The sequence below is a fragment of the Arsenicicoccus dermatophilus genome, from assembly GCF_022568795.1.
Taxonomy (GTDB): domain Bacteria; phylum Actinomycetota; class Actinomycetes; order Actinomycetales; family Dermatophilaceae; genus Arsenicicoccus; species Arsenicicoccus dermatophilus.
Genome location: NZ_JAKZHU010000001.1, coordinates 55989 through 112331, shown reverse-complemented (window position 1 = coordinate 112331; position 56343 = coordinate 55989). Strand labels below are relative to the sequence as shown.

Here is a 56343-nt window from a genome sequence, read left to right as displayed (position 1 = left end):
GTGCTTCCTTTTCGCCGGATCGTCGACGGGGTGTGGCGGGCTCCGTCCCGCGTCCGCGGGAGTGCTTCCCTCGTCCGCCTCGTCGCGTGGTTCGCCCAGGACTCCGTCCCGCGTCCGCGGGAGTGCTTCCATGCTGGTGCGGCTCGCGATCGAGCGGGAGGCCTCCGTCCCGCGTCCGCGGGAGTGCTTCCAGGACCGGCTCGGGTGTGCTCGTCGGGGTGTCCTCCGTCCCGCGTCCGCGGGAGTGCTTCCACCAACTTATCGGGCTCGTTGAGCAGCCACCACCTCCGTCCCGCGTCCGCGAGAGTGCTTCCCCATCGCAGCCGATCGCCGTCCCGGACGGCGACTCCGTCCCGCGTCCGCGGGAGTGCTTCCCGCCTCGGCGTACTTCTTCGCGTCGCCACCGGTTCCGTCCCGCGTCCGCGGGAGTGCTTCCTTCAGGAAGGCGAGGGCCTTCTCAACGGTCACCTCCGTCTCGCGTCCGCGGGAGTACTTCCACCATCACCCGAAGCGCCCGCCAAGCCGATCCTCTCCGTCCCGCGTCCGCGGGAGTGCTTCCTACTTCACCGCCGTCGACGAGCAGGCCGAGGACTCCGTCCCGCGTCAGCGGGAGTCCACCTCGAGCGCACAGGGGTCGGTCAGACCTGCCCGGTCGCCGACAGGAGTCGACGTGGGTGACCACCAGGGGCCCCTGCCGGGAGGTGGGCCGGGCGGTCGACCCCGGAGGCGGGTGGGGCGCGCCGGTGACTACGGGGACCAGGGTGTCGTCATACGGAAGGTGAGGGGTCCGGACCGACCTCATGTCGAGCGTCGCCAACATCCCGGGCAAAGGCCTAACCTTTCCTCCGTCCGCGCGAATTGTGTTGGTGGAGAGGAATATACGTTGACCACGGTTGATCACCAGGAGTTCACCGCCGACGACGAGGCGCAGCTGGCGGCGCTCCTGCGACGTCTGGCCCCGCAGGACTGGCCGGAGGGCCTGGAGGAGGGCCGCCGCTACTACGACGGCTGGGGAAGCCCGGTCGCCGACGACATCACCCAGCGCTGCGTGTCGCTCGGGGCCGTCCCCGCGGTCGAGCTCACCCCGCCCGACGGGGACACCGGCCGGATCGGCCTGTGGCTGCACGGCGGCGCCTACGTCCAGGGCTCGCACGCCAGCCACGGGAGCATGGTCGCCGAGATCGCCCGCGCCTGCGGCCACCCCTTCGTGCACCCCCTCTACCGCCTCGCTCCGGAGAACCCCTTCCCCATGGCGGTGGAGGACGCCCTCGCGGCCTACCGGTCGCTGCTCGTCCGGGGCTGGTCCGGGCGCGAGATCGTGGTCGGCGGCGACTCCGCCGGCGGTGGTCTGGCCGTGGCGATGATGCTCACGGCCCGCGACCGGGGGCTTCCGCTGCCGGCCTGCGCGACCCTGGTCTCGCCCTGGGTCGACCTGGCCGGGACGGGCCGCACCCTCGTCAGCAACGCCGGCGCCGACCCTCTCGTCGACGCAGCCGGCTGCGCGAGCTTCGCCCAGACCTACCTCGCCGGCGCCCACCCTCGGCACCCGCTGGCCTCTCCCCTGTATGCCGACCTGACGGGCCTGCCCCCCACCCTCATCCAGGTGGGCACCCGCGAGGTGCTGCTCAGCGACTCCCGGCGGCTGCACTCCGCCCTGACCACCGCCGGCGTCGACGTCACCCTGGAGACCTGGCGTGGCCAGATCCACGTCTGGCACCTGCACCACGCCCACCTGCGCCAGGCCCGGGAGGCCATCGCCGACCTGGGCAGGTTCACCCGCGGGCAGTGAAGCCCCCGCTGCGCCGGGACGCGCAGGGAAGGAACAGGTCACGGACGAGACGCCACCAGGCCCCCCGACGTACGAACGGTGATGTCAGTCACACGGTCCGTCCGCGTCGAGGGGGACCGTGCGGCCGGGGCCCGGGCGAACCGCGCTCATACCCAGGCCCTCTCGCGCAGACGGGGGAGGAGAGTGACGCCACGTGCTCATAAAACCGCAGGTCACACGGGGGTTCCGTTGTCCACAACGCGGTGAGACCGGGGGTAACCGGTGGGTAATCTTCTGATGTTCACCACCGCTCTGCAGACGGGGACTTCATGAGCAACCTGGACCTGGCACGGTGGCAGTTCGCCATCACCACCGTGTATCACTTCCTCTTCGTGCCGATCACGATCGGCCTGTCGGCCGTCGTCGCCGGCTACCACACCGCCTGGGTGCGCACCCGCAACCCGGAGTACCTGCGCCTGGCCAAGTGGCTCGGCAAGCTGTTCACCATCAACTTCGCGCTCGGCCTGGTCACGGGCATCGTGCAGGAGTTCCAGTTCGGGATGAACTGGTCGGACTACTCCCGCTTCGTCGGTGACATCTTCGGCGCGCCGCTGGCCTTCGAGGCGCTCCTCGCGTTCTTCATGGAGTCGACCTTCCTCGGGCTGTGGATCTTCGGCTGGGGCCGGATCCCGGAGAAGCTGCACGCGTGGACCATGTGGATCACCCACATCGGCACCGTGCTCAGCGCCTACTTCATCCTCGCGGCCAACTCGTTCATGCAGAACCCGGTGGGCTACCGGTTCAACCCGCAGACCGGCCGCGCCGAGATGGCGGACTTCGTCGCCGTGCTCACCAACAAGGTCCAGCTCGTCACCTTCCCCCACGTCGTCCTCAGCTCCTACATGACCGGTGGCGGCGTGGTCCTGGGCGTCGCGCTGTGGCACTGGCTGCGCCGCGGCCCGATCGCGGACCGCGACCGCGAGATGTACCGCAAGGCGGTCCAGGTCGGCGCCGTCATGTCCCTCGTCGCGTCCTTCGGCGTGGTCATCACCGGCGACCTGCAGGGCAAGGTGATGACCGAGGTGCAGCCCATGAAGATGGCCGTCGCCGAAGGCCTCTACCACACCGAGAAGCCCGCGTCCTTCTCCGTCCTGTCGATCGGCTCGCTCGACGGCTCGCAGGCCAGGCGCATCATCGAGGTGCCCGGCCTGCTGAGCTTCCTCGGCCACGGCTCCTTCGACGCCGAGGTCAAGGGCATCCGCGACATCCAGGCGGACTACCAGACCCAGTACGCCGGCACCCCGCGCACCGCGGACAAGGCCACGGACTACGTGCCCAACGTCCCCACCACCTACTGGACCTTCCGCCTGATGATGGGCGTGGGCTTCCTGTCGATGCTGTGCTCGCTGCTGGCCCTCTTCGCCACCCGCAAGGGCCGGACGCCGCCCACCGCCCGGTGGTGGAAGCACCTGGTGATCTGGAGCCCGCTGCTGCCGGTCCTCGCCATCTCCTTCGGCTGGATCTTCACCGAGGTGGGTCGCCAGCCCTGGATCGTCTTCGGCCAGATGACGACGGCGTCGGGCGTCAGCCCCTCCGTCCCGGCCTGGTCCGTCCTCGTCTCGATGGTCGTCTACACCGCGCTGTATGCCGCGCTGGCCGTCGTCGAGGTCAAGCTCTTCCTCAAGTACACCCGCGTCGGTGCGGAGCCGGTCGATCCCCAGTCGCCCGCCGACGCCGGCGAGGACCGTCCCCTCGTCTTCGCCTACTGAGGAGCCTCGTCATGGATCTGTCTGTCATCTGGTTCGTCCTGATCGCGGTCCTGTGGACCGGCTACTTCGTCCTCGAGGGATTCGACTTCGGCGTCGGCATGCTCATGCCGATCCTCGGCAAGGGCCGTGACGGGGTGGACGACGACCGTCGTCGCCGTGTCCTGCTCAACACCATCGGCCCCCACTGGGACGGCAACGAGGTGTGGGTGCTCACCGCCGGCGGCGCGACCTTCGCGGCGTTCCCGCACTGGTACGCCACCCTCTTCTCCGGGTTCTACCTGCCCCTGCTGCTGATCCTGGTCGCCCTGATCATCCGCAACATGGGCTTCGAGTACCGCCACAAGCGCGACGACGTGGCGTGGCGCCGCAACTGGGACACGTGCATCGTCATCGGCTCCTTCCTCCCCGCCCTGCTGTGGGGCGTCGCCTTCGCCAACATCGTGGGCGGCACGCCGATCGACCAGCACAAGGAGTTCACGGGCAACCTGCTCACCCTGCTCAACCCGCACGGCCTGCTGGGCGGTCTGACGACGCTGCTCGTCTTCCTCACCCACGGCGCGACCTTCGTCGCGCTCAAGACCACCGGCGAGATCCGCGAGGACGCCCGCAGGGTCGCCTTCAGGTCGGGGCTGGTCGCCGCCGTCGTCTGCGTCGCCTTCATGGTGTGGACGATGCTCAAGACCGGCAACCCCGTCGCCTGGGTCCTCACCCTGCTCGCCGCCGCCCTCTGGGTCGTGGGGATCGTCATGACCCTCGCCGGACGCGAGGGCATCGGCTTCACCTGCAGCGCGCTGGCCATCGCGTTCGTCGTGTTCGCGCTGTTCACCGCCCTGTTCCCCGACGTGATGCCGTCCTCGCTCGACCCGGCCTGGTCGCTCACCCACGAGAACGCCGCCAGCACCCCGCTGACGCTCAAGATCATGACCGGCGCGGCCCTCGTGTTCACGCCGATCGTGCTGGCCTACACCGCGTGGACCTACTGGATCTTCCGCAAGCGCATCGGCGTCCACCACATCCCCGACGCCCACGAACCCCGCGAGGTCACCGAGCTCGAGGCCGCCGGTCTGGTGGACACCGGTCTGGTGGACACCGCCGGCCGCTCCATCCGCGCGGGCGGCAGCGGTGCCGGGAGCGGCGCCACCCGCGCCCACTGACTCAGCGGCTGCTCCACCCGGGCAGGCGACCCGCCGCCTCCCAGGAATCGTGAGGGTCTGCCCCGACAATCGTCGGAGCAGACCCTCACGGCATGCCGGCCGGCCCGACCGGGTGCGGCCGGGCTGGTCAGGCCGGGTCGTCCGCTCGGAACCCCGCCTACCCAGCACGGCCCCGCCCGCCGAACCCGTCCCGACCCAGAGAGCAGGAACCGCCCCGGTGAAACCCTTCGACCGCCGACTGCTCGCCCTCGCACCCGGCGCCCGCGGACCCGTCCTGCTGCTCGCCGCCATCGGCGTGGCCCAAGGCGTCGCCGCGATCGGGCAGGCCTTCGCCGTGGCGGCGGTCGTGGTGGCGGTGACGCGGGGCGGAGCGGTGACCACTCCTGCGGTGGCCGGGCCGGTGGCGTGGCTGGCCGTGGTCCTCGGCATACGTGCGCTGCTGACCGCGGCCACCGAGCTCGTCGCGTCCCGGGCGGGCACCGAGGTGAGCTGTGGCCTGCGGGCGCGGCTGCTGCAGACCTGGCTGGGCCGTATGCCGGAAGGCCGTCCCGAGCCCGCCGCAGCCCAGACCCTCGCGGCGCAGGGCACCACCAGCATCGAGACCTATGTCGCGCGCTACCTGCCGGCGCTGGTCGCCGCGGCCGTGCTCCCGGCGCTGGTCGTGGTCACCCTGCTCCTCATGGACCTGTGGTCGGCGCTGATCGTGGTGCTGACCCTGCCGCTGCTGCCGCTCTTCGCCGCGCTGATCGGCAAGGCGACCGCCGACGCCTCCGACCGGCGCTGGCGGGCGATGACCGCGCTGGCCGGACACTTCCTCGACCTGATGCGCGGGCTGCCGACCCTCGTGGCGTACGGCCGTGGCGAGCGGCAGACCGAGACGATCGGGGAGGTCTCCCAGCGGCACCGGCGGGCGACGGTGGAGACGCTGCGGATGGCCTTCCTGTCCTCGGCGGCGCTGGAGCTGCTGGCGACGATCGCGGTGGCGCTGGTGGCGGTGTCGGTCGGGCTGCGCCTCACGCAGGGGCAGCTGGGACTCGGGACCGGGCTGGCGGCAATCCTGCTGGCGCCCGAGGCCTACTGGCCGGTGCGGCGGGTGGGCCAGGAGTTCCACGCGGCGGCGGACGGTGCCGAGGCCGTGGGGGCGGTGGCGGACGCGCTGGCCGAGCCGGCCGGCATGAGCCCGCAGGCCCAGGGGCCCGCGCTCCGACCCGCGGAGGGGACCGTGGCGCTGCTGGCGGGGGTGAGCTATCGCCATCCGGGCGGCGACCGGGACGTGCTGCGCGGCCTGTCCCTCGCGGTCCCGCGCGGCCTGACCGTGGTCACCGGCCCCTCCGGCTGCGGCAAGACCACCGCGCTGGAGCTGCTGTGCGGGTTGCGCGAGCCCGGCGCAGGTATGACGCAGGCGGCGCCCAGCCACCTGGTGACCCAGCGGCCCTTCCTGGCGGCGGGGTCGATCCGGCACAACCTCACCCTGGCGGGCCCGGCCGACGACGACACCCTGCTCGCCGCGCTCGACCGCGTCGGGCTGGGCGAGCTGGTGCGCGGCCTGCCCGACGGGCTCGGGACGCTGCTCGGCGACGACGGCTTCGGGCTGAGCGCCGGTCAGCGCGCGCGGCTCGGGGTCGCGCGCGCGCTGCTGAGCGACGCCGACCTGATCGCCCTCGACGAGCCCACCGCCCACCTGGACCCCGCGTCGACGGCCCTGGTGGAGGGGGTGATCCGCGACCTCGCCCGCGACCGCGCCGTCGTCGTGGTCACCCACCGCGGCGGCCTGGTCGGGCACGCCGACCAGCACGTCGTCCTCTCCCCCGCCGGGCGGGACGCCGACCAGGTGGTGGCCCGGTGAAGCCCGACCGCGCTCCCCGGCCCGAGCCCCGCGCCGGTCGCCACCCGGGCGGACGCCGCGGGCGGCTCGCCGGGGTCTGGCGCATGCCCCGCGGGATCGGCGGCGCCGCCGCGCTCGGGGGCCTGTCCACCGCCAGCGGCATCGCCCTGACCACCACCTCCGGCTGGCTGATCGTCGCCGCCTCCCACCGACCGCAGATCCTCACGCTGATGGCGGCGATCGTGGCGGTGCGTGCCTTCGGCATGGCGCGCCCGGTGCTGCGCTACGGGGAGCGGGTGCGCTCGCACGACGCGGCCCTGGGGGACCTGGCGGACCAGCGGGTGGCGGCCTATGCCGCGCTGGTGCCGCTCACCCCGGCCCGCCTCGGACGGCGGTCGCGCAGCGAGGTGCTCACCGGGGCGGTGGACGACCTGGAGGATCGCGTCTATGCCCAGGTGCGGGTGGTCGTCCCCGTCATCGGGTCCGCCCTGGCCGGGCTGCTGACGATCGTGGCGACGGCGCTGTTCTCCTACGTCGCGGCCGGGATCGTCGCCGCCGTCCTCGTCGCCTGCGCGCTGGTGGCCTGGCTCGTCCTCGCGAGCGAGCGGGCGGCGCAGCGGGACTGGCTGGCCGCCCGGGCCGAGGTCGCCCGCGTCGCCACGCTGGTCACCGCCAACGCGCTGGAGCTGCAGGCGATCGGCGCCACCGCCGCGGCCGACACCTGGCTGGCCGAGGCCCACGGGCGCCTCGCCGCCGCCAACGCCCGTCGCGCACGAGGGCGGGCCCTGGGCCTGGCGCTCACCGGGATCGCCTGCGGCGCAGGCACCCTCGCCATGGCGGCCTACGCGCACGGGCTGGTGGTCGCAGGCTTCGGCGACGCCATCGCCGCGCTGCTCGTGCTCACCCCCGTCGCCGCCGCCGACGCGTTCACCCCGCTGCCGGATGCGATGGGCGCCTGGGCCCGTGCCGAGGCGAGCGGCGAGCGGCTGGAGGCCCTGGTCGACCAGGACCCCCCGCTCGGTCCTCACGGGGCGGGCGAGGTGGGCGCCCTCCCCGGCATACCGCCGCGGATCAACCTGCAGGACGTGACCGCTCGCTGGACGCCGGACCGGGACGCCGTCGGCCCGGTCACCACGGAGATCGCGCCCGGGGAGGCCGTGCTCGTCACCGGCCCCAACGGCTCGGGCAAGTCCACGCTGCTCGCCGTGCTCGCCACCCACCTCGACCCGGCAAGCGGTGAGGTCCTCGTCGACGGCGCGAGCTCCCGTGACCTGCGGGTGGACTCGCTGCGCGGCCAGGTGGCGCTGCTCGACGACGAGCCGCACGTCTTCGCGTCCACGGTCCGCGAGAACCTCCGGCTGGCCCGTCCCGACGCCGACGACGACGCGCTGCGGACCGCGCTGACCCGCGCCGGCCTCGGCCCCTGGCTCGACGACCTGCCCGACGGACTGGACACCATGCTCGGCAGCGGGCACCGCGGCGTCTCCGGGGGCGAGCGGGCCCGGCTGGCGCTGGCCCGGGCGATCCTGTCCGAGCGGCCCGTGGTGCTGCTCGACGAACCGGTCGCCCACCTCGACCACGCGACGGCCACCGCGGTGCTCGACGACCTGCTGGCCGCCCGGGCGGGGCGCACCGTGGTGATGGTGAGCCACCGCGAGGACGGGGTGGCGGGATTCGATCGCGAGCTGCGCCTCGGCTGACAGCACGCCGCGGGCGGCCCCTCCGAGGACAGACCGCCCGCAGATGATCAGCGGCTGGTGTCGTACGACTCCAGGATGGCCCAGAGCCGAGGACCGACAGGCCCGTCAGCGGGCAGGAGCAGCGCCCGCTGGACGAGCACGATCCGGTGCTGCGTCGCGGCTCCGAACGAGCCGTCGAGGGCGAGCGGCGCCAGCGGCTTCCCGTCGGCGTCCTCGAGCCCGAGCTCGACGACCGCGAGGTTGAGCAGGCACTGCAGCTGCTTCACCACGCGTCCGGTCGAGCCGTGTCGCAGCGGTCCCGGAGCCTCACCGGGGCGCAGGTAGGTGCAGACCCGGTCGGTGCCCGTGGCCGTGCCGGTGGCCGATGCGGTGGCGGCGGTGCCGCCGAGGAGGAGGGAGGCGCCGAGAACGCCAGCGATGATCGTGCGCACGAAAGCTCCTGGGTGAGGTGGTCTGGCGAGGAGGCATCGACACCCGTCAGCGGGTGGACACCGCTGACGACGGACGGTGGGCGCCTCCACCATGGAGACTCCCACCGTCGTGAAGAGACTGCAGCCAGCCGGAACCGGCGTCAGTTCGTCTTCTCGAGCCAGTACCAGGTCTGGGGACCGACGATGCCGTCGGCCTTGATCTCCATCGCCTTCTGGAAACGGATTACCATCTGGTAGGTGCGGTCGCCGTAGTCGCCGTCGACGGCCAGGTTGGGCAGGCCCAGGCCCATGATGCGGTTGTTGGCGTTCAGAAGGCACTGGGCCTGCTTCACGGCCGCCCCCTTCGAGCCGTACCTGAGGATCTGGGTGTGGTTGTGGCTGTAGTTGCACCCATAGGCCGCACCGGTGATCGGACGAACGGGCGCGGCCTGAGCCACGGGAGCGGTAGCAGCGGCGCCACCGAGCATGAGGGAGGCGCCGAGGACGGCACCGACGAGCTTGCGCATGAGTCTGCTCCATTCACATGAGGGACAGCGAACAGCGTCTGGGTGAAAGAGATCTGGGCTACCCCCCGGCGGCCACGTTCACCCTGGCACCGACATGTTGCGCTCCGCAATGGCAAGAGCACTCTGCCCAACATTGACCCCTGTTCAGGCGTGCCACGGCACCCTGGGCGACCCATTAACCACGGATTAGTAAGAACACATAACCCTATGACGCTATTATCAGCCATAAGAGTGGCATGAGCAAGGGAGTCGTCAGACGTACCGGCGGCGGTCGGACCCGCCTGCGGCACCGATCCCGGCGGACCCGACCGCCGCCGGTAGGTTCGGGACATGGCGTATCGCATCTGTGTCATCTGCACGGGCAACATCTGCCGCTCCCCCATGGGCGAGGTGATCCTGCGCCACCTGCTCGACGAGGCCGGACTCGGCGACCAGGTCGAGGTGGACTCCGCGGGCACCGGCGGCTGGCACGAGGGCGACGGCGCCGACCCGCGCACCCTCACCGCCCTGACCGGCGGCGGGTATGACGGCTCCGCCCACCGCGCCCGCCAGTGGCAGCGATCCTGGTATGCCGAGCGGGACCTCGTCCTGGTCGCCGACCGTGGCCACCAGCGGGAGCTGCAGCGGCACGCCCCGACCCCCGACGACCGCGACAAGGTCCGGCTGATACGCGAGTTCGACGAGTCCGCCGTCGCCGCAGGCACGCTGGAGGTGGACGACCCCTACTACGGCGACGCGGCGGGCTTCGACCGCTGCCGCGACGAGGTGGAGGCGGCCATGCGTGGGGTGGTCGAGCACGTGCGCCCGCTCGTCGGCATACCCCCCGCTCGGTGACAGCCGCCGCCCGCTCTGGTGGACTAGGCGCAAGCATCCACCACCTCGAGGAGCTCCTATGCCGATCCGCATGACGCCCTGGCCCCAGGGCACCCCCTGCTGGCCCGACCTGATGGCCGACGACCCGGCGAGCGCGTCGCGGTTCTACGAGCAGCTGTTCGGCTGGGAGACGACCCAGGGCCCCGACGGCTATGCCTTCATGACCAGCGGCGGGCTGCGCGTGGCCGGCATCGGGCCCAAGCCGCGGGGCGCCGAGTGGCCCGCGGTCTGGACGACCTACCTCGCCGTCGACGACGTCTACCTCACCATCGCGCACGCCAAGGCCGAGGGCGCCACGGAGCTGCTCCCGCCCACGACGCTGCCCGGGATGGCCACCATCGCCCTGCTCACGGAGCCCAGCGGCGCCCACTTCGGGCTGTGGGAGCCCGCTCCCCTCAACGGGATCGAGCGCTACAACGAGGAGCACGCACCCGTCTGGAACGAGCTCATGGTGCGCGACCACGAGGACGCGATGGGCTACTACAGCGAGGTCTTCGGCTTCTCCTTCGAGGAGTTCACCGAGCCCGACGGGTCCTTCGCCTACGCCACGATGATCACGCCGAGCGGGCGGCTCGTGGCCGGGCTCGGGCAGATCGGCGAGGAGTACGGCGAGGAGTACCGCGCCCACTGGATGACCTACTTCTTCGCCGAGGACCCGCGGGCCGCGGCCGCGCGCTGCACCCAGCTCGGCGGCACCGTGCTGATGGACGTCACCGAGGGCCCCTTCGGCGAGCTCGCGGTCCTGAGCGGGCCGCAGGGCGAGATCTTCAGCGTGATCCGTCCGGAGCACGTCGACGAGTGACGCCGCGGCGGCGCAGGCTCGCGCGACCCCGCGCGAAGACCTGCGCTGCGGCGGCCCCCTCGGGCGGACCGGAGCCCCCTCGGGCGGGTCGGGGTCGACATCAGGGTCCTCCCTGGTGCCGATCCCCCCGTATCGCCACTAGGTTGAGGCCCATGGACGTCACAGGGGGAGACGGCCCGCCGGTGATCCGCACCCGGGGGCTGACCAAGGTCTATCCGCGGGTGCGGGCGCTGGACGGGCTGGACCTGCAGATCGGGCCCGGCGTGACCGGGCTCGTCGGGGCCAACGGCGCGGGCAAGTCGACGCTGATCAAGGTGCTGCTCGGCCTGCTGGCGCCGACCAGCGGCGAGGCGCAGGTGCTGGGGCACGACGTGGCCCGGGAGGGGCGGGCGATCCGCGCGCGGGTGGGCTACATGCCCGAGCACGACTGCCTGCCGGGCGACGTCAACGCCAGCGAGTTCACCGTGCACATGGGGCGGATGGCGGGACTGCCCCACGTGGTCGCCCGCGAGCGCGCGGCCGACGTGCTGCGGCACGTGGGGCTGGCCGAGGAGCGCTACCGCGACATGGGGACCTACTCCACGGGCATGCGGCAGCGCGCCAAGCTCGCCCAGGCGCTCGTCCACGACCCGGACCTGATCATGCTGGACGAGCCGACCAACGGCCTGGACCCGGCCAGTCGCGACGAGATGCTCGGGCTGGTGCGACGGATCGGCTCGGACTTCGGGATCACGGTGCTGGTGACCAGCCACCTGCTCGGCGAGCTGGAGCGGGTCAGCGACCACGTCGTCGTCCTCGACGGCGGTCACCTGCTGCGGTCCTCGGCGACCAGCGACTACGTCGAGCGCACCGGCAGCCTGCTCGTCGAGGTGCTGGGCGGCGCCACCGAGCGCGACCTGCTCGGCAACGCCCTGGCCGCCCACGGGCTCGTGTGCCATCCCGTCGACGGGTCGGTCGAGATCACGCCCGGCGGCCTGTGGGCGGTCGACCCCGAGGCGAGCGCGCAGACCACCCAGCAGCAGGAGCGCGCCATACGAGACCTGGTGCGGGACACCGTGATCGACCTCGACCTGGGTCTGGTCCGGGTCCAGGACGGGCGCCACCGCATCCAGGACGTCTTCCAGACCCGAGAGGTGGCCCCGCGATGACGGACCCCACCCCGGCTCCCGTCTCCGATCACGGCCACGGCGCCCGGATCCACGACCTGGGCTACCGCGGCTACGACGGCCCCCGGCTCGGCGAGGGCGGCGTCGCCCGCTCGCTGTTCGTCCAGGGTCTGCGCCACGCCTACGGCCTCGGCCGCTCCCGCAGGGCCAAGTGGCTGCCCGTCGGGATCCTGCTGGTCTCGCTGCTGCCCGCCCTGGTGATGGTGTCGGTCGTGGCGATGACCACGATCTCGACCCTCCCGGTCGACTACGCGCGCTACCCGACGATGCTGCAGATGGTCACCTCGATCTTCGTGGCCGCCCAGGCGCCCGTGGTGTTCTCCCGGGACCTGCGCTACCGCGCGATCACGCTCTACCTCGCCCGCCCGCTGCGCCGCGGGACCTACGTGCTGGCCCGGCTCGCCTCGCTCTTCGTCGCCATCCTCCTGGTCGTGGGCCTGCCCGTCGTGGTCCTGTATGTCGGCGCGCTGCTGGCGGGCCTGCCGGCCGGGGAGCACACGCGCAAGGCCCTGGAGGCGCTGCCCGGGATCCTGGTCCTGACGGCCCTGCTCACCGTGGTCGGCGGGGTCCTGGCCAGCCTGGCCACCCGTCGGGGCATGGCCATCGTCGCGATCATCGCCACCTTGACGATGAGCTCGGCGGTCGCGGGCGGGCTCGGGGCGATCCTCAGCACCGGCTACACGACCGCGGGGATCCACCCCGCCTGGCCGGGGGTGCTCAACCCCTTCAGCCTCGCCGAGGGGCTCGGCGTGTGGTGGTTCGACCAGGCCCCCACCGGGCCACCGGTGCGCTCGACCGTGGACGGGGTGTTCTACCTCGTCGCCCTGGTCGTCACCCTGCTCGGTGGCGCCGCGATCCTGCTGCGTCGCTACACGAAGGCTGGTGCGGCATGAGCACTCTCGTCCTGCACGGCGTCTCCCGGTGGTTCGGCGACCTGGTGGCCGTCAACGACGTCTCCATGGAGATCGGGCCCGGCGTCACCGGCCTGCTCGGCCCCAACGGCGCCGGCAAGTCCACGCTGCTCGCCCTCATGTCCGGCTTCCTCGCCCCCTCCGCGGGCTCGGTCGAGCTGGACGGCACCCCCACCTGGCGGCACCCCGAGGTCTATCGCCGGCTCGGGATGGTGCCCGAGCGCGAGGGCATCCTGGAGCACCTGACCGGACGGGCCTTCGTGCGGGCGATGGCCGACCTGCACGGGCTGTCCGACCCCGGCGCGGCCACCGAGCGGGCGCTGGACCTCGTGGAGATGACCGAGCCTGCGGGACGCCGCATCTCGACATACTCCAAGGGCATGCGCCAGCGCGTGAAGATGGCGAGCGCCCTGGTCCACGACCCGCAGGTGCTGCTGCTCGACGAGCCCTTCAACGGCATGGACCCGCGGCAGCGGCTGCACCTGATGGAGCTGCTGCGCCGGATGGGCGCGGACGGGCGGACCGTGCTGTTCAGCTCGCACATCCTGGAGGAGGTCGAGCAGGTCGCCCGCCAGGTCGAGGTGGTCGTGGCGGGCCGGCACGCCGCGAGCGGCGACTTCGGGGCCATCCGCCGGCTGATGACCGACCGGCCCAACCGGTATGTCGTGCGGTCCACCGACGACCGGGTCCTCGCCGCCGCGCTGGTCGGCGACGACTGCGTGCGCGCGGTCGCCCTGCGGCCGGAGGGCGGGGTCGAGGTGGAGGCCGGCGACTTCGGCCGGTTCACCCACGTGCTGCCGCGCGTCGCCCGCGCCCGCGGGATCACCCTCGTCGAGGTCAGCCCGACCGACGAGTCGCTCGAGAGCGTCTTCTCCTACCTGGTGACCTCATGAACCCTGTCGTCCTGCGTCTCGCCTTCTCCTCGGTGCTCGGTCGTGCCCGGCTGCTGCCGCTGCTGGCGCTGCCGACGGTGCTGCTGGTCCTCACCGGTTTCGCCCGGTTCGTCCTCGGGCCGGACGCCTCGGCCGACGACCCGGCCGGGCGCGCCGTCCTCGGCACCCTCGGGCTGGTCGTGGTGGTGCCCATGCTGGCGCTGCTCACGGCCACCCGGCTGCTCGGCACCGAGCTGGAGGACGGCACGATCTACTACCTGCTGTCCAAGCCGGTGCCCCGCTGGCACGTGGTGGTGAGCAAGCTCATCGCCGGGGCCGCCACGACGCTGGTGCTGGGCGCGCTCCCCCTCGGGCTCGCCGCCCTGCTGCTCGACCCGGACTCGCCGGTCAAGGCGCTGGGGTGGGCGGCCGGTGGCGCGGCTGCCGCCGTGGCCTACAGCGGGCTGTTCACCGCGCTGTCGGCCTCGACCCGGCACGCCGTGGTGTGGGGCCTGCTCTACCTCACCGTGTGGGAGGGCGGCCTGCGCACCCTGCTGCGCGGGATCGAGAAGGTCTCCGTCGGCGCCTGGGCCACGCGGGTCGCCAGCGAGGTGGGTCAGATGTCGGTCATCGCGCCCACCGAGATCGGGCTGACCCATGCCCTGGTGGGGCTGCTGCTCGTGCTGGTCGTGGGCACGGCCTTCGCGGCATACCGCCTGAGCGGACTGTCGATCACCGCCGCCGACGCCTGACCGCGCACCCCTGACCCGCGCCCGGCCGGGTCGGGACGGCCCCGGACCGTCAGCCGGGGACGTTCGCCAGGTCGGCCAGCCAGATCGCCGGGGACGCGTCCGAGGGCATCCGCCAGTCACCGCGCGGCGAGAGCGACCCGCCCGCGACGACCTTGGGGCCGTTGGGCAGCGCCGAGCGCTTGAACTGCTGGGTGACGAAGCGCTGGCAGAAGACCTCCAGCCAGTGCCGGATCTCGGCGAGGTCGTAGGCCGAGCGGCGCTCCTGCGGGAACCCGGGCGGCCACTCCCCCGCGGTCTCGTCGTGCCAGGCGTGCCACGCGAGGAAGGCCACCTTGCTCGGCCGGTAGCCACGCCGCAGCACGTGGTAGAGCGTGAAGTCCTGCAGCGCGTAGGGCCCGATGGACGCCTCGGTGGACTGCGGCTTCTCGCCCTCCTTGGTGGGGACGAGCTCGGGGCTGATCTCGGTGTCGAGGATGGACCGCAGCGTCCCGGCGACCTCCTCGGTGAAGTCCCCGGACGTCGTGCACCAGCGGATCAGGTGCTGCATCAAGGTCTTCGGGACACCGGTGTTGACGCCGTAGTGCGACATCTGGTCGCCGACGCCGTAGGTGCACCAGCCGAGGGCGAGCTCGGACAGGTCGCCGGTGCCCACGACGATCCCGCCCAGGTGGTTGGCCAGGCGGAAGAGGTAGTCGTAGCGCAGCCCGGCCTGGACGTTCTCGAAGGTGATGTCGTAGACCTCCTCCCCCGCGCCGAAGGGGTGGTGCATGTCCTTGAGCATCTGGGTGGCCGCGGGCCGGATGTCGAGCTCGGCGAAGGTCACCCCGAGCTGCTCGCACAGCCGCTGAGCGTTGGTCCTGGTGTGCTCGGTCGTCGCGAAGCCCGGCATCGTGTAGGCCAGGATGTCGGTGCGCGGACGGCCCAGGCGGTCCATGGCGCGGGCGCACACGAGCAGCGCGTGCGTGGAGTCCAGGCCCCCGGAGACGCCGATGACGGCCTTGGGGCTGCCGATCGCCCGCATCCGCTGCACCAGGCCGGAGACCTGGATGTTGTAGGCCTCGTAGCAGTCCCGCGCCAGCCGGTCGGCGTCGTCGGGCACGAAGGGGAAGCGGTCGACCTTGCGCCGCAGCCCGATGTCGGTGAGCGGCGGCTGCAGCGTCAGCTCGACGGTGCGGAAGCGGCCGGCGCGCTCGTGGTGGGTGCGTCGGTTGTCGTCGAAGCTGCCCATCCGGATCCGCTCGGCGACGAGCCGGTCGAGGTCGACGTCGGCGATCGAGCGCTGCGGCCCCTGCGGGAAGCGCTCGGTCTCGGCGAGCAGGTCGCCGTTCTCGTAGACGAAGGTCTGCCCGTCCCAGGACAGGTCGGTCGTCGACTCGCCCTCGCCCGCAGCGGCATACAGGTAGGCCGCCAGGCAGCGGCTGGACGCGGAGCGGGCGAGCAGGGTGCGGTCCTCGGCGCGGGCGACGGTGATCGGCGAGCCGGACAGGTTGGCCAGGATCGTCGCGCCGGCGAGCGCCGCCTCGGCCGACGGGGGCACCGGCACCCACATGTCCTCGCACACCTCGACGTGCAGCACGAAGCCCGCCACGTCGGTGGCGGCGAAGAGCAGGTCCGGGCCGAAGGGCACGGCGCGGCCCGCGACGACGATCTCGCCGGACACGTCGTCGCCGGGCGCGAAGTGCCGCCGCTCGTAGAACTCGCGGTAGGTCGGCAGGTTGGACTTCGGTGCCACGCCGAGGATCTCGCCGCGGTGGATGACGACGGCGCAGTTGTAGAGCCGGTGCTGCCGGCGCAGGGGTGCCCCCACGACGAGGATCGGCAGCAGGTCAGCGCTCGCCTCGACGACGCGTGCCAGCTCGCGCTCGACGGCCTCGAGCAGCGGCTGCTGCAGGAAGAGGTCGTCCAGGGCGTAGCCGGACATCCCCAGCTCGGGGAAGACCGCGAGCGCCACGCCCTCCTCGTGCAGCTCGCGGGCGGCGGCGACCACCTGGTCGGCGTTGCGGGCCGGGTCCGCGACGGCCGTCGGGGCGGTGCAGGCCGCCACGCGGGCGAAGCCCTGGGCGTAGGCGCTGTGGAAGGTCTCGGCGGGCATGGCGCCATCCTGCCACCCGGCGGCGGTCCGGCCGGGTGACCTGCGGGATCGAGACGGACCTGCCGGGGTATGCCGGAGGCAAGACCCACTCATCACCCCCGGGAGGACCGATGAAGTTCCAGACCTTCGACGAGGCCGTGGCCAAGAAGGCCAAGGGCGACGACCTGGTCGCCTACGTCATCGACCGCATCAACGACTTCACGGACGGCAAGGACGTCGACCTGGACTTCCTGACCCGCAAGGCCGTCGGGACCTTCTGCACCGAGCTCGGGATCAGCCGCAACTGGGCCACCCTCGAGCTCGACGAGATCGCCCCTGATGGCGAGGAGGGTGTCGCCGTCGTCCCCGAGGACGAGACCGTCGCGATCCTCAGCGCGCTGAAGTACCTCGTGGCCGAGAAGGTCATCGAGCCCTCCGCCGACGGCGAGGACGCCCCGGACCTGCTGAACGACTTCCTCCCCGAGGGCGAGGAGTTCCAGGGCGAGAGGTGCCTGGGTCACCTGTGGGAGTTCCGCTACGCCCTCGCGGTGGAGCTGGAGCACGGCGTCACCCGCGGCACCAACGTCACCCAGAACCACCCCCTGCTCACGGGTCTGGTCGTCCTGGCCCACCTGGCCGAGGACCGGCTCTACTACGCCCGGCTGTGGGTCATGGAGGTCGAGGGCGAGCTGTTCGACGCCCAGCTGAAGGGTGACTCCGAGGCCGTCCTGGAGAGCCTCGGCGACCTCGCGCTCGCGCAGAAGCACCTGCAGGCCCGGCTCTCGGAGAAGGTCGACGAGGCACGGGCGAAGGCCGAGCAGGACACGGGCGACACGAAGTCCTGATCCGTCCGACCGGGTGCCGGCCCCCGATCTCGGGCGACCGGCACCCGGTCCGTCGTTCCACGGGCTCGAGGGGTCAGCCCTCGATGCGCTCCACCGATCCGACGAGGAGGAGGTAGGACAGGGCACCGAGAGCCGAGACGACCGCGATGTAGACCAGGGCGGGGGTGAAGTCGGTCTCGGACACCAGGGCTCCGATGATGAGCGGGGTCGCGATCGAGGACAGGTTGCCGATGAAGTTGAAGACGCCGCCGGTGAGGCCCAGCAGCCGCGATGGCGCCAGCGCCGAGACCAGCGACCAGGTGATCGAGGCCAGCCCGTTGCCGAAGAACGCCAGGGCGAGGAAGAAGATCACCATCCCCGTGCTGTCGGTGTGGTTCGCCCCGAGGACCGAGATCGAGATCAGCAGGCCGGTGATGATCGGGAGCTTGCGGGCAGTCCCCACGGAGACCCCCCGACGCAGAAGTCGGTCGGAGAAGATCCCGGAGAAGACGACACCGACGAAGGCTGCGACGAAGGGCAGCGACGCCAGGAAGCCGGTCTTGAGGAAGTCCATGTGGCGGTACTTCACGAGGTAGGTCGGGAACCAGGTGAGGAAGAACCACAGGGTCGAGGTCAGGCAGAACTGCCCGAGGTAGGCCCCCCACAGCTTGCGTCGGCTCAGCACGAGGGCAAGGTCTCCCCACCGGAAGGGCTCCTTGGCGTGCTGCCCGCCGTCGACGTCCACGAGACCGCCTCCGACCGCGATGTGCTCCAGCTCGGCGTCGTTCGTGCCCCGGAAGTCGCGCGGACCCCGGTAGACGGCGAACCACACCACTGCCCACACCAGGCCGACCAGGCCGGTGACGACGAAGATCGTGTGCCACCCGTAGGACTTCTGCATCCAGAGCAGGAGGGGGGTCAGCAGGGCCAGGCCCACGAACTGCCCAGAGGTGTAGAACCCGATGGCGCCGGCGCGCTCCCGCTCGGGGAACCACGCGGTGACGACCTTGTTGTTGATCGGATAGGCCGGCGCCTCGAAGGCGCCCACCGCGAGGCGCAGCACGAACAGCCCGACGAAGCTCCCCACCACGCCCATGAGGCAGGTGGCCAGCGACCACAGCACGAGTGCCGCCGGGTACAGCACCCGCGGTGGGACCCGGTCGACGAGCCAGCCGCCGGGGATCTGGGCGGCGGCATAGGTCCATCCGAAGGCCGAGAGCATCAGACCCTGCTGGAAGGTCGTCAGGTGCGGGTCCTTGGCGATGCCCGTGGACGCGACCGAGAGGTTGCTGCGGTCGAGGTAGTTGATGACCACGGTGACGAAGAGCATCACCATGATCAGGTAGCGCGTCCGGGTCGGACGGGGCGCGACGGCGCCGGAGGTCGTGCTCATCAGGGGGTCTTTCTGGGTGGGCGCACGACGGCGTGCGCGGGGGAAGGGGTCAGGGGGCGGTGGACCCGCACCCTGAGATGTCGCGTCGGGGGTATGACGCGGGCGGCGCTGGGCGGCTCGGTGTCGCGTCAGGCGGTGGGGTTCACCACTCGGCGAAGCTGCCGTCGCGGTGGCGCCACACCGGGTTGCGCCAGCGGTGGCCGACGACGGCACGCTCGGCGACATACTCCTCGTTGACCTCGATCCCCAGGCCGGGGCCGGTGGGGATGGTGACCATGCCGTCCTCGTAGGCGAACACGGAGGGGTCGACGACGTAGTCGAGCAGGTCGTTGGTGGTGTTGTAGTGGATCCCCAGGCTCTGCTCCTGGATGACGGCGTTGTAGCAGCCGGCGTCGATCTGCAGACAGGTGGCCAGCGCGATCGGGCCCAGGGGGCAGTGCAGCGCCAGGGCCACGTCGTAGGCCTCGGCCATCATGGCGATCTTGCGCGTCTCGGTGATGCCGCCCGCGTGGCAGGGGTCGGGCTGGATGATGTCGACGGCCCCGCTCGCGAGCACGTCCTTGACGTCCCAGCGCGAGAACAGCCGCTCGCCCAGGGCGATCGGGGTGCTGACGCCGTGCAGGACGTCGATCATCGCGTCGAGGTGCTCGGACAGCACCGGTTCCTCGATGAACATCAGGTGGTAGGGCTCGAGCTCCTTCATGAGGACCTTGGCCATCGGCTTGTGGACCCGGCCGTGGAAGTCCACGCCGATGCCGATGTCGGGGCCCACCGCGTCCCGGACCGCGCCGACGTTGTCGAGGCACAGCTGGACCTTGTCCCAGGAGTCGAGGTACTGCATCTCCTCGGTGCCGTTCATCTTGACGGCCGTGAATCCTCGGTCGGCGGCAGCCCGGGCCGCCGCCGCGGTCTCGGCCGGGCGATCTCCGCCGATCCAGGAGTAGACCTTGATCCGGTCGCGGACCTGGCCGCCGAGCAGCTCGGCGACGGGGACCCCGAGAGCCTTGCCCTTGATGTCCCAGAGGGCCTGGTCGATGCCGGCGATCGCGCTCATGTGGATGCCGCCGCCGCGATAGAAGGCGCTGCGGTACATCAGCGTCCACAGGTCCTCGATGTGGCGGGGGTCCCGGCCGACGACCAGGTCGGCCAGCTCGTCGACGGTGGCCGCGACGCTGGCGGCCCGTCCCTCGAGGACCGGCTCGCCCCAGCCGACCACGCCCTCGTCGGTCTCGATCTTGACGAAGCACCAGCGCGGAGGCACCTGGTAGGTCGTCACCGTGGTGATCTTCATGGACTACTCCTTGCTGGACAGAGCGGCGTATGCCGCGACGAAGGCTCGTGCCTGCTCGCCCGCCTGCTGGGGGGTCGAGCCGGCGCGGTAGACGGCGGACCCGATCCCGAAGCCGCTGACGCCGATGGGCCACCAGTCCGCCATGGTCGCCGGGGTGATGCCGCCGACGGGCACGACGGGGGTGTGCGGGGGCAGCACCGACATCCACGCCTTCACACCGGCCGGGCCGACCTGCTCGGCGGGAAAGACCTTGAGGACCTGGGCGCCGCAGGCGAGGGCGGTGAAGGCCTCGCTGGGGGTGGCGACGCCCGGGCAGCTGATCATGCCCGCGGCGACGGTGGCCCGGATGACCTCGGGGTTCATCGCCGGGGAGACAACGATCTCGCCGCCTGCCTGGGCGACGCGCTCGACGTCGTCGGTCGTGAGGACCGTCCCGGCCCCCACGACCGCGGTGGGCGGCAGTGCCGCCCGGATGGCCGCGATGGATGTCAGGGGGTCCGGGGAGTTCAGAGGCACCTCGATGGTGCCGATCCCGGCCTCGTGGACCGCGGTGGCCACGGCGACGGCCTCGGCGGGGCGGACCCCTCGCAGGATCGCGATCAGGCCGTGACCGGGTCGGGTGGCAAGACTGTCACTCATGGGCTTCCTCCTCAACGAGGCGGACCAGCCCGGCAGCCGTGGCGAGCCGCCACAGGCCGCGAGGGGCTGCATCCGCGCGGATGGTGGGGGTGGGCCAGCCGAGGACCTCGCCCGCGCAGGCGTAGCGCCGGCACAGAGCCTCCTCGCCGGCGAGGGTCCAGGCGGGCGGGTCGCCCGGGGGCTGGTGATCGAGCAGCTCGTGACCGATGAGGAGGCCGGACAGGTGTGCCGCCTGCGCCTCGGGAGGGAGACGATCCAGCAGCCCGAGGCTGCGCGTGGAGAAGATCGTCGACGTGGCGCCGACCCCGCTGCTCCGGGCCAGCCGCACGGCCGACTCGAAGACCTCGCGATGGAGGGCCGTGGTCGTGGTCATCGTGGCTGCGAGGATGCTCGAGCGGCGGAGCAGCGCGTACACCTCGCCGGTCATCGTCGTGGCGATGCTCTGCAGGGACCGCCCTCGCACGGTGACCCACTTGGTGTGCGTGCCCGGCAGCACGATCAGCTGCTCGATGCTCTCGCTCCCCGCCCACCGAGCTCGGTCGAGAACCCCGACGACCTGGGTCTCCTCGCCTCGCATGACGGAGGGGAGCGAGCCCTCGTCGACCATCCCCGGCAGGATGTGCAGGGGGCCCTCGTCGGCGGGCACGACCGTGATCCGGTCGGTGAGGGTGGCCAGGTCAGCGGGGACGCTCACGTAGGGCACCTCGACCCACCCCTGCCGACTGCCCACCATCCCGCACGCGAGCGTCGGCAGCGGCCGGGTCGCCCCGGCGCGACGCGCTGCCCGGGCGAGGGCGTCGCGCAGGGCCCGCGGCCCCCGGTCGTGGACCGCGCCGACGCCGTCGTCGGAGGACGAGCTGCCCACGACGCGGCCATCGGCGCCGAACCGGTAGGCCCGTAGGCTGCTCGTACCCCAGTCGAGGGCAAGGAGCACGTCGGTGGAGCTCACGGCAGGATCCTTCGGTCGGGCGGTGGTGCTGGCACGTCGTCAGGATCCGCCCCGTCATCCCACACTCTCAATCGCAGTCCCTGAATGTGGGATCCTGGGCCCATGCCTGATCTTGCCGCGAGTCAGCCCCTCGACTCCCCCGAGGCCCGCGCCCTCCACGCCGACCTGGCTGGCGCCCAGACCCTCCTGCGCGGATTGGTGCTGGTCAGAGCGGTGGCAGTAGGGGCTCGGACCCTGCAACGGGCCAGCGATGCCACCGGAATCACCCGCTCGACCTGCCACCGCCTCCTGCAGGCCCTGACCCAGGCGGGATACCTGAGACATCAGGCCGGCGAGTACTTCCTCGGACCGACGTTGATGGAGATGGGTTTCCGCGCCGTCGAGCAGAGCCCCGTCACCGCGCTCGCCAGACCGATCCTGCAGCAGCTGGTCGACGTGCAGCACGACACCGTCCACCTGGGGATCCGCGACGGGGGCGCCGTCCTCTATCTGGACAAGATCTCCGGCTCCCGCGGGGTGGAGATGCGCTCCCGCGTCGGCCAGCGGATGCCGCTCAGCCGCACCGGGGTGGGCAAGGCCCTCCTGCTCGACAGCGGCCCCGACTGGGACACGCAGTACGACATCGACCACGAGGGCACGGTCACCGGCCAGGCCCGTGAGGACTTCCTGCGTCGGATGAGGACCTATGCCGAGGCAGGGGTGGCCTGGGACCTGGAGGAGAACGAGATCGGTATCCGGTGCGTCGCCGCGCCGGTGCGCGACGCGTCGGGCGCGATCACGGCGGCGATCAGCATGTCCGCGACCAGCCCTTACATGCCCACCGCGCGGATGCGCAGCCTCAGCACGGTGATGCGGGCGACCGCCGACCGCATCTCGCGAGCGCTGGGTCACCAGGTCGACCGCGACGGCCTCGAGGAGCAGGATCCCTGCGGCACACGCACTCGCGGAGCGGCCGCTCGCCGGCTGGCAGAATGACCGTCATGGCCTCCCTCGCTGACGTGACCCCGCCCATCGCCCTCGGCGCCCTCGACGGCCGATACCGCTCGGCGGTCGCACCCCTGGTCGACCACCTGTCGGAGGCCGCGCTCAACCGCACCCGGGTCCACGTCGAGGTGGAGTGGCTGATCCACCTGACGCAGGAGCAGGTCGTGCCGGGCGTGCGTCGCCTCTCCGACGACGAGGTGCGCGAGCTGCGCGCCGTGGTCGTGAAGTTCGGCGCCGAGGACATCGCCGAGCTGGCCGAGATCGAGCGTGAGACGGTGCACGACGTCAAGGCCGTGGAGTACTTCCTGCAGCGCCGCGTCGACCGCATCGCCCCCGACGACGCGGCCCGGCTCAAGCAGCTCATCCACTTCTGCTGCACCAGCGAGGACATCAACAACCTGTCCTACGCCCTCATGGTCCAGGGCGCCACGCGCGAGGTCTGGCTGCCCAAGGCCCGCTCCGTCGTCGACCAGCTGTCCGGCATGGCGAAGGACCTCGCCGACATCCCCCTCCTCGCGCACACCCACGGCCAGCCGGCGACGCCCACGACGATGGGCAAGGAGATCGCCGTCATGGCCCACCGCCTGGGCCGGCAGCTGAACCGCGTCGAGGGGCAGGACTACCTCGGCAAGCTCAACGGCGCGACCGGCACCTACGGCGCGCACCTGGCCGCCGTGCCCGGCGCCGACTGGCAGGCGATCTCGCGGGCCTTCGTCGAGGGCCTGGGCCTGACGTGGAACCCGCTGACCACCCAGATCGAGTCGCACGACTGGCAGGCCGAGCTCTACGCCGACGTCGCCCGGTTCAACCGGATCCTGCACAACGTGTGCACCGACTTCTGGACCTACATCTCGATGGGCTACTACGCCCAGGTGCGCGGCCAGGGCACCGTCGGCTCGTCGACGATGCCGCACAAGGTCAACCCGATCCGCTTCGAGAACGCCGAGGCCAACCTCGAGGTCTCCTGCGCCCTGCTCGACGTGCTGGCGGCCACGCTGGTGCAGTCGCGGCTGCAGCGCGACCTGACGGACTCCTCCATGCAGCGCAACGTCGGCACGGCGCTCGGCCACTCGATGCTGGCGCTGGACAACGTCTCTCGTGGGCTCGCAGGCCTGGACGCGGTGCCGGCGCGGATGGCCGAGGACCTCGACGGCAACTGGGAGGTGCTGGGCGAGCCCGTCCAGTCGGCGATGCGTGCGCTCGGCGCCCAGGGCGTCGCGGGGATGGACAACCCCTACGAGCGGCTCAAGGAGCTCACCCGCGGCCGCCGGATCGGGCAGGACGACCTGGTCGCGTTCGTGAAGGGCCTGGACCTGCCCGCCGAGGTCGAGGAGCGGCTGGCGGCGATGACCCCCAGCACGTATGTCGGCCTGGCTCCCACCCTGGTCGACCACCTGGGCTGAGCGTGTGACAGGGAGGGGGTCACGCTGAGCGCACGCTGATCACCGGGTTGCCGAAAGGTCACGATCCGGGACTCGGGGTCTAGACGACCTGGATCGTGCCAATGACCTGGTGCATGAACCACAACGCCCTCCGCATCGCCACCCCCGTCCTCGCCTGCTCGCTGGCCCTGTCCGCCTGCGGTGGCGCCGAGAAGACCACCACCGCCGCGACCACGGCCGCCACCAGCACCGGCGCCGTGATGACCACGACCGCCGCAGGCCCCGTGGCCACCACCACCGACGTGGTGCCCGCCGACTGCCCGACCGAGGCGACCCGCCACTTCGCCAAGACCCGCTTCGTCGCCGACCTCGGCCTGGCCGCCGGCACCTTCCACCGCTGGATCTACACGCCGTACCAGGCCGGCACCTTCAAGGAGGGCGCCCCCGGCCGCAAGACCGCCATCGCCAAGGGCCTGGCCGTCGCCGCCCTCGACTACAAGCTCATCAACAACGCCTACGACAACGTGCGGGCCGACCCGTCCATGTGCAAGGCCCTGAGCGGCCCCCTGGGCAAGCTCAAGGACACCGCCAGCCAGATGGCCGGCGGCATCGCCAAGGGCGACCTGTCCTCCGTCGTCGCCGCGCAGGGCCTGGTCAGCCAGGTGATGGAGTCCAGCAAGGCCGCAGGCATGCCCGTCACCGAGACCACCGACGAGTCCAAGGCCGACCTGTCCAGCAACTGAGCCACCGTCGAGGCCTCCCGGACCCTCCGGGAGGCCTCGACCCGTCCGCCGCCCCCTCGCCGGCCCCCGACCAGGCGCCTCCCCCGCCCGCAGCCCGGGCGAGGCACACTGGACCGGTCCGACCATGACCGAGAGCGAGACCTGTCGTGAGCAGCAGCACGCCGATCGACGCCTGGGCCACCGTCCCCCACCGCCTGCGACGCAGCGGGGAGCAGATCGCCCCCGGCGTCTGGTGGGTCCAGCACGAGGCCGTCGGCCCCTCCCGCGCACGGGCGCTGCTCCTCGACGAGGACTTCCACGTCATCCCCGTCCAGGGCGCCGACCTGCGGGACCTGCGCTCGGCGCAGGCCGCCGTCGCCTCGGCGCTGCGCCTGCCCGGCTCCGCCGCCGTCAACCTGGACGCCCTCGCCGACGCCCTGCGCGACCTCGACCTGTGGTGGCCCCGCACGCGCCGGATCGCCCTGCTCTGGTCCGACGCAGACACGCTGCGTGAGAGCGACCGGGAAGGCTTCGACGAGCTGGTGTCGATCCTGAGCGAAGCCCACACCCACCTGTGGCAGTCTGACCGGGAGGACGAGGGGCCGGGCGACGAGCACGAGCGGGTGCTCGAGACCGTGCTGGTGCCGTCGGGCACCACGAGCCCCCTCGACCCCACGGACCCGTCCGTGCACTGACCGAGGCATCGACCACGTCACCGACCGAGAGCGAGGCGAACGTGCGGCTCCCCCAGCGGCTGCGTCCCGACCGACTGTGTCCAGCTCTGATGGCGGTCGCCCTGGTGATCAGCCCGGCGCTCGCGGGGTGCTCGCACCCCAACCGCCCCCGCGCGGCGGCCAGGACCAGCACGTCCGCGACAGCGCGGCATACCGCAGCACCGTCGGCGAAGCCCAGCGCCCCCCGCACCGCCCCGGCGCCGCGACCCTCGACCTCCTCGCCCACCCCGGCACCGCGACCCTCGACCCCCTCGGTCACGGGCCTGCTCCGTCCCTGCAGGATGGCCGAGCTGCCGGCCCAGGTGCCCGCGGTGATCCTCGCCATCCGCGCGGGCGGGCCCTTCACGCACCCGCGCAACGACGGCGTGACCTTCGCCAACCGCGAGCGGATCCTGCCCCGCCAGCCGCGCGGCTACTACCACGAGTACACCGTCGAGACGCCCGGCTCCCCCACGCGCGGCACCCGCCGCATCATCACCGGCGGCGGGGGGCTGACCAGCCCCGAGCACTGGTACTACACCGGCGACCACTACCGCAGCTTCTGCGAGATCACCGACGCCTGACCCGCTCCCGAGCAGTGGAGCCGGTCGATCACCTACCTCCTGAGCCTCCACGGGTCATCGGCGATCCCAGGAGCCGTGGCACCCAGGGACCCACCAGCCCCACATGGACGCTCGCAGGACGTCCCGGGACGTTCCCCCCATCGGGGCCTTCCTGCCATCGCTCAGTCGCGTTCCCGACGGATCTCGACGACGACGGCCTCGGGCGAAGCGTGAGGGGAGCACCCTTCCTGAGGGCCTCGTCGGTCACTCGCCCAGGCGAGAAATCCTTCCGAGTTGTAGACAGGCTTTCCCCATCGTCGGGCGGCCTTCGCCTTGCCGGACTGGCTGCCCGGCTCGGCGGTGACCAGACAGTCGCAGGCCTTCTTGGTGACCGTGTCGACGACGACAAGACCATGGTCCCGGGCCAGCTCGGCCAGTTCTTCCTTCTGCATCCGCCGCCCGTCCGGCAGGACCGTGGTGCCGCTGAAGCAAACCGTGGCACCGGGGATGAGGACCTCGTCGATACCCGGCCCGTCGGACCCGACGAGGGATGGGTCCTCCGCGTCGAGCCCGAGCTGTCGGCAGACCGCTGCCAGGATCTGATCCTGCTCCCTGGACAGGTTCGAGCGGTCGCGAGCCGACATCATCGACTGGGCTGTGGCGAGCCGTGCGTCAGGCCCTGCGTCGGGCAGGATCATGAACTGGTGCGGGTTGTCGCCGCGAGGCAAGAGGTAGCCAGCGCCAAGTCCCGCCGCTCGCTCGAGGGGAAGCCCACCCTGAAGGCAGGTCTGCGAAGACGCAGCCAGGGCCTGGACCGCTCGGGCACGCTGCACGGCGCTGGGGAGCGTGCGTACCAGATCGGCGTCATGGTCATCGCCGACGTTGCCCCCCAGCTGTGGAGGGATGGCACGGGCGAGGCGCTTGATCTCGTAGTCGATGTATCCCAGGTCACGGTCGATGTCGACACCGACGAGGACCCGGCCGTTCAGCAGGTCGGAGATCACCGCCCACGCCTCGACCAGGGTGGGAGCGAGCTGGACATCGCGTGCTCCGATCCCGTACCGGGTCCGAGAGTCCTCCAGGTCATGGCAGGGATTGATGATGGTGCTGATGCTGATCCCGTCGTCGGTGACGCAGGCGATCTCGATGGGTCGAGGACGCCAGCTGCGGCCCGAGTCCCCGACCGTGATCACCCCGAGGTAGGCCGGCGGGAGGGCTGGGGCGGGCGCCTTCACCGACCGCAGGAAGCGGTGCACCCGCGGGTCGATGCGAAGGTCGCGATGCTTGACCTCCCTGGCCAGGACAAGTCCGTCCAGGCTGGTGCAGCGGCTCAGCGCCACGTAGAGCTGGCCGTCGGTGAACGTGCCCCCGGTGAGGTCGACGATCATCCGGTCGAGCGTCTGACCTTGGCTCTTGTGGATGGTGATGGCCCAGGCCAGACGGAAGGGAAGCTGCGTGAACGCCCCGATGGGTTCGTGGACGAGAGCTCCTTGGTGGACCGTGGGTCGGGTGACTTCCCATCGGTGCGGCGCGACAGTGGCGGTGGAGCCGTCGGGAAGGTCGACGACGACCTCACCAGTAGCGGCGTTCCATCGCGCGATCCGGGCGATGGTGCCGTTGAACCAGCGGTCCGACGGGTCGTTGGTCAGGAGCATGATCTGCGCACCGACCTTGAAGCAGAGGGTCTCGGCCGTGGGCGGGTCGAAGGTCGACAGGTCTCCCTCCACGACGGCTGTCGCCACGATGTCCGGGCCGACGAGGCGGTTCAGGCGGTCGCGATTGCGACGCTCGGCTGTCTTGTTCGTGGTGGTCAGAGTGACCCAGAACTCGTCGAGATCCGGCTCGAAGGCTGGGTCGAGGCGGCGATTCAGGTGGTCGAGCGTGTCCTGCTGGATCGTCCCGTCACGGACGGCGTTCAGCATGTCCACCAGGCTGGAGTCGCTCTGCCGGAATACGTGGGTCAGGGCCACGGATCGGAAAGCGTCCCGGTCGTAGTGGTCGGCGGAGAAGAAGTACGGGCTCTCGTAGCGAGTGCGGAAGAAGGTCGCTTCTTCTTCGCCGGCTACGACGGGGGGCAGCTGGTAGAGATCGCCGACGAGGACGAGCTGGACGCCGCCGAACGGCTGCCCGCGCCGGGGACCGAACCTGCGCAGGGCCACAGCCAGCTGGTCGAACAGATCAGCGCGCACCATCGACACCTCATCGATGATGAGGGTATCCAGCTCTCGCAAAGTCTCGGCAAACTTCGCCGGGTAGTACCTGCCGTCTGCGACCTCGTCGAGGGTGGTCGTAGGCGAGAAGGAGAACAACCGATGGATCGTGTAGCCACCGACGTTCAGCGCCGCGATACCCGTCGGAGCAGCCACGACGGACTTGCGAGTGGTGCGGCGCAGGAACTCCCGGATCAGGGTTGATTTGCCGGTGCCGGCCTTGCCGGTAAGAAAGACGTGCTCGCCCTGCTCCAGCCAGTCCAGTGCTTGCCGGAACTCCTCGGTCAGGACCAGTCCTGAGTCTGCGTCGTGCTCACGGGTCATGACGGGATGCCTACCGGGGTCTGACTGGGAACCAGAACCGTCCCGTCATATACCTGCGGGGGAAATGCACGAAATTCCGGATGCGACAGTTCTGGCGGCATCACGTACGGGGTCGCCCCGGTCTTGGGATGACAGATGCGACGCAGGCGATTCCGCTCCGCCTCGATCCACTCCTGCCAACGTGCTCGCACCAGGATCGCGTAGGTCAGTGTGGCGCCAGCGGTGGAATCCCTCGCAGCGGGCTCCAGGGGCACCTCAAGCCGAGCCCCGACAGGACGCACCAGCCCGCGGCGCTTGACGCGCTCTTCGTACTCGTCGATCGCCGCGACCGTCCGCGACTCAAGATCGTGGGTAGCCTCCCGCAGCCTCTCCGCCAGGGCGGTCACCGGCACAGCAGGAACGCCATCCGGCAGAAGGGCTCCTGGAAAGACAGGGCTCGTCGCGAACAGCTGCAGATGACCCAGGCTGGCGACACGCTGGGCCTGTTCGTCAGTCGGACCAGGCAGCACCATGGCATGAGTCATCCCCACAGCGCTCGGTGCCGTCAGTGCCACCTGCCATGCCCCGACCTCGCCATCGGCACCGCGGTGCAGCACCAGCACGCCGCGAAGAGGACGCGGATGTGATCCACGTGGGGACCTGCTGGCGCAACGAGGCGCTTCTTGTGCTGCCACCATGACGACAGGCTAGTGGTGCACGACGCGGAAGACGTACGAAGTGCACCTGCACCCATCTCTGGTGACGAGATCGAGCCACGCGCTCTCGTCGACATGGCCCACACCACGCCCGTGCAAGCCCGTCGGCGACATCTCATGGGGCGGTCCAGAGGGTAGCGTCGACCGTTGCAGATCCGGGCACGAACCCGGGCTCGACGGGCAGCACACCGCGCCGCCCGATCGGTCCGCGGAAATACCCCCTAGGGGTATTAGGGTTGACCTCGTCGAAGGAGGCCGGATGACCGACACCTGCCAGCACGCACCCCCGCTGCCCGCCTACGCCGAGGTCGACCACAAGGACGCCTACCTCAAGCGGCTGCGGCGCATCGAGGGTCAGGTCCGCGGCGTCCAGCGGATGGTCGACGAGGACACCTACTGCATCGACGTCCTCACCCAGATCTCGGCGATCACCAAGGCCCTGCAGGCCGTCAGCCTGGGCCTGCTCGAGGACCACATCGGCCACTGCGTCGTCGGCGCCGCGCGCGAGTCCGACGAGGCCGCGGCCGCCAAGGTCGCCGAGGCCTCCGCCGCCATCGCGCGGCTCGTCAGGAGCTGAGCCCAGCCCTCTCAGCCGAACCCACCCAGGACCGGGTCCCCGGCCCCAGCCACCCCCACCCCCAGGAGAGCGTCATGAGCCAGACCACCACCATCACCGTCAACGGCATGACCTGCGGCCACTGCACCAGCGCGGTCACGTCCGAGCTCAAGGAGGTCGCCGGCGTCCAGGACGTGCAGATCGACCTGGTCGCAGGTGGCGACTCCCCCGTGACCATCACCAGCGAGGGCCCGCTCGACCCGGCCGCCGTCAAGGCGGCCGTCGACGAGGCGGGCTACACGGTGGTCGAGTGAGCACCGCGACCGAGCAGGACCGCCACGAGGTCGACCTGGCCATCGGCGGGATGACCTGCGCGTCCTGCTCGAGCCGCGTGGAGCGCAAGCTCAACAGGCTCGACGGCGTGGACGCCACCGTCAACCTCGCCACGGAGAAGGCCCACGTCGCCTTCCCCGGCTCGCTGTCCGTGGCCGACCTGATCGCGGTCGTGGAGCGCACCGGCTACACCGCCACCGACCTGACGCCCGCCCCGGCCGGGGCGACCCGCGTCGCGGGCTCGATCGACGGGAGCGAGGGATCCGGCGGCGGCGCCCCGGGCGGACCCCTGCTCGTGGAGACCGGGCCGGCCCCCCGGGCCGGCGCCGGCCCGGCATACAGACTGGACCAGGTCCTGAGCCGCGCGTCGCTGCGGCAACGCCTCGAGGTGGCGCTCCCGCTCACGGTCCTCGTCGTGCTGCTGGCGATGGTGCCGTCGGTGCACCACCTGCTCGGCGACGCCCGGCCGTGGGTGGAGCTGCTGCTGACGCTGCCCGTCGCGGTGTGGTCCGCGTGGCCCTTCCACCGGGCGGCGGCGATCACCGCCCGGCACGGCGCCTCCACCATGGACACCCTGGTCAGCCTGGGTGTGATCGCCTCGATGCTCTGGTCGGTCGTGGCCACGCTGCCAGGCAGCACCGGACACATGTACTACGAGGTCGCCGCCGTGGTCGTGACCTTCCTGCTCGCCGGTCGCCTCGCCGAGCACCGCGCCCGCACCGCCGGGAAGTCCGCGCTCACCAGCCTGCTGGAGCTCGGCGCCAAGGACGTCGCGGTGCAGCGCATCGACCCGGTCGACCGGGTCACCCGCGAGACCCGCATCCCGATCGAGCAGCTGCAGGTCGGCGAGCAGTTCGTGGTGCGGCCCGGGGAGAAGGTCGCCACCGACGGCGTCGTCGTCGACGGCACCTCCGCCCTCGACCGCTCCCTGGTCACCGGCGAGTCGCTGCCCGTCGAGGTCGGCCCCGGCGACGAGGTCACCGGCGGCACCATCAACGCGCACGGGCGGCTGCTCGTGCAGGCGACGCGCGTGGGTGCGGATACCACCCTCGCCGGCATCACCCGCCTCGTCGAGCAGGCCCAGACCGGCAAGGCCCCCGTCCAGCGGCTGGCCGACCGGATCTCGGCGGTCTTCGTGCCCGTCGTGCTGGTGATCGCGGTGCTCACCTTCGTGGGGTGGCTGGTCACCGGGCACCCGGCCGCGGCCGCGCTCTCCGCCGCCGTCTCGGTGCTCGTCGTCGCCTGCCCCTGCGCGCTCGGTCTGGCCACCCCCACCGGGCTGCTCGTCGGCACCGGCCGGGCCGCCGAGCTCGGCGTCCTGATCAAGGGCCCGGAGATCCTGGAGTCCACCCGCCGCATCGACACCGTGGTCCTGGACAAGACCGGCACGCTCACCACCGGCTCCGCCACGCTCGTGGACGTCACCCCCTCCGGGCGGCTCACCCCCACCGCGGCGCTGCAGGCCGCGGCGTCGGTCGAGGCGTGGTCCGAGCACCCCATCGCCCAGGCCGTCGTGCGGGCCGCCCAGGCCGAAGGTCTCGACCTGCGCCCGATCACCGGCTTCACCAACCTGCCCGGCCTCGGGGCCCGCGCCACCATCAAGGACACCGAGGTCACGGTCGGACGGGCCAGCCTGTTCGACCTCGTCCCCGGCGACCTGCAGGGCGACCGGGTCGGCACCACGGTGTATGTCGGCTGGGGCGGCGTCGCCCACGCCGCCCTCACCGTCGCCGACGAGCTGCGCGACAGCTCCAGCGCCTCGGTGCAGCGGCTGCGCGACCTCGGGCTGCGCACCGTGCTGCTCACCGGTGACAACCGCCGCACGGCCGCCCAGGTCGGCGAGCAGGTCGGCATCGGCGCCGCCGACGTGGTCGCCGAGGTGCTCCCCAAGGAGAAGCACGCCGAGATCGCCCGCCTCCAGCAGCAAGGACGGGTCGTGGCGATGGTCGGCGACGGGGTCAACGACGCCGCCGCCCTCGCCCAGGCCGACCTCGGTCTGGCGATGGGCTCCGGCGCGGACGTCGCCATCGACTCGGCCGACATCGTCCTGGTGCGCCCCGACGTGGGCGCCGTCGCCGACGCGATCGCGCTGTCCCGGCAGACCCTGCGGATCATCCAGCAAAACCTCGTCTGGGCCTTCGGCTACAACGTGATCGCGATCCCGCTGGCCGTGCTCGGCGCCCTCGACCCGATGGTCTCCGGCGCCGCGATGGCCCTGTCCAGCGTGCTGGTGGTCACCAACTCGCTGCGGCTGAGGTCCTTCGCACGCACCCCCTCCTGAGCTGCACGGCCTGGCCCGGTGCTCGGGAGCCCGGTGCCGTGGACCAGAGCCGTGACCGTGGGCCCGGGGCTGGGCCGGGACGGGTGGGACTGACCCACCCCTCGCTCAGCCGACCGGCCCCGGGGAGGACCCGCACACCAGGCGGTAGCCCAGCCCTGGGTCGGTGACGAGCAGCTGCGGCGCCGACGGATCCGTCTCCAGCTTGCGCCGGATCTGGTTGGCGTAGACCCGCAGGTAGTGCAGCTCGCGACCGTAGCCCGGTCCCCAGACCGCCTCCAGCAGATCCGCGTGGGAGACGAGCGCCCCCGGTCGCCGGGCCAGCGCGGCGAGCAGGCGCCACTCCGTGGGGGTGAGGCGCACCGGACGACCGTCGCGGGTGGCTTGGCCGCGTCGAAGTCCAGCCGAACCCCCGCTGCCTCGACCGGTGCGAGCCCGGTGTGCCGGCCCGCGCTGCCACGGCGCAGCGCCGCTCGCACCCGGGCCATGAGCTCGTCGGCGCCGAACGGCTTGGTCACGTAGTCGTCGGCCCCCTCGTCGAGCGCCTCCACCTTGTCGTCGGACCCGTGCCGCGCCGAGAGGACCACGACGGGCACGTCCGACTCTCGGCGCAACCGCCGCAGCACCTCGACCCCGTCCAGGTCCGGCAGCCCCAGGTCCAGGATGACCAGGTCGGCCGGAGCGTCCTGCATGGTGGCGAGCGCGTCGCGGCCTCCCGTCACCGTCTCCACCTCGTAGCCGCGGGCCCGCAGGTTGATCCGCAGCGTACGCAGGATGGCGGGTTCGTCGTCCACGACGAGGATGCGGGTCATGGGTGGTCCTCCTGGACGGTGGCGAGGCGCACCGGCCCGGCCACCATCGCGATGGGCAGGGAGACCACCATGGTCAGGCCGCCACCAGGAGTGTCCTCCGCGACGACGGACCCGTCCATGGCCTCGGCCAGCCCTCGGGCGACGGCGAGTCCGAGCCCCACACCATCCCCGGCGGGGGCGTCCCCGAGGCGTTGGAAGGGACGGAAGACCCGGTCCTGGTCGCCGGGCGCGATGCCCGGCCCGTGATCGACCACGCGGATCTCCACCTGGTCGCGCATCGCGCTGGTCGTCAGCAACACCTCCCCGCCGCGCGGCTGGTGGCGCAGGGCATTTTCCACGATGTTGCCGAGGACCCGATCGAGCAGACCCGGGTCCGCCTGCACCCGTCGAGCCCCGGCGCCGAGGGCCCAGCGCACCCGGGAGGGCTCGCTGACCGTGGCCACGCAGGCGGGCAGCAGCTCTGCCAGGTCGACGTCCTGGGGAGACGCCACGAGCGCCTCGGTCGACAGCCGTGACATGTCCAGCAGGTTGTCCACGAGCGCCGCGAGCCGGTCGGCGGACTCCTCGATGATGGCCTCCAGCTCGGCCTCGTCCTCCGGTGGGAAGTCCACCTCGGTGGTGCGCAAGGAGCCGATGGCGGCCTTGATCGCTGCCAGGGGTGTGCGCAGGTCGTGCGAGACGGCCGACAGCAGCGCCGTGCGGGCCCGGTTGTCCCGCTCGAGACGCTCGGCCGCCGCCGCCTCCGCACGCAGGACGCGCCGGTGCAGGATCGCCCCCGCGTGGACGGCACAGGCGGCGAAGAGTCGCTGCTGGTCCGCGGCCAGGGGATCCCCATCCAGGACCAGGACGTGTCGCTCGTCGACCGGCTCCCGCGCGGCCCCGCCGGAGATCGCCAGCCCGGGAGGGAAACCCGCGGTGGCCGCCACGATCTCCGGGGCCGGATCGTCATGGGTGGGACGCCGCACCACCGCGACGGACGAGGCCGCGAACAGGTCCACCGCCCGGCTGAGCAGCAGTGCGAGCTGGTCCGTCGAGCCAAGCAGGGTATGGGTGAGCTCGGCCAGGGCCGCCGACTCGTGCTGGGCACGCAGAGCCTCTTCGGCCCGAGCTGCCGCCCGCAGGACGACATTGGACACGAGCACCCCCACCACGACGAAAACGCCCAAAGCCAGGGCGTTCTGAGCGCTGGCGATGGTCAGGGTGTGTACCGGCGGGGTGAAGAACCAATTGATCAGCAGACAGGACCCGACCGCGGTGACGACGGCTGGCCCCAGGCCCCCGACGAGAGCTACGAGCACGGTCAGCAGGAGATACAGCTGGACGATGAGGGGCAGCCCGACCGCCCGTGCCCAGGGGGAGAGTGCGGCCGTGACTGCGGCGGAGGCCCCTACAGACAGGAGGTAGCCCGACAGGGTGCGACCGCGGGACAGGGTCCGGCGCGGTCGCCGCACGCCCAGTGAGGCGGCATGAGGGTGGGTCACCACGTGCACGTCGATCTCACCGGAGCGAGCGATGATGGCGTCACCCGTCGCCTGGCGCAGCACCCGCACCCATCGGTGGTGACGGCTCGTACCGACGACGATCTGGGAAGCATTGATCCCGCGGGCGAAGTCGAGGACGGCCTCGGCCGTGTCTTCCCCTGTCACGGCGTGAAAGGTGCCACCCAGGTCACCCGTCAGCGCGCGCTGCTCGGCGATGCGAGGGAGCACCCCGCTGGTGAGCCCGTCGGCACGGGCGACGTGGACGGCGTGCAGCTCCCCACCCGCGCCCCGGCCGGCGATCCGGGCGCCCCGGCGCAGGAGGGTCGCCCCCTCCGGCCCGCCGGAGAGGGCGACCAGCACCCGCTCGCGGGTGGGCCAGGGCGAGGTGATGCCGTGCTCGTCACGATAGCGACCCAGCCCTTCGTCGACCCGGTCGGCCACCCACAGCAACGCCAGCTCCCGCAGTGCTGAGAGATTGCCGGGACGGAAGTAGTTGGCGAGGGCGGCGTCGATCTTGTCCGCGGTGTAGACGTTGCCGTGCGCCATACGTCGTCGCAGAGCCTCCGGGGACATGTCGACGAACTCGATCTGGTCGGCCGCCCGCACCACCTCGTCGGGCACCGTCTCGTGCTGGGCGATGCCCGTGATAGTGGTGACGGCGTCGTTGAGCGACTCCAGGTGCTGGATGTTGACGGTGGAGATGACGTCGATCCCCGCGGCGAGCAGCTCCTCGACGTCCCGCCAGCGCTTGTCGTTGCGCGACCCCGGGGCGTTCGTGTGGGCCAGCTCGTCGACGAGGGCGATGGCGGGTCGACGGCCGAGGACGGCCGCCAGGTCCATCTCGCTCAGCACGGCGCCGCGATGCGCCAGCCGCACGCGTGGGACCGTCTCCAGCCCCTCGAGCATCTGGGCCGTGTGCTGCCGTCCGTGGGTCTCGCAGATCGCGACGACCACGTCCTTCCCGCGCTCCGCGGCCCGCCTGCCCTCGGCGAGCATCGCCACCGTCTTGCCCACACCCGGTGCCGCACCCAGGTAGATCCTCAGTCGCCCTCGTGCCATGACGTGATTGTCTAGGCGCCGAGCCGGGTGAGGGCGGCGTTCAGCTCGAGGACGTTGACGGTGTCGGACCCGACGAAGCCCCAGCGGGCCCGCGTGGTGTGCGCGTCGACGAGGCGCTGGATCTGCTCGACGCCCAGGTGCCGAGCAGCGGCGACCCGGGCCACCTGCCAGCGGGCATAGGCCGGGCTGATGTCGGGATCCACGCCCGAGGCGGAGGCGGTGAGGGCATCGGCCGGGATCGCCTCGGGTGCCTGGGGATTGGCCTGGCGCAGCGCGGCGCGGCGCTCGGCCACCTGGCGGGCGAGATCCGGGTGATGGGGCCCGAGATTGGAGCCGCCGCTGGCCTCGCCCGGGTGCTCGACCGCCGACGGGCGGCCCTGGAACCAGCGCGGCTCGGAGAAGGGTTGCCCGATCCGCGAGTCGCCCACCACCCGCCCGGCGACGGTCACCTCGTGCCCCGTCCCGGGCAGCGCCCCGGCGACGGCGGTCATGCCCAGGGGATAGACGACACCCAGGAGCAGGGTGAGGACGATCAGGGCGCGTAGCGCGGCCCAGGTATGGCGCAGGAAGGTCATGGGGATCACCGAAGTCCAGGGAGGAGCGAGATGAGGAGGTCGATCAGCTTGATGCCGACGAACGGCGCGATGACGCCGCCGAGGCCGTAGACGAACAGGTTGCGTCGTAGCAGCGCGGCCGCCGACAGCGGGCGGTAGGCCACTCCCCTGAGTGCCAGGGGGATCAGCGCCACGATGATCAGCGCGTTGAAGATGACGGCGGAGAGCATGGCCGACTCGGGACTGTGCAGCCGCATCACGTTCAACCGGTCCAGACCGGGGTAGAGCGTCACGAACATCGCCGGGATGATCGCGAAGTACTTGGCGATGTCGTTGGCGATGGAGAAGGTCGTGAGCGCGCCGCGCGTGATGAGCAGCTGCTTGCCGATCGCGACGATGTCGATGAGCTTGGTGGGGTCGGAGTCCAGGTCGATCATGTTGCCGGCCTCCTTGGCAGCCGAGGTGCCGGTGTTCATGGCCACGCCCACGTCTGCCTGGGCCAGGGCGGGGGCGTCGTTGGTGCCGTCCCCGGTCATGGCGACCAGCCGGCCCCCGGACTGCTCCTGCTTGATGAGGCGCATCTTGTCCTCGGGGGTGGCCTCGGCGAGGAAGTCGTCGACCCCCGCCTCCTTCGCGATGGACGCCGCCGTGAGCGGGTTGTCCCCCGTGATCATCACGGTGCGGATGCCCATGGCCCGCAGCTGCGCGAAGCGCTCCGGCATACCGGGCTTGACGATGTCCTTGAGGAAGACCACGCCGAGCTGGCGGGGAACCTGGCCGGGATCCTGGACGGCGACGACGAGCGGGGTCCCCCCGGCGCGACTGACGGACTCCACGGTGTCGTCCACGTCGTGGACCATGTGTCCCCCATCCGCGTGCACCCAGGCGGTCACCGCCGAGCTGGCCCCCTTGCGGATCCGGGTCCCGTCGGCGAGGTCGACACCCGACATGCGGGTCTGGGCGGTGAAGGGCACCACGGTGGCACCCGCCCGTTGCAGGTCCAGGGCGGTCGTGAGCTCACCGGCGCCACCCTCGGCCACCGCGTAGTCGACGATGGAGCGGCCCTCGGGGGTCTCGTCGGCCAGCGACGACAGGTGAGCGGCCCGCAGCAGCTCGGCGCGTGTGGCGCCTGCGACCGGTATGACGTCGCTGGCGCGACGGTTACCGAAGGTGATCGTGCCGGTCTTGTCCAGCAGCAGGGTCGACACGTCCCCGGCCGCCTCCACGGCCCGCCCGGACATCGCCAGCACATTGCGCTGCACGAGCCGGTCCATGCCCGCTATTCCGATGGCGGACAGGAGCGCGCCGATGGTTGTCGGGATGAGGCAGACGAGCAGCGCCACCAGCACCACCAGGCTGAGCGGACGACCGGAGTAGACCGCCATGGGCTGCAGCGCCGTGACCGCGAGGACGAAGATCAAGGTCAGGACGATCAGCAGGATAGACAGGGCGACCTCGTTCGGGGTCTTCTGGCGCGCGGCGCCCTCCACCAGGGAGATCATCCGGTCGATGAAGGTCTCGCCCGGTCGGCTGGTGATCTGGACGACGATGCGGTCCGACAGCACGGTGGTGCCACCCGTGACAGCGCAACGGTCACCGCCGGACTCGCGCACGACCGGCGCAGACTCCCCGGTGATGGCGGACTCGTCGACGGTCGCGACCCCGTCCACCACGTCTCCGTCTCCCGGGATGACCTGGCTGGCCTCGACGACCACCCGGTCACCGAGCTGCAGGTCCTGGCCGGACACGAGCTCCTCGCGACCGTCCGGGAGCAGCCGCCGGGCGGGGGTCTCGGTGCGGGTCTGGCGCAGCGTGGCGGCCTGGGCCTTGCCCCGCCCCTCCGCGATGGCTTCTGCGAGGTTGGCGAAGACCATCGTGGCCCACAGCCACAGCGTCACCCCGACGGCGAAGACCGTGGGATCCGTCAGGCACAGGACCGTGGTGAGCACGGTCCCGATCCAGACCACGAAGATCACCGGCGACCGCACGACGTGCCGGGGGTCGAGCTTGCGCAGGGCGTCGGGCAGAGCCGCGAGGGCGGTGCGCACGAGCGAGGCCCCGTCTCGGGAGCGGTCGGGCGGCCCGGCGGCCGGGTGGGCCGGCCGCTCGTCGCGATCGGCCGTCGAGGGGTCGAGGGGCATGGGGATCGTCATGACAGAGCCTCCGCGAGGGCACCGAGGGCAAGGGAAGGGAAGAAGGTGAGGCCGGCGAGGACGAGGATGATCCCGGTCAGCAGCACGCCGAACAGCGGCGTGTGCGTCGGCATCGTCCCGCTCGTGACCGGCCGTCGGGTCTGGGCGGCCAGAGACCCGGCCAGAGCGAGGATGAGCACGATCGTCGCGAACCGGCCCACGAGCATGCACAGGCCGAGCGTCAGGTTGAGCCAGGGCTGGTCCGCAGAGATCCCGGCAAAGGCCGAGCCATTGTTGTTGGCCGCGGAGGTGAAGGCGTAGAGCATCTCCGAGAGCCCGTGCGGGCCCGTGTGCAGCAGTGCCTCCCGAGCCGTGGGAAGCACCACAGAGGCCGCGGTGAAGGTCAGGACCAGCGCGGGCATCGTGATCGAGGCCAGGGCGGCGCACGTGATCTCGCTGCGTCCGATGGTCTTGCCCAGCAGCTCGGGGGTGCGACCCACCATGAGCCCGGCGACGAAGACGGTGATGATCGCGAGGACGAGCATGCCGTAGAGCCCGGTGCCGACGCCGCCGGGGGAGACCTCTCCCAGCATCATGTGGAGCATGAGCAGCCCACCGCCGCCAGCGCTGTAGGAGTCGTGCATCGAGTTGACCGCTCCGGTGGAGGTGCCCGTCGTGGCGGCTCCGAAGATCGCCGACCAGGCGATGCCGAAGCGCTGCTCCTTGCCCTCCATACCCCCCGTGGGCAGAGCCGTCGTGGACTGCTCGACCCAGGCCAGGAGGAGCGTCATACCGGTGAAGAGGAGAACCATCACCGCCGCCACCAGACTGCCCTGACGCCGGTCTCCCACCATCAGGCCGTAGGCATAAGGCAACGAGAAGGGGATCGCCAGCACCAGCATGATCTCGAGGAGATTGGTCCAGGCGTCGGGGTTCTCCATCGGATGGGCGCTGTTGGCGTTGAAGAAACCGCCCCCGTTGGTCCCCAACAGCTTGATGGCCTCCTGACTGGCGACCGGACCGCCCTGCAGGATCTGCTGACCACCCTGCAGCGTCGGCATCACATGCGGACCCGCGAGATCTTGGGTGACTCCCCCGAGGATCAGCAAGAGCGCGCCGACGACCGACAGCGGCAGAAGGACGCGGATGCAGGAGCGGACGAGATCGACCCAGAAGTTGCCGATCCGGTCCGTGCGCTGACGGGCCAGCCCCCGGATCAGTGCCACAGCCACGGCCAGGCCCGTCGCCGCCGACAAGAAGTTCTGAACGGTCAGACCCGCCATCTGCACGACGTGCCCGGCGCTGGACTCACCGGCGTAGGACTGCCAGTTGGTGTTGGTCGTGAAGCTGATCGCCGTGTTGAGCGCCGTGTGCCAGTCCTGGGACCGGCCGAAGGACCACGGCAGGAGTCCCTGGACCAGCACCAGCGACCACAGCCCGAGGACGCTCACGGCGGCCAGGGCCAGGACCGACAAGGCATAGGTGGACCACCGCTGCTCGGACCGCGGATCCACACCCGCGAGACGGTAGACCAGGCGCTCGACCGCCCAGTCCGTGTCGTCGGCGAAGACCCGGTGCAGCCAGGTGCCCAGCGGGACGTGGAGGAGGGCGAGTACCACCCCGACCAGCCCTAAGCCCGCGATCGTCTGGATCACCGCAGACATGGCCGCCCTCAGAACCGCTCGGGATGCGCCAGCGCGTACCCCAGGTAGACGAGGACGACGAGTGCGGCCAGACCGCCGATGATGTTGGGGATGAGGTTCATGACCTCATGCCAACAGGGTCAGTCGGTCCTGATGGGGGTCCTGTCGAGACCTTGACGGGCTCTTGACGCCTTCTTGACGCCCTGGGCATCAGGGGCGGGTCGGCCGATCAGATCGTGATCTTGCCCTGCGGGGTGGAGAAGGTCACCGCCATCAGCCCAGGCTGACCCTTGGGCGAGACGAACTCGAAGTCGATGACCGAGGAGGTGTCGTCGGCGTCCTTGCCGAGCCAGTCCCGCACCCGGTCGGGCGACCCGGCGATGGTGATCCGCTGGATGGTCACCAGGGTCGCGGCCTCCGACGAGGGATGCTGGACCCCGTCGTCCCACTGCACGAAGTACGGCAGCTGCGGATCGGCCAGCAGCCCGTTGATGCCCAGCTGACGCCAGGAGTGGTGGACGCCGTCGGGACGGGTCCGCGACCCCGCGACCGCGTCGCGGCCCACCCGGTCCTCGACGCGGGTGATGTCGTCGACCCGCACCACCCACCCCATCCAGCCACCGCCCTGCGCGCACCGCGCCTTGACGGCCTGGCCGAAGGGCGCCTTGTCGCACACCGGGTGGTCGAGCGACTCCACGACCTCGACGTACCGCTCGTGGGCCAGCGGCAGGATGACGTTGCGCGTCCCGAAGGCCGGGTGGACCCCGCCATACACCGGCTCCACCCCGAGTCGCTCGGCCAGTCGCTCGGCGGTGGCGATGGAGCCGTCCGGCTCGGCGGCATAAGAGACATGATCGACGCGCATGGCCTCATGGTGACACAGAGCCGTCGATGATCATGCAGCGGGGGTGACCGTTGGGACACCCTCAGCGACGGACGCCCCGCCGCTGCCGCACCGCCTCGTAGATCACGATGGCCGCCGAGGTGGCGACGTTGAGCGAGTTGGCCCGGCCCACCATCGGGATCCGCACCCGCACGTCGGCAGCCTCGAGGAACTCCGTTGTCAGACCAGTCTTCTCAGCACCCACCGCGATCGCGACCGGCCCCGTGTAGTCCACGTCGGTGTGCTCCACGTCGGTGTCCGGCGTCGCCGCGACGACCATCACGCCACGCCGCCGGCAGGCCGCCAACGTCTGCGCGGACGTCGCCGTGGCCACCGGGACGGAGAACACCGTGCCCTTGCTCCCGCGGATGACGTTCGGGTTGCCCCAGTCGGTGACCGGGTCGGCGGCGAGCACCGCGTCGACCCCCGCGGCATCGGCCGTGCGGAGCATCGCGCCCAGGTTGCCGGGCTTCTCCACGCCCTCGCAGATGAGCACGAAGGGATCCTCGGGCAGGACCAGGTCGGCCAGGCCGCGGTCCACCGAGGCGACGACCGCGAGGAAACCGTCCGGCCCCTCCCGGTAGGCGACCTTCTCGAAGGCCGCCCGACCCAGCCGCACCGTCTCCGCCCCGTCCTCCGCCGCCGCCCGCACCACCGCCAGCTGGGCGTCCGGGTCGAGCATCAGCTCCGGGCAGTAGTACAACGACTGCGGGCGCACCCCCGCAGACAGGGCCAGCTCCAGCTCCTCGAAACCCTCCAGGAGCGTCAACCCCGCCTCCTCCCGGACGCGTCGGCGACGCAGACCGGTTAGGGCGCGCAGGCGAGGGTTGGCAGCAGAGGTGATCACGAGCTCGGACATGGTGCCCCCAGGATGGCACGGCCGTATGGCGGGTGGGGCGCCGAGCCTGCCGCCATACGACCCTCGCGTGGTGACAGCATGGCCCCATGAGCACCCAGCCGCGCCCCCGCCGATTCGCCGTCCGCCAGCGCATCACGATGCTGGTCAACCGCTACGAGATCCGTGAGCTCGACGACGCGGGCAACGAGGGGGCGCTGCTGGCGTTCGCACAGCAGAAGCGGTTCGCCTTCAAGGAGCAGGTGACGTTCTACGCCGACGAGGCCAAGACGCAGCCGGTGTTCTCGTTCCGGGCGCGGCAGCGGATCGACCTGGCCGCGACCTACGACATCACCGACGCGCAGGGGCAGGCGCTCGGGTGGTTCCGCAAGGACTTCGCGAAGTCGCTGCTGCGCTCCACCTGGCACCTCGGCACCGCCGACGGGCTCGAGTCGACCGGCACCGAGCGCAACCAGGGCGTGGCGCTGGCCCGCCGGCTCTTCGAGATCCTCCCCGTGCTCGACGAGCTCCCGATCCCGTGGGTCTACCACTTCGACTTCACCGCCAACGACGGCACCCCGGTGCTCGGCGTCGAGCGCAAGATCTCGGTGCGCGACCGGTATGTCGTGGAGCTGCCCACCGCCGCGAACGGGTGGCAGCTCGACTGGCGCTGCGCGGCCGCGATGGCCGTGGCGCTGGACGCCCTCCAGGCCCGCTGACCGCGCGCCACCCCGGGCCCCCGCCTCGCACCGCGCCGCACCGGGCCCCGCCACACCCCGCGCCACCCCGGGCCAGGCTGGCCCCGTTGAGTACGTTTAGGCCCCTCTTTGAACGTGCCACGGGGCCAGCCTGGCCCTCATGGGACGAGCGGGCAGGGGCGTGGAGGTGGGTCCACCTCCACAACGGGGATCGTTCAGCGGGTGATGCTTGCCACCAGGGCGTCGACCTGCGCCGTCGTCAGGGTCCCGGCCCGCTCCTGGAGCATGAGGAAGGTCACCTGCCGATCGCGGATGCCGACGACCTCCAGCCACGGTGTCGGATCCCCCTCGAGGACACGGCGATCCACGAGTCTGTCGGTCGAGGTGTCTATCTCCTCGTAGGCCGGCGGCACGCATGACCGCCCCTGCTCACGGTGGACCTCCAGGAAGCGTGCGGCGTCCGCGGCCGACGCGAGCTCCAGGGCCACCGACGTCCCCGGCGCACCGGCCGGCCCGACATAGCTGCCCTCCAGCGCCGCCATGGGCACCGGCCACCCCACCGGGACCTCGCTGCACCCCAGGGCCAGGATCTCGCTGGCCGTCGAGCGCGCGTCCCGGGCGTTGACCCAGCTGCCGTTGGGGATGTACCCGCCGTCTGCACCGTCCCCGACCTGGGTGCGCCACCCCGATGGCATAGGCAGCGCACGGGGGTCCAGCGCGCCGGCCGTCGTGGGAGCCGGCGCCGTGGGTCTGGGGGGCTCGACGACGGGCGGCTCGCTGAGCCGCGACTCGACGACCGGCGCTTCCGTGCCGGTGACCTGAGCACCTGCCGTGCTCGTGGAGCCCGACGGTCCCGGCGACGCCGCCCCGCTCGACCCGGCGGCCACGGTCCGGGAGGGGGCGATCGGTGTCACCACCGATGCCGAGCGCGCCGCCTGCCCGGCAGAGCCCGAGCACCCCGCGAGAGCCCACCCCGCCACGACCACCGCGGGCACGAGGAGGCCCTTCCCCGACATACGGCTCATCGCTGGAAGTGCTGCCAGTCGAATCCGCTCAGCCAGGTGAAGCCGTTGCCCTGCAACGCCCGGGTGAAGGGGTGGCCGGGCGTGAGCATGCCTGCGCGGTATGGCGATCGGGCGACGTAGGCAGCGCCGTTGCGAGGCAGCCACACGCCGGACGGGATGCGGTAGGGGTTCTCGACGGTGTTGATGTCGATCGACGTGCCGTAGGTGTGCGGGGACATCCGGTAGGGATTGCCGGTGACGCGGCGGCAGTTGAAGGCATTGGTGTTGTCGTGCTCCATGGAGATCACGTCGTTGCCCCCGTAGACGCTCGCGTCACGCATCTCCCGTATCGGGAAGCGTCCGTCGAAGGCCACCTGGAAGGCCCGCAGGATCGGCGTCACGTTGCCGGTGCGGATCACCAGCCGCCCGCGGTGGACCCGGCCGTCGAAGCCCCAGTGGTTCATGTCGATCGTGCTGAGGCGGGACGGGCCGACCGGGCACCCGGTGCGGTAGGTCACCGGCACGTCCGACCGGACGGTGCCCCGCACGACGGGTCGGAGGACGGCGGCTCGGCGGACCACCCGCGCGGGGCTGGCGACGACCCTGCCACCGGGCAGGGTGATCGCGGCGCGGACGGTGAACGAGCCCGCCACGCCCCGGCCGTAGGCCAGCGGCATCGCCCAGGCTCCCCCGCTCGCCGAGGCGCGGGTGGCGGCGCTGCGCCATACGCCTCCCACGAGGACCTCGGTGCGGACCGGTATGCCGGGGAACCGCGGCGCGACGACCCCGCTCAGCCTCGGGTCGAGGAGGGTGTCGAGGGTGGCTGGGACGGCGAGCGTGACGGCGGGATTCACCACGGTGCGGCGCTCGACGGGAGAGGTGCCGCCCGCGGCCATGGTGGCCTGGTAGGTGACGGTGCCCGGCGGGGTCATCGGGCCGACCCAGGCGAACCGGCCCAGTCCGTCGGCGGCGACGTAGCCGACGTTGGACCAGGCGGTCTGTCCCGGCAGCAGACGCCGGATGGTGACCGTCGCCCCAGGACGGGAAGGCAGCGTGAGACCGGTGAGCCGGGTCCGGCCCACCCCCGCGACCCAGGAGAAGGGCCAGGAGCAGCTCTCGCAGCCGACCTGGAGCCGCAGCGCCTGACCGACGGGCCGACGCGGGCTCAGGGTGGCCGAGGAGGTCGGGTCTACGGGGGCGGTCCCGGTGGAGGTCCGTATGCCGGAAGGCGGCTCGCCCTGGATCGGGTCCGTCGACGTCTCCGCGGACCGGACCGGGTCGGGGACGGATGTCGCGGCGGGAGGGGCCGGGTCGGCAGTCGTCGCAGCCGCGCCCGCAGCGGGTCGTGTCGTGGACGCCGCCACCCGGCCGTCCGTGTGGGCGTCGGGGTCCGCCAGGGCAGCTCCGGCAGGCGTCAGCAACGCCCAGGCGAGCAACGTCGCCATGGCCACCCGTAACCCGGTCGTGTGCACGACACCTCCCATAGGTCACTATCAGTAGTTAAACGCTACTGCACGTGACCGTAGGGGCGGGTCGATTCCCACAACCAGGGACCGACGCTCCGAGGCCAGGCTGGCCCCGTTGAGTACGTTTAGGCCCCTCTTTGAACGTGCCACGGGGCCAGCCTGGCCCCAAGAAGGCGCAACGAGTCGAGGCGGTCCGGCCGAAGGGCGTGGGCGTGGGCGTGGGATCAGGCGATCAGCGAGCGCAGCACCGGCACGAGACCGTCGTCGTCGACGTGCCCGGTCACCTCGTCGGCGACGGCCTTGACCTCGTCGGGCGCGTTGCCCATGGCCACCCCGCGGGCAGCCCAGGACAGCATCTCCAGGTCGTTGCGCTGGTCGCCGCAGGCCACCGTGTCACGCGGGTCGACGCCCAGCTTGCGGCGCACCAGCTCCAGCGCCGAGGCCTTGGAGACGCCCTCGGGGTTGATGTCGAGCCAGGCCGAGAAGCCCACGGCATACGACACCCCGTGCAGCCCGACCGAGTGCACCTTGCGCAGGAAGTCCTCCACGGGCACGTCGGGCTGGCGCAGCGTGACGCGGGTGGCCGGGGTGGCGATGAGCTCGTCCCACCCGACCACGCGGATCTTGCCGTCGAGCTCGCCCTCGGGGAAGGGCTCGTTGACCTTGAATCCCTTGCCGAGCTCCTCGACCGCGACCAGGGCGTCGGGGATCTTGGCGCGCAGCAGCTCCAGGGACGGTCCGGGCTCGAAGGTCACGACCTCGGTGAACTTGTAGCCCTTCTTGCGCTCGGGGTCGAGCTTGAGGGTGACGGCGCCGTTGGAGCACACCGCCCGCCCACGCGAGATCCCGAGCCGCCGGATGATCGGCATGGTCGCCACGCAGGCGCGCCCGGTGGCCATGACCACGTGGACCCCGGCCGCGGCGACGTCCTGCACGGCCTCCCGCACCGCGTCGGACATATCGCCCGCGTGGTTGATGGTGGTGCCGTCGATGTCCAGGCAGACCATCCGCGGACGACGGCCCCGCCGGGAGTCCACCACCTCGTCGTCGACCTCGCCGACCGGCGCCGAGCCCTGGTCGGCCACGGAGGTCACCGTCTCGTCGGCGGCCTGCGGGCCGCCCGTCTCGCGCCCGGCGCCCGGCATCAGCGGGACACCGGCTCGAGGACCTCGCGCCCGCCCAGCCAGGGCCGCAGCGCCGCGGGCACCCGCACGGATCCGTCGGCCTGCTGGTGGTTCTCGAGCAGCGCGACCATCGGGCGGGTGTTGGTGAGCATGGTGCCGTTGAGCGTGGCGACGATGCGGGTGCCGTTGCCCTGCGGGTCGCGCTCGCGGATCCCGAGCCGCCGCGCCTGGAAGGTCGTGCAGTTGGACGTCGAGGTCAGCTCGCGATAGCGCTCCTGGCTGGGCACCCACGCCTCGCAGTCGAACTTGCGCGCCGCCGGCCCGCCGAGGTCACCCGCCGCCACGTCGATCACGCGATAGGGCAGCTCGAGCGCGTCGAGCATCCGCCGCTCGATGCGCAGCAGGTTGGCGTGCTCGGCCTCGGCGTCCTCGGGGCGGCAGTAGACGAACATCTCGGTCTTCTGGAACTGGTGGACCCGGAAGATCCCCTTGGTGTCCTTGCCGTGGCTGCCTGCCTCGCGGCGGTAGCACGTCGAGGTCGCGGTGTAGCGCAGCGGACCGGCGCTCAGGTCGACGATCTCGTCCAGGTGGTAGCCCGCGAGGCCCACCTCCGACGTGCCGGTGAGGTAGAGCTCGTCGGCGGGCAGCTGGTAGACCTCGTCGGCGTGGCTGTCCAGGAAGCCGGCACCCGCCATGGTGTGGCCCTTGACGAGGTTGGGGACGACGAGGGGCACGAAGCCCTCGTCGTTCGCGACCTGCTGGGCGAGCCCCATGAGGGCGTACTCCAGCCGGGCGCCGTCACCCACGAGGTAGTAGAACCGGCTGCCCGCGACCTTGGCGCCGCGCTCCAGGTCCATGATCCCCAGGCCGAGCCCGAGGTCGACGTGGTCCTTGGGCGCGAAGCCCTCGGCCACGAAGTCCCGCGGCGTCCCGACCTCCTCGACGAGCGCGAAGTCCTCCTCGCCACCGGTCGGGACCCCGTCGACGACGACATTGCCCACGCGCAAGGCGATGGTCTCCATCTCGCGGGCCGCCTCGTCGGCCGCCTGCTCGAGCTCCTTGACCTGGTCGCTCAGCTCGGCGGCCCGGCTGCGCGCGGCCTGGGCCTGCGCCATCAGCTCGTCGGCGTCGGCGGCGCCGGCCTTCGTGGCCTTCTGCGCGCGGCCCATGAGGCCGCCCACGTCCTTGGAGACGGCCTTCTGCTCCGCCCGCAGCTGCTCGAACTCGGACTGCGCCGAGCGTCGGCGCCGGTCGAGGTCGAGGATCTGGTCGACGAGGGTGGGGTCCTCGCCACGGGCCTTTTGCGACGCCCGGACCCGCTCGGGGTCCTCGCGCAGGAGCTTGATGTCGATCACGGGCCGAGCCTAGTGGGCGGTCCGGCCACCCTCCACCTGGTATGACGGCCGTCTGCGACGGCGAGATGCACACCTGATGGCCATGAGGCGACGCGGAGGTAGGCCGAGAAGAAGCTGAGCTGCGAGCGCGAGGGAGACGCCAGGTCACGAACAGGCTCCGATCAGACCAAACCAGGTAGGCAGGCTTGACCCTCTGGGTACGGTCACCGTCGTGCCAGACATGTGGGTGTGGATCATCGTCGTGGTCGTCGTGCTGGCGGCCCTCCTCGTCGTGCTCTCCCGCCGGGGGAGCGACCGCCGGCCGCCCGTCGAGCCGGGGTTCGCGCCCGTCGAACCCGCCCCGGTCCCCGGGCAGGAGCCCTGGCTCGAGCCGGAGCCCGAGCCCCTCCCGGAGCCCGAGCCACGTCTCCCCCGCGCCGCCGTCATCGTCAACCCCACCAAGTTCGACGACGTGGACGCGGTCCGTGCCGAGGTGACCGAGGTCTGCCAGGAGCTCGGCTGGGACGAGCCGTTGTGGCTGGAGACCACCGAGAACGACCCGGGCTCCGGGCAGACCAAGGAAGCCATCGACGCCGGCGTCGAGGTCATCTGCCCGCTGGGCGGCGACGGCACCGTGCGCACGGTCGGCAGCGAGCTCACCGCTGCGGGCGACCCGGTCCCGATGGGGCTGCTGCCCGGCGGCACCGGCAACCTGCTGGCCCGCAACCTCGACCTGCCCGTCGACTCGCTGCGCGACGCGCTCGTCATCGCGCTCACCGGCGAGGTCCGCACCATCGACGTGGGGGTGCTGACCGTGGACCCGGCCCCGCAGGACGACGAGCACGAGGTCGACGACGAGCAGACCGACGCCGACAGCATCCCGCCGGAGGACTCCGGCCCCGAGGAGATGTACTTCCTCGTCATGGCGGGCATGGGCTTCGACGCGGACATCATGGCCGACGCCCCCGAGGGCCTGAAGGCTGCGATGGGTTGGCCGGCGTACATCGTCTCGGGGCTGAAGCACCTGTGGGGCTCGCAGTTCAAGGCCCGCGTCGAGACGGACACCGAACGCTTCACCCGACGCACCCGCAGCGTCATCGTCGGCAACTGCGGCAAGATCCAGGGCCTGGCGCTCATGCCGGAGGCGCAGGTCGACGACGGCCGCCTGGACGCCCTCGTCCTGTCGCCCGACGGCGGGATCGGCTGGGGCGCGGTCGCGCTGCGGCTCATCACCGCCCAGCGCAAGGGCCACCACCGGGTGACCCACCACACGACGCGGACCATCTCGGTGCGATCGGACCAGCCCGTGCAGGTCCAGCTGGACGGCGACACGATCGGCGAGCGCACCGGCATGCGCGCGACCGTCGTGCCCCTGGCCCTGAGCGTGCGTGTGGCCGACGCCACCCCCGACACCGGCGCCACGCCGGTCGCGGCGGGCCAGCACGACTCCGGACGGGAGTGATCGATTGCACCGCCTCCAGCGTCATCACCTCAAGCGCCTCGGCAACGCCGTCCTGACCTCGGTCCTGCTCAGCCTGCCCGTCGTGGCGCTCGCGGTGCTCGTGCAGCAGCGCTTCGAGCCGCTGATCCACCTGGACACGGAGATCATCAGGCGGGCGACGGACCACACCCGTTCGCACCCGCAGCTGCGGTCGGCCCTCGTGGTCTGGCAGGAGATCTGGCAGCCCTGGCGGGCGTATGTCGCAGCGACCCTGGTGTGCCTGTGGACCTGGCGGGCCAAGGGGATGGCCGCCCGCTCGCTGTGGGCCTGGGTCACCATGATGGTCGGCTGGAACCTCTTCCTGCAGGCCAAGCTCCTGGTCCAGCGCGCCCGTCCGATCGTCGACGACCCGGTGTCGACCGCGCCGGGCTACAGCTTCCCGTCGGGGCATGCCGCCAACACCTCCGCCATCTGCATCACCCTGGTGGTGCTGCTCTGGCCGCTGCTGCGCACCGCGGCGGCGCGGGTCGCGGCCTGCCTGGTGGCCGCCGCCGTCACCGTGTCGATCCTGCTCGACCGCGTCTTCCTGGGGGTGCACTATCCCTCGGACGTGACCGCCGGCCTGGTGCTGGCCGCAGCCCTGGTCTACGGCTCCTGGCGCGGCTTCGTGCGTCCCCACCACCTCGAGCCCGGCGTCCCGGCCAACCCCGCCGACCCCACCGACCCGAGCACGCCCGACCCGAGCGAGCCCGACCCGAGCGCCCACGCTCGTCCCACCACCCATCCCGCCCCCGGGCAGACCGCCCCCGGGCCCGAGCAGCGGAGCCGCTGATGCCCTTCCTCCTCCGATATGACCTCGATCGCACCCGCCCCCGCGCGGGCGAGGCCTTCAAGGACCTCGCGGTGCGCGCCCTCGCCCCGGCGTTCGTGCTGTTCCTCGCGATCCTCGGCTTCGGCAAGCTCCTGATGGGCCCGCTGCTCGGCGTGCGCACCGCCGAGGCGCCGCTGAGCAAGGACATCGAGCAGGCCCGCACCCCGCTGTGGAACTCGATCACGCACGTCTGGTCCACCATCGGCAACACGGAGTACGTCATCGGTCTGTGCCTGATCGTCGTCGCCCTCGTGTGGTGGCGCACCAAGGAGTGGTGGTATGCCGTCATCCCCGGCATCGCCATCGCCCTGCAGGCCAGCGTGTTCGTGGCGGCGACCGAGCTGACGGGCCGTCCGCGTCCCGACGTCACCAAGCTGGACCCGGCCCCGCCCACCTCCAGCTTCCCCAGCGGGCACGTGGGCGCCGCGACCGCGCTCTATCTCACCTTCGCGCTGATGGCGCACCGCATCACCAACCCGGTCCTGCGCCGCGTGGTGCAGACGATCTGCGTGATCGTCCCGCTGCTCGTGGCCTTCGGCCGGTTCTACCGCGGCATGCACTCGCCGGTGGACATCACGGTCGGCTTCCTCAACGGCATCCTGTGCACGGTCATGGCGTGGCTGTGGCTGCGTCGCCACGAGCGGCACCGCGACGACGCCCGCACCTCCCGCTCCGAGCACGCGCACTCGGCATGACCGCCCACCACTACCGGTTCGAGCAGGTGTGGCAGGTGCCGCTCCCGCTGCGCCCGGCCTTCGAGATCCTGCGGGACGTCGACGGCTACGACCGGTGGTGGCCGCAGGTGCGACAGGTCCAGCGGGTCGGACCCGACGAGGTCCGGATGACCCTGCGGTCCGGGCTGCCGGTCGCGCTGCGCGTGGTGCTGTCCCGCCAGGTCGAGGACCCGGACTCGGGCGTGCTCCGCGTCGGGCTCACGGGTGACCTCACCGGCTGGGCGATGTGGCAGCTGACCTGGGAGGGCGAGACCACCACGGCCGCCCGCTGGTCCCAGGAGTGCGACCTCACCCATCCCCGGCTGGCCCGGCTGCCCGCCGCGACCCGACCGGCCTTCGAGCTCAACCACGTCCACATGATGCGCGCGGGCGAGGCGGGACTGCGCAAGCACCTGCAGGTATGACGGGGCAGGGCGTGGCCCTCTCCCGCGGGAGGGGGCCACGCCCTGCCCCCGGCATACGGCCGGGTCGTGGAGCGGGGTCAGCCCAGCCTGGTCATCGGCTGCGCGGTGATGCCGGTGCGGTCCACACGGTAGACCTTGGCGCCCTCGCGCTCGGCGAGGCAGGCCTGGACCTTGCCGTCGAGGACGTGCAGGGCCGCGCCGTCGTCGGCGGCCCAGCCGACGGGCAGGTCGCCCTCGCGCACCCAGGACAGGAACTGCGGGGCGCGGTCCGCCTCGGAGTCGAAGTGCGGCGAGAACGAGCCCCGCACGAAGCCGAGACCCCCGCGCCAGGGGTCGATGCCGCCGAAGGAGTCGGTGGTGCACCCCTCGCACCACACGTTGGCGCCGGCGCTGACCCCGGCGAAGACCACGTCGCGCTCGGCCCGCAGGTCGCGGACCTCCTGGCTGACCCCGTGGGCGTCCCACAGGGCCATGAGGTTGACGGTCGAGCCGCCACCGACGTAGAGCAGGTCGATGTCGCCGAAGCGCTCCAGCGCGTGGCGGCTGTCCTGCCAGAGGGTGAGGACCATGGTCTGCACCCCGAGACCGCCGAACGCGGTCAGGAAGCGGTGGATGTACTGCGGGTCGTCTGCGGAGGCCGTGGGCGCGAAGCACACCAGCGGGTTGGACTTGCCGGTCAGCTCGAGGGCATGACGGTCGAGGGCCGTGGCCGCCCCGTCGGGCGCCTTGGAGAAGCCGCCGCCGCCCATGCAGAGGATGTGCGTCATACCGTCGACCCTAGTCAGGCCGGTCGCGAGCCGCGCGGTCAGGCCGGGTGAGACGCCTCACCCCTCCCCGGCTGCGCCACCAGGGGCACGTGGCGCAGTCCGCCGGGCGTGTCGCCCGCTCAGCCCCGCACCGAGCGCAGCCACTCCCGCGCCGCCACGAAGTCGTCGTCCCGCGTCCCCGCGGCCACGGTGGCCGGCAGCCGGTCGGCGCGCGGGTAGGACCCCAGGAAGCGCACGTCGGCGCAGACCCGTCGCAGCCCCATCAGCGCCTCGCCCACCCGCTCGTCCGCGACGTGCCCCGCCACGTCGACCGAGAAGCAGTAGCGCCCCATCCCCTCCCCGGTCGGGCGGGACTCCAGGCGGGTGAGGTTGACCCCGCGGGCGGCGAACTGCTCGAGCAGCTCCAGCAGCCCGCCCGGGTGGTCGGCTCGCTGGTAGAGCACCACGGTCGTCTTGTCCGCTCCCGTCGCGGGCGGCGTCGCCCCGGGGCGGGTGACCAGGACGAAGCGGGTGACCGCGCCGGCGTCGTCCCCGATGTCGCTCGCGAGCACCTCGAGCCCGTGCACCGTCGCGGCGAGGGGGGCGCAGACCGCTGCGTCGTACGGACTCGGCTCTGCCGCAGCCCGATCCGGGGCCAGGCCCGCAGCGGCAGCGGCCGTCGACAGCGTCGGGACGTAGGACGCCTGCGGCAGGTGCTTCGCCATCCACCCGCGGACCTGCGCCCAGGCGTGGGAGTGGGTGCCCACGGCCCGGACCTCGCCGAGCGCCGTCCCGCGAGGGGCGGCCAGCACGAAGGTGATCGGCACCAGCATCTCGCCGACGACCACCAGCGGGTCCCCGGTGGCGAGCGCGTCGAGGGTGGCCGAGACGCCCCCCTCGGCGGAGTTCTCGATGGGGACGACCGCGGCGTCCGCCGACCCGGACCGCACCGCCGCGAGTGCCGCGTCCACGGTCGCGCAGGGCACCCGTCGGGCGTCGGGCGTCGACGCGGACGGCAGCTGCAGCAGGGCCTGCTCGGTGAAGGTGCCCTCGGGTCCCAGGTAGGCGTACCGCATCTCATCCCTCTCACGCCGCAGGGCCCGACCGCCTGGCCGGGCCCTGCGCAGTGTCGCTCAGTCCTGGGCGGCGAGCGCCTGGCGGAACGTCATGCGAGACGAGGTCTGCATCAGGGAGCGTCGATACATCCGCTCGCCGAGCAGCACGGTCGCCGTGGCGAAGGCGAGCGCGAGCAGGAGCGCGAGCACCGGCTCCCACCAGGCGGCCTCGCCCGACGCGACCCGGCCGGGCATGAGCATGGTGGACAGCACCGGCACGAAGGACAGCACCTTGAGCCAGATCCCCTTGGCCATGAAGGTCGCGAAGAAGCCGGCCATGAGCAGCATGGTCATCGGGGTGGCGGTCTGCTGCAGGTCCTCGTTGCGGGTGGCGAGGGCGCCGGCGACGGCCCACAGGCAGGCGAGCCCGAGGAAGCCGACGAGGAAGAACACCAGGCCCCAGGCCATCGAGCCGGACAGGGCCGGGAGCATCTCCTTGTATGGCGTGAAGGCGAGCCCCACGAGCGCCAGCCCGACGTAGATCACGATCTGCCCGACGGCGATGACGGTGTTGCCGAGGACCTTGCCGGCGAGGAGCTGGCGGGTGGGGATGGCGCTGGCGAGGATCTCGACGATGCGGGACTGCTTCTCCTCGATGACCGACTGGGCGATCTGCATGCCGAACATGAGCGCGGCCATGTAGAACAGGAAGGCGAAGACGAAGCCGACGATCATGCCGCTGATCTTGCGCTCGTCGCCGCCGTCGTCGAGGGCAGTGGTCTGCAGGGCGCCGGCCTTGGCGAGCGCGTCGGGGGTGGTGCCGGCCTTGGCCGCGGTCGCAGCGAGGGCCTGCTGCTGGAGGACCTCGCGGGCGGCGGCGGCGACCTTGCCGTCCGGCTGCTCCTTGCCGGCCAGGCGCCAGGTGCCTCCGGCCTGGGAGAGGACGAGGTCGGTGGCGCCGTCCTCGACCTCCCGCTCGGCGGTGGCCTGGTCGGCGACCTGCCGGACCGTGACCTGAGCCTTGTCGTCGCCCGCGTGCACGGCGCGTCCGACCGCGTCGGCGAGCTGCCTGCCCTCGGCGCTGGTGACCGCGACCGAGGTGGTGGAGGTGCGGCCGGCGAGGAAGGCGTTGACGCCCATCATTCCCAGGATCAGCAGCATCGACACGACGGTGCCCATGAGGAAGTTCTTGTCGCGCAGCTTGACGGCGATCTCGCGGGCCGCCACGAGCTGCCAGGCGTTGCCGGGGGACTCGCGCCGGACCGGACCGTCCCCGGTGGGTTCGGCGGGGTGGCTGCCGTGGGGGTCGCGGACGCCGGGGGTCGTGATCGTGCTCATGCCGTCACCTCACGGTAGATCTCGCTCAGGCTGGGACGCACGCGGGCGAGCTCGACGACCGACCCGCGTGCCAGGGCCTCGGTCAGCAGGGTGCGCTCGGCGCCGGGCTCGGTGAGCTCCAGCAGCGCGGTGGGGCCGTCGACGTCGACGACGTGCAGGCCGGGGACCTCGCGCACCCAGCCGGCGTCCGACCCGAGGACGAGCCGGTAACGCTGCGGCCCGGAGGCGCGCAGGGCCTCGGCGGTGCCCGAGGCGACGACGCGGCCCCTGCTCAGCACGACGAGGGAGTCGCAGATCCGGTCGACGACGTCAAGCTGGTGGCTGGAGAACAGCACGGGCACGCCGTGGCGGGTGTGCTCGCGCAGCAGGTCGACCATCACGTCGACGCTCGTCGGGTCCAGCCCGGAGAAGGGCTCGTCGAGGATCAGGGCGATCGGGCGGCTCATCACGGCCGCGGCGATCTGGACGCGCTGCTGGTTGCCCAGCGACAGGGACTCGAGCTTGTCCTTGGCGCGGTCACCCAGGCCGAAGCGCTCCAGGTGCTCGGTGGCCGCGCGGCGCGCCTCGGCCGCCGACATCCCGTGCAGCCGCCCGAGGTAGACGAGCTGCTCGGCGATCGGCTGCTTGGGGTAGAGCCCCCGCTCCTCCGGCATGTAGCCGAAGGCCCGCCGGTCGGCGGTCGTGATCTCGCGGCCGTCCCACAGCACGCGGCCGTCGTGGATCTGCAGCAGACCCATGACCATCCGCATCGTCGTGGTCTTGCCCGCGCCGTTGCCCCCGACGAAACCCGTCAGCTGCCCGGCCGGCACCTCGAACGACACGTGGTCGACCGCCACGTGCTCGTCGAAGCGGCGTGTCAGGCCCTGGACCTCCAGCATCGCTGCCCCCGTCATCGCTCGCGCGAGCGGCCCCGGGACTCCTTCCCGGCATACGTCCTGCTCGCACCGCCCACCCTAGGAGCCGGGGCCCGGTCGCACCTCCCCCGCGCGGCGGATGCTGGTCTAGTCCCCAGGGTGGACCAGTCCGCTCTCGTAGGCCGCGACCACGGCCTGGACCCGGTCGCGGACCTGCAGCTTGGCGAAGCAGTTGGACACGTGGGTCTTGACCGTCGCCTCCCCGACGTACAGCTCCTGGGCGATCTCGGCGTTGGACCGGCCGCGCGCGACGAGGACGAGCACCTCCCGCTCCCGGTCGGTCAGGGACGCGACGGCGGCGGTATGACGGCCCGCGCCCGCCCCTGCTCCGGCCGCTACGGCGGTCATCCTGGCGATCACCCGTCGGGTCACCTCGGGGGCGAGCAGGGCGTGGCCGTGCCCGACGGCGCGGACGGCGTCGACGAGCTGGTCGGGGTCGGCGTTCTTGAGCAGGAAGCCGCTCGCGCCGGCCTGCAGTCCGTCGAAGAGGTAGTCGTCGTCGTCGAAGGTCGTCAGGATGAGCACCGTGGCCAGGCCCTCGGCGACGATCTGCCGGGTGGCCTGGATGCCGTCGAGCACGGGCATCTGCACGTCCATGAGCACGACGTCGGGGCGCAGGGCGCGGGCCTGCTCGAGCGCGATCTGGCCGTTGGCGGCCTCGCCGACGACCTCGAGGTCCTCCTCGACGCTGAGCATGAGCGTGAATCCCGAGCGCACGAGCGCCTGGTCGTCGGCCAGCAGGACGCGCAGCGCCTGCCCCCGCTCCCCCGTCTCCATGGCGTTCACCCTAGACGGCGGTGGTGAGGGGGAAGCGCACCCGGACCCGGTAGCCACCGGTCACCCGCGGCCCGATCTCGGAGGTGCCGCCGTGGCTGGCGATCCGCTCGCGCATGCCCAGCAGCCCGAGGCCGCTGCCGGAGGTGCCTGCGCGGGGGCGTCCCTCGTCGAGGACCTCGGCCTCGACGTGGCGTCGCCCGCCGGCCTCGACCAGGCGCACCGCGACCGTGGCGCGGCTGGCGGTGGAGTGGCGGCGCACGTTGGCGAGGGCCTCCTGGACGGTGCGGTAGATCGAGAGCCCGATGGGCATCGGCACCTCGGTCAGCGCCCCCGGCCGGTCCTCGACGATCTCGTAGGTCACCGTGAAGCCCGGCAGGCAGGCCTGCTGGACCAGCTCGGGGATCTGGTCGAGGCCGGGCTGGGGTGCCCGGTGGTCGTCCCCCGACAGCGGCGCCTCGGGCGGGCCTGCCCGACGCAGCGCCCCGAGCAGCCCGCGCATCTCGCCGACGGCCTGGCGCGAGGACGCCTCGACGTTCTCCAGCGCCGCGGCAGCGGCCTGCGGGTTGCGGTCCAGGACGCGCC

51 protein-coding genes, 1 pseudogene and 1 CRISPR repeat array (2 of these 53 running past the window's edge) are annotated in these 56343 nt (G+C 71.8%); of the genes and pseudogenes, 25 read left to right on the top strand and 27 right to left on the bottom strand.

Annotation, left to right across the window (positions count from 1 at the left end; genetic code table 11):
- Nucleotides 1–620: a CRISPR direct-repeat array (repeat unit 29 nt; unit sequence CTCCGTCCCGCGTCCGCGGGAGTGCTTCC) (it extends 2950 nt beyond the left edge of the window).
- 263 nt (nt 621–883) lie between these two features.
- The 5 genes from MM438_RS00525 (at nt 884) to cydC (ending at nt 8216) form a co-directional block, all read left to right on the top strand.
- On the top strand, nt 884–1789 hold the full coding sequence (locus MM438_RS00525) for an alpha/beta hydrolase (protein ID WP_241449296.1): 906 nt from the start codon (nt 884–886) through the stop codon (nt 1787–1789).
- A gap of 308 nt (nt 1790–2097) precedes the next feature.
- Entirely contained in the window at nt 2098–3537 is a 1440-nt protein-coding gene (locus MM438_RS00520) for a cytochrome ubiquinol oxidase subunit I (protein WP_241449295.1), read from the top strand.
- An 11-nt stretch (nt 3538–3548) separates the two neighbouring features.
- Entirely contained in the window at nt 3549–4691 is a 1143-nt protein-coding gene (cydB, locus tag MM438_RS00515) for a cytochrome d ubiquinol oxidase subunit II (RefSeq protein WP_241449294.1), read from the top strand.
- A 217-nt stretch (nt 4692–4908) separates the two neighbouring features.
- Nucleotides 4909–6537 carry a thiol reductant ABC exporter subunit CydD gene (gene cydD, locus MM438_RS00510; protein ID WP_241449293.1) on the top strand — a complete coding sequence of 543 codons (1629 nt, stop codon included), beginning with the start codon at nt 4909–4911 and terminating at the stop codon, nt 6535–6537.
- Nucleotides 6534–8216, top strand: a complete 1683-nt coding sequence (gene cydC, locus MM438_RS00505) for a thiol reductant ABC exporter subunit CydC (RefSeq protein ID WP_241449292.1) — start codon at nt 6534–6536, stop codon at nt 8214–8216. The genes cydD and cydC overlap by 4 nt, the downstream gene beginning before the upstream one ends.
- A gap of 47 nt (nt 8217–8263) precedes the next feature.
- Here the strand turns inward: cydC and MM438_RS00500 are convergent, their stop codons facing one another.
- Together MM438_RS00500 and MM438_RS00495 are read right to left on the bottom strand one after the other, a co-directional pair.
- Entirely contained in the window at nt 8264–8647 is a 384-nt protein-coding gene (locus MM438_RS00500) for a peptidoglycan-binding domain-containing protein (protein WP_241449291.1), read from the bottom strand.
- A gap of 140 nt (nt 8648–8787) precedes the next feature.
- Entirely contained in the window at nt 8788–9153 is a 366-nt protein-coding gene (locus tag MM438_RS00495; protein WP_241449290.1) for a peptidoglycan-binding domain-containing protein, read from the bottom strand.
- A 330-nt stretch (nt 9154–9483) separates the two neighbouring features.
- Here MM438_RS00495 and MM438_RS00490 point away from each other — a divergent pair, with 330 nt between their 5' ends.
- The 6 genes from MM438_RS00490 to MM438_RS00465 all read left to right on the top strand — a co-directional run bounded on the left by MM438_RS00490 (nt 9484) and on the right by MM438_RS00465 (nt 14529).
- Complete coding sequence (locus tag MM438_RS00490; protein ID WP_241449289.1) at nt 9484–9987, top strand: low molecular weight protein-tyrosine-phosphatase; 504 nt, start codon at nt 9484–9486, stop codon at nt 9985–9987.
- A gap of 58 nt (nt 9988–10045) precedes the next feature.
- Nucleotides 10046–10828, top strand: coding sequence for a VOC family protein (locus tag MM438_RS00485; protein WP_241449288.1), 783 nt, complete (start codon nt 10046–10048; stop codon nt 10826–10828).
- Between the two features lie 152 nt (nt 10829–10980).
- Nucleotides 10981–11976 carry an ABC transporter ATP-binding protein gene (locus MM438_RS00480; RefSeq protein ID WP_241449287.1) on the top strand — a complete coding sequence of 332 codons (996 nt, stop codon included), beginning with the start codon at nt 10981–10983 and terminating at the stop codon, nt 11974–11976.
- On the top strand, nt 11973–12887 hold the full coding sequence (locus tag MM438_RS00475; RefSeq protein ID WP_241449286.1) for a hypothetical protein: 915 nt from the start codon (nt 11973–11975) through the stop codon (nt 12885–12887). Before MM438_RS00480 ends, MM438_RS00475 begins: the two co-directional genes overlap by 4 nt.
- Entirely contained in the window at nt 12884–13798 is a 915-nt protein-coding gene (locus MM438_RS16095; protein WP_277627897.1) for an ABC transporter ATP-binding protein, read from the top strand. The genes MM438_RS00475 and MM438_RS16095 overlap by 4 nt, the downstream gene beginning before the upstream one ends.
- On the top strand, nt 13795–14529 hold the full coding sequence (locus MM438_RS00465; protein WP_241453222.1) for an ABC transporter permease subunit: 735 nt from the start codon (nt 13795–13797) through the stop codon (nt 14527–14529). Before MM438_RS16095 ends, MM438_RS00465 begins: the two co-directional genes overlap by 4 nt.
- A 49-nt stretch (nt 14530–14578) precedes the next feature.
- On the opposite strand, the gene MM438_RS00460 is transcribed toward MM438_RS00465, so the two are convergent.
- Nucleotides 14579–16621: an NAD(+) synthase gene (locus MM438_RS00460; RefSeq protein WP_241449285.1), complete on the bottom strand. Its 2043-nt coding sequence runs from the start codon at nt 16619–16621 to the stop codon at nt 14579–14581.
- Nucleotides 16622–16731: 110 nt separating this feature from the next.
- Between MM438_RS00460 and MM438_RS00455 the strand changes: the two genes are divergently transcribed.
- Nucleotides 16732–17445: a DUF5661 family protein gene (locus MM438_RS00455; protein WP_241449284.1), complete on the top strand. Its 714-nt coding sequence runs from the start codon at nt 16732–16734 to the stop codon at nt 17443–17445.
- 73 nt (nt 17446–17518) lie between these two features.
- Here the strand turns inward: MM438_RS00455 and MM438_RS00450 are convergent, their stop codons facing one another.
- The 4 genes from MM438_RS00450 to MM438_RS00435 all read right to left on the bottom strand — a co-directional run bounded on the left by MM438_RS00450 (nt 17519) and on the right by MM438_RS00435 (nt 21696).
- Nucleotides 17519–18817, bottom strand: a complete 1299-nt coding sequence (locus MM438_RS00450; protein WP_241449283.1) for an MFS transporter — start codon at nt 18815–18817, stop codon at nt 17519–17521.
- Between the two features lie 142 nt (nt 18818–18959).
- Nucleotides 18960–20108, bottom strand: coding sequence for a galactonate dehydratase (dgoD, locus tag MM438_RS00445; protein ID WP_241449282.1), 1149 nt, complete (start codon nt 20106–20108; stop codon nt 18960–18962).
- 3 nt (nt 20109–20111) lie between these two features.
- Entirely contained in the window at nt 20112–20747 is a 636-nt protein-coding gene (locus MM438_RS00440; protein ID WP_241449281.1) for a 2-dehydro-3-deoxy-6-phosphogalactonate aldolase, read from the bottom strand.
- Complete coding sequence (locus MM438_RS00435) at nt 20740–21696, bottom strand: 2-dehydro-3-deoxygalactonokinase (protein ID WP_241449280.1); 957 nt, start codon at nt 21694–21696, stop codon at nt 20740–20742. The genes MM438_RS00440 and MM438_RS00435 overlap by 8 nt, the downstream gene beginning before the upstream one ends.
- A gap of 102 nt (nt 21697–21798) precedes the next feature.
- Between MM438_RS00435 and MM438_RS00430 the strand changes: the two genes are divergently transcribed.
- The 5 genes from MM438_RS00430 to MM438_RS00410 all read left to right on the top strand — a co-directional run bounded on the left by MM438_RS00430 (nt 21799) and on the right by MM438_RS00410 (nt 26081).
- Complete coding sequence (locus tag MM438_RS00430) at nt 21799–22671, top strand: IclR family transcriptional regulator (protein ID WP_241449279.1); 873 nt, start codon at nt 21799–21801, stop codon at nt 22669–22671.
- A gap of 5 nt (nt 22672–22676) precedes the next feature.
- Complete coding sequence (purB, locus tag MM438_RS00425) at nt 22677–24083, top strand: adenylosuccinate lyase (protein WP_241449278.1); 1407 nt, start codon at nt 22677–22679, stop codon at nt 24081–24083.
- Nucleotides 24084–24196: 113 nt separating this feature from the next.
- Entirely contained in the window at nt 24197–24805 is a 609-nt protein-coding gene (locus MM438_RS00420; RefSeq protein WP_241453510.1) for a hypothetical protein, read from the top strand.
- A gap of 146 nt (nt 24806–24951) precedes the next feature.
- Complete coding sequence (locus MM438_RS00415; protein WP_241449277.1) at nt 24952–25479, top strand: barstar family protein; 528 nt, start codon at nt 24952–24954, stop codon at nt 25477–25479.
- Nucleotides 25480–25799: 320 nt separating this feature from the next.
- Nucleotides 25800–26081 carry a guanyl-specific ribonuclease gene (locus tag MM438_RS00410; protein ID WP_241449276.1) on the top strand — a complete coding sequence of 94 codons (282 nt, stop codon included), beginning with the start codon at nt 25800–25802 and terminating at the stop codon, nt 26079–26081.
- Nucleotides 26082–26242: 161 nt separating this feature from the next.
- Here MM438_RS00410 and MM438_RS00405 read toward each other — a convergent pair whose 3' ends face one another.
- Together MM438_RS00405 and MM438_RS00400 are read right to left on the bottom strand one after the other, a co-directional pair.
- Complete coding sequence (locus tag MM438_RS00405; protein WP_241449275.1) at nt 26243–28594, bottom strand: AAA family ATPase; 2352 nt, start codon at nt 28592–28594, stop codon at nt 26243–26245.
- Nucleotides 28591–29196 carry a hypothetical protein gene (locus MM438_RS00400; RefSeq protein WP_241449274.1) on the bottom strand — a complete coding sequence of 202 codons (606 nt, stop codon included), beginning with the start codon at nt 29194–29196 and terminating at the stop codon, nt 28591–28593. Before MM438_RS00400 ends, MM438_RS00405 begins: the two co-directional genes overlap by 4 nt.
- Nucleotides 29197–29548: 352 nt before the next feature.
- On the opposite strand from MM438_RS00400, the gene MM438_RS00395 reads away from it, so the two are divergent.
- The 3 genes from MM438_RS00395 (at nt 29549) to MM438_RS00385 (ending at nt 32459) form a co-directional block, all read left to right on the top strand.
- Nucleotides 29549–29866, top strand: coding sequence for a metal-sensitive transcriptional regulator (locus tag MM438_RS00395; RefSeq protein ID WP_241449273.1), 318 nt, complete (start codon nt 29549–29551; stop codon nt 29864–29866).
- Between the two features lie 74 nt (nt 29867–29940).
- Nucleotides 29941–30159: a heavy-metal-associated domain-containing protein gene (locus tag MM438_RS00390; RefSeq protein WP_241449272.1), complete on the top strand. Its 219-nt coding sequence runs from the start codon at nt 29941–29943 to the stop codon at nt 30157–30159.
- Complete coding sequence (locus MM438_RS00385; protein ID WP_338155483.1) at nt 30156–32459, top strand: heavy metal translocating P-type ATPase; 2304 nt, start codon at nt 30156–30158, stop codon at nt 32457–32459. The genes MM438_RS00390 and MM438_RS00385 overlap by 4 nt, the downstream gene beginning before the upstream one ends.
- A gap of 105 nt (nt 32460–32564) precedes the next feature.
- Here MM438_RS00385 and MM438_RS00380 read toward each other — a convergent pair.
- The 8 genes and pseudogenes from MM438_RS00380 to MM438_RS00345 all read right to left on the bottom strand — a co-directional run bounded on the left by MM438_RS00380 (nt 32565) and on the right by MM438_RS00345 (nt 41879).
- Nucleotides 32565–33268, bottom strand: a pseudogene (locus tag MM438_RS00380) (response regulator transcription factor).
- A complete protein-coding gene (locus MM438_RS00375) occupies nt 33265–35808 on the bottom strand; it encodes a sensor histidine kinase (RefSeq protein ID WP_241449271.1) in 2544 nt (847 codons plus the stop codon). The pseudogene MM438_RS00380 and the gene MM438_RS00375 overlap by 4 nt, the downstream one beginning before the upstream one ends.
- An 11-nt stretch (nt 35809–35819) precedes the next feature.
- Nucleotides 35820–36383, bottom strand: a complete 564-nt coding sequence (kdpC, locus tag MM438_RS00370; protein ID WP_241449270.1) for a potassium-transporting ATPase subunit KdpC — start codon at nt 36381–36383, stop codon at nt 35820–35822.
- Between the two features lie 5 nt (nt 36384–36388).
- On the bottom strand, nt 36389–38515 hold the full coding sequence (gene kdpB, locus MM438_RS00365; RefSeq protein ID WP_241449269.1) for a potassium-transporting ATPase subunit KdpB: 2127 nt from the start codon (nt 38513–38515) through the stop codon (nt 36389–36391).
- A complete protein-coding gene (kdpA, locus tag MM438_RS00360) occupies nt 38512–40146 on the bottom strand; it encodes a potassium-transporting ATPase subunit KdpA (protein ID WP_241453219.1) in 1635 nt (544 codons plus the stop codon). The genes kdpB and kdpA overlap by 4 nt, the downstream gene beginning before the upstream one ends.
- Nucleotides 40147–40166: 20 nt before the next feature.
- Nucleotides 40167–40259, bottom strand: coding sequence for a potassium-transporting ATPase subunit F (locus MM438_RS00355; RefSeq protein WP_241449268.1), 93 nt, complete (start codon nt 40257–40259; stop codon nt 40167–40169).
- Between the two features lie 107 nt (nt 40260–40366).
- On the bottom strand, nt 40367–41002 hold the full coding sequence (locus MM438_RS00350) for a VOC family protein (RefSeq protein WP_241449267.1): 636 nt from the start codon (nt 41000–41002) through the stop codon (nt 40367–40369).
- Between the two features lie 61 nt (nt 41003–41063).
- Nucleotides 41064–41879: an RNA methyltransferase gene (locus MM438_RS00345; protein ID WP_241449266.1), complete on the bottom strand. Its 816-nt coding sequence runs from the start codon at nt 41877–41879 to the stop codon at nt 41064–41066.
- A gap of 86 nt (nt 41880–41965) precedes the next feature.
- Here MM438_RS00345 and MM438_RS00340 point away from each other — a divergent pair, with 86 nt between their 5' ends.
- The gene (locus MM438_RS00340) at nt 41966–42574 is read left to right on the top strand and encodes an LURP-one-related family protein (RefSeq protein ID WP_241449265.1); all 609 of its coding nucleotides are present in this window, start codon (nt 41966–41968) and stop codon (nt 42572–42574) included.
- A gap of 194 nt (nt 42575–42768) precedes the next feature.
- On the opposite strand, the gene MM438_RS00335 is transcribed toward MM438_RS00340, so the two are convergent.
- The 4 genes from MM438_RS00335 to serS all read right to left on the bottom strand — a co-directional run bounded on the left by MM438_RS00335 (nt 42769) and on the right by serS (nt 47502).
- Nucleotides 42769–43569: a hypothetical protein gene (locus MM438_RS00335; RefSeq protein ID WP_241449264.1), complete on the bottom strand. Its 801-nt coding sequence runs from the start codon at nt 43567–43569 to the stop codon at nt 42769–42771.
- Nucleotides 43570–43574: 5 nt separating this feature from the next.
- Nucleotides 43575–45002 carry a M15 family metallopeptidase gene (locus MM438_RS00330; protein ID WP_241449263.1) on the bottom strand — a complete coding sequence of 476 codons (1428 nt, stop codon included), beginning with the start codon at nt 45000–45002 and terminating at the stop codon, nt 43575–43577.
- 245 nt (nt 45003–45247) lie between these two features.
- Nucleotides 45248–46168, bottom strand: a complete 921-nt coding sequence (locus MM438_RS00325) for an HAD family hydrolase (protein ID WP_407568227.1) — start codon at nt 46166–46168, stop codon at nt 45248–45250.
- Nucleotides 46168–47502, bottom strand: a complete 1335-nt coding sequence (serS, locus tag MM438_RS00320) for a serine--tRNA ligase (RefSeq protein ID WP_241449262.1) — start codon at nt 47500–47502, stop codon at nt 46168–46170. Before serS ends, MM438_RS00325 begins: the two co-directional genes overlap by 1 nt.
- A 220-nt stretch (nt 47503–47722) precedes the next feature.
- Between serS and MM438_RS00315 the strand changes: the two genes are divergently transcribed.
- Genes MM438_RS00315 through MM438_RS00300 form a run of 4 tightly spaced genes read left to right on the top strand, consistent with a single transcriptional unit; the run spans nt 47723 to nt 50931 of the window.
- Nucleotides 47723–48943, top strand: a complete 1221-nt coding sequence (locus tag MM438_RS00315) for a diacylglycerol/lipid kinase family protein (protein WP_241453214.1) — start codon at nt 47723–47725, stop codon at nt 48941–48943.
- Between the two features lie 4 nt (nt 48944–48947).
- Nucleotides 48948–49754, top strand: a complete 807-nt coding sequence (locus MM438_RS00310) for a phosphatase PAP2 family protein (protein ID WP_241449261.1) — start codon at nt 48948–48950, stop codon at nt 49752–49754.
- On the top strand, nt 49754–50488 hold the full coding sequence (locus MM438_RS00305) for a phosphatase PAP2 family protein (protein ID WP_241449260.1): 735 nt from the start codon (nt 49754–49756) through the stop codon (nt 50486–50488). The genes MM438_RS00310 and MM438_RS00305 overlap by 1 nt, the downstream gene beginning before the upstream one ends.
- A complete protein-coding gene (locus MM438_RS00300) occupies nt 50485–50931 on the top strand; it encodes an SRPBCC family protein (protein ID WP_241449259.1) in 447 nt (148 codons plus the stop codon). Before MM438_RS00305 ends, MM438_RS00300 begins: the two co-directional genes overlap by 4 nt.
- Nucleotides 50932–51008: 77 nt before the next feature.
- Here MM438_RS00300 and MM438_RS00295 read toward each other — a convergent pair whose 3' ends face one another.
- The 6 genes from MM438_RS00295 to MM438_RS00270 all read right to left on the bottom strand — a co-directional run.
- Entirely contained in the window at nt 51009–51698 is a 690-nt protein-coding gene (locus tag MM438_RS00295) for a Type 1 glutamine amidotransferase-like domain-containing protein (protein WP_241449258.1), read from the bottom strand.
- A gap of 119 nt (nt 51699–51817) precedes the next feature.
- Nucleotides 51818–52753, bottom strand: a complete 936-nt coding sequence (gene pheA / locus MM438_RS00290) for a prephenate dehydratase (RefSeq protein WP_241449257.1) — start codon at nt 52751–52753, stop codon at nt 51818–51820.
- Nucleotides 52754–52810: 57 nt separating this feature from the next.
- Complete coding sequence (locus MM438_RS00285; protein ID WP_241449256.1) at nt 52811–54070, bottom strand: ABC transporter permease; 1260 nt, start codon at nt 54068–54070, stop codon at nt 52811–52813.
- The gene (locus MM438_RS00280; protein WP_241449255.1) at nt 54067–54948 is read right to left on the bottom strand and encodes an ABC transporter ATP-binding protein; all 882 of its coding nucleotides are present in this window, start codon (nt 54946–54948) and stop codon (nt 54067–54069) included. Before MM438_RS00280 ends, MM438_RS00285 begins: the two co-directional genes overlap by 4 nt.
- A 123-nt stretch (nt 54949–55071) precedes the next feature.
- A complete protein-coding gene (locus tag MM438_RS00275; protein ID WP_241449254.1) occupies nt 55072–55761 on the bottom strand; it encodes a response regulator transcription factor in 690 nt (229 codons plus the stop codon).
- Between the two features lie 10 nt (nt 55762–55771).
- On the bottom strand, nt 55772–56343 hold the 3' portion of the coding sequence (locus tag MM438_RS00270; protein ID WP_241449253.1) for a sensor histidine kinase. Its footprint extends 790 nt past the window's final position; the window shows 572 of its 1362 coding nt (coding positions 791–1362); its start codon lies off the right edge, out of view; it ends in the stop codon at nt 55772–55774.

What these genes read in the sequence shown, in the direction of transcription:
- pheA (WP_241449257.1), bottom strand. Translation starts at nt 52,753, where the DNA reads ATGCGGTACGCCTACCTGGGACCCGAGGGCACCTTCACCGAGCAGGCC.
- MM438_RS00330 (WP_241449263.1), bottom strand. Translation starts at nt 45,002, where the DNA reads ATGGCGACGTTGCTCGCCTGGGCGTTGCTGACGCCTGCCGGAGCTGCC.
- MM438_RS00490 (WP_241449289.1), top strand. Translation starts at nt 9,484, where the DNA reads ATGGCGTATCGCATCTGTGTCATCTGCACGGGCAACATCTGCCGCTCC.
- MM438_RS00485 (WP_241449288.1), top strand. Translation starts at nt 10,046, where the DNA reads ATGCCGATCCGCATGACGCCCTGGCCCCAGGGCACCCCCTGCTGGCCC.
- MM438_RS00275 (WP_241449254.1), bottom strand. Translation starts at nt 55,761, where the DNA reads ATGGAGACGGGGGAGCGGGGGCAGGCGCTGCGCGTCCTGCTGGCCGAC.
- MM438_RS00405 (WP_241449275.1), bottom strand. Translation starts at nt 28,594, where the DNA reads ATGACCCGTGAGCACGACGCAGACTCAGGACTGGTCCTGACCGAGGAG.
- MM438_RS00350 (WP_241449267.1), bottom strand. Translation starts at nt 41,002, where the DNA reads ATGCGCGTCGATCATGTCTCTTATGCCGCCGAGCCGGACGGCTCCATC.
- MM438_RS00355 (WP_241449268.1), bottom strand. Translation starts at nt 40,259, where the DNA reads ATGAACCTCATCCCCAACATCATCGGCGGTCTGGCCGCACTCGTCGTC.
- MM438_RS00345 (WP_241449266.1), bottom strand. Translation starts at nt 41,879, where the DNA reads ATGTCCGAGCTCGTGATCACCTCTGCTGCCAACCCTCGCCTGCGCGCC.
- MM438_RS00465 (WP_241453222.1), top strand. Translation starts at nt 13,795, where the DNA reads ATGAACCCTGTCGTCCTGCGTCTCGCCTTCTCCTCGGTGCTCGGTCGT.
- MM438_RS00280 (WP_241449255.1), bottom strand. Translation starts at nt 54,948, where the DNA reads ATGCTGGAGGTCCAGGGCCTGACACGCCGCTTCGACGAGCACGTGGCG.
- MM438_RS00455 (WP_241449284.1), top strand. Translation starts at nt 16,732, where the DNA reads ATGAAGTTCCAGACCTTCGACGAGGCCGTGGCCAAGAAGGCCAAGGGC.
- MM438_RS16095 (WP_277627897.1), top strand. Translation starts at nt 12,884, where the DNA reads ATGAGCACTCTCGTCCTGCACGGCGTCTCCCGGTGGTTCGGCGACCTG.
- MM438_RS00520 (WP_241449295.1), top strand. Translation starts at nt 2,098, where the DNA reads ATGAGCAACCTGGACCTGGCACGGTGGCAGTTCGCCATCACCACCGTG.
- MM438_RS00325 (WP_407568227.1), bottom strand. Translation starts at nt 46,168, where the DNA reads ATGCCGGGCGCCGGGCGCGAGACGGGCGGCCCGCAGGCCGCCGACGAG.
- MM438_RS00300 (WP_241449259.1), top strand. Translation starts at nt 50,485, where the DNA reads ATGACCGCCCACCACTACCGGTTCGAGCAGGTGTGGCAGGTGCCGCTC.
- MM438_RS00315 (WP_241453214.1), top strand. Translation starts at nt 47,723, where the DNA reads ATGTGGGTGTGGATCATCGTCGTGGTCGTCGTGCTGGCGGCCCTCCTC.
- cydB (WP_241449294.1), top strand. Translation starts at nt 3,549, where the DNA reads ATGGATCTGTCTGTCATCTGGTTCGTCCTGATCGCGGTCCTGTGGACC.
- MM438_RS00460 (WP_241449285.1), bottom strand. Translation starts at nt 16,621, where the DNA reads ATGCCCGCCGAGACCTTCCACAGCGCCTACGCCCAGGGCTTCGCCCGC.
- MM438_RS00475 (WP_241449286.1), top strand. Translation starts at nt 11,973, where the DNA reads ATGACGGACCCCACCCCGGCTCCCGTCTCCGATCACGGCCACGGCGCC.
- MM438_RS00440 (WP_241449281.1), bottom strand. Translation starts at nt 20,747, where the DNA reads ATGAGTGACAGTCTTGCCACCCGACCCGGTCACGGCCTGATCGCGATC.
- MM438_RS00480 (WP_241449287.1), top strand. Translation starts at nt 10,981, where the DNA reads ATGGACGTCACAGGGGGAGACGGCCCGCCGGTGATCCGCACCCGGGGG.
- purB (WP_241449278.1), top strand. Translation starts at nt 22,677, where the DNA reads ATGGCCTCCCTCGCTGACGTGACCCCGCCCATCGCCCTCGGCGCCCTC.
- MM438_RS00390 (WP_241449272.1), top strand. Translation starts at nt 29,941, where the DNA reads ATGAGCCAGACCACCACCATCACCGTCAACGGCATGACCTGCGGCCAC.
- MM438_RS00340 (WP_241449265.1), top strand. Translation starts at nt 41,966, where the DNA reads ATGAGCACCCAGCCGCGCCCCCGCCGATTCGCCGTCCGCCAGCGCATC.
- MM438_RS00495 (WP_241449290.1), bottom strand. Translation starts at nt 9,153, where the DNA reads ATGCGCAAGCTCGTCGGTGCCGTCCTCGGCGCCTCCCTCATGCTCGGT.
- kdpC (WP_241449270.1), bottom strand. Translation starts at nt 36,383, where the DNA reads ATGACCTTCCTGCGCCATACCTGGGCCGCGCTACGCGCCCTGATCGTC.
- MM438_RS00285 (WP_241449256.1), bottom strand. Translation starts at nt 54,070, where the DNA reads ATGAGCACGATCACGACCCCCGGCGTCCGCGACCCCCACGGCAGCCAC.
- MM438_RS00295 (WP_241449258.1), bottom strand. Translation starts at nt 51,698, where the DNA reads ATGACGCACATCCTCTGCATGGGCGGCGGCGGCTTCTCCAAGGCGCCC.
- kdpB (WP_241449269.1), bottom strand. Translation starts at nt 38,515, where the DNA reads ATGACGATCCCCATGCCCCTCGACCCCTCGACGGCCGATCGCGACGAG.
- MM438_RS00335 (WP_241449264.1), bottom strand. Translation starts at nt 43,569, where the DNA reads ATGTCGGGGAAGGGCCTCCTCGTGCCCGCGGTGGTCGTGGCGGGGTGG.
- MM438_RS00420 (WP_241453510.1), top strand. Translation starts at nt 24,197, where the DNA reads ATGAACCACAACGCCCTCCGCATCGCCACCCCCGTCCTCGCCTGCTCG.
- MM438_RS00450 (WP_241449283.1), bottom strand. Translation starts at nt 18,817, where the DNA reads ATGAGCACGACCTCCGGCGCCGTCGCGCCCCGTCCGACCCGGACGCGC.
- MM438_RS00395 (WP_241449273.1), top strand. Translation starts at nt 29,549, where the DNA reads ATGACCGACACCTGCCAGCACGCACCCCCGCTGCCCGCCTACGCCGAG.
- MM438_RS00375 (WP_241449271.1), bottom strand. Translation starts at nt 35,808, where the DNA reads ATGGCACGAGGGCGACTGAGGATCTACCTGGGTGCGGCACCGGGTGTG.
- dgoD (WP_241449282.1), bottom strand. Translation starts at nt 20,108, where the DNA reads ATGAAGATCACCACGGTGACGACCTACCAGGTGCCTCCGCGCTGGTGC.
- MM438_RS00430 (WP_241449279.1), top strand. Translation starts at nt 21,799, where the DNA reads ATGCCTGATCTTGCCGCGAGTCAGCCCCTCGACTCCCCCGAGGCCCGC.
- MM438_RS00410 (WP_241449276.1), top strand. Translation starts at nt 25,800, where the DNA reads ATGGCCGAGCTGCCGGCCCAGGTGCCCGCGGTGATCCTCGCCATCCGC.
- MM438_RS00305 (WP_241449260.1), top strand. Translation starts at nt 49,754, where the DNA reads ATGCCCTTCCTCCTCCGATATGACCTCGATCGCACCCGCCCCCGCGCG.